The 55,433-nt window shown below is 66.1% G+C and carries 52 protein-coding genes (1 of these 52 running past the window's edge); 16 read left to right on the plus strand and 36 right to left on the minus strand.

What is annotated here, in order from left to right; genetic code table 11:
- Positions 1–199: 199 nt before the first annotated feature.
- The 7 genes from gshB to AC1Q5S_RS17050 all read right to left on the minus strand — a co-directional run bounded on the left by gshB (position 200) and on the right by AC1Q5S_RS17050 (position 10,251).
- On the minus strand, positions 200–1,153 hold the full coding sequence (gene gshB / locus AC1Q5S_RS17020; RefSeq protein ID WP_303833947.1) for a glutathione synthase: 954 nt from the start codon (positions 1,151–1,153) through the stop codon (positions 200–202).
- Positions 1,154–1,247: 94 nt separating this feature from the next.
- Positions 1,248–2,435: a benzoate/H(+) symporter BenE family transporter gene (locus AC1Q5S_RS17025; protein WP_303833949.1), complete on the minus strand. Its 1,188-nt coding sequence runs from the start codon at positions 2,433–2,435 to the stop codon at positions 1,248–1,250.
- Positions 2,436–2,535: 100 nt separating this feature from the next.
- Positions 2,536–4,404, minus strand: coding sequence for a potassium transporter Kup (locus AC1Q5S_RS17030; RefSeq protein WP_303833951.1), 1,869 nt, complete (start codon positions 4,402–4,404; stop codon positions 2,536–2,538).
- A gap of 156 nt (positions 4,405–4,560) precedes the next feature.
- On the minus strand, positions 4,561–5,856 hold the full coding sequence (gene gshA / locus AC1Q5S_RS17035; protein WP_303833952.1) for a glutamate--cysteine ligase: 1,296 nt from the start codon (positions 5,854–5,856) through the stop codon (positions 4,561–4,563).
- A gap of 89 nt (positions 5,857–5,945) precedes the next feature.
- Positions 5,946–7,412 (minus strand): TrkH family potassium uptake protein, encoded by a 1,467-nt coding sequence (locus AC1Q5S_RS17040; RefSeq protein WP_303833953.1) that lies wholly within the window; start codon positions 7,410–7,412, stop codon positions 5,946–5,948.
- A 25-nt stretch (positions 7,413–7,437) separates the two neighbouring features.
- The gene (gene trkA / locus AC1Q5S_RS17045) at positions 7,438–8,910 is read right to left on the minus strand and encodes a Trk system potassium transporter TrkA (protein WP_492239114.1); all 1,473 of its coding nucleotides are present in this window, start codon (positions 8,908–8,910) and stop codon (positions 7,438–7,440) included.
- 60 nt (positions 8,911–8,970) lie between these two features.
- Complete coding sequence (locus AC1Q5S_RS17050; RefSeq protein ID WP_422205083.1) at positions 8,971–10,251, minus strand: glutamate-5-semialdehyde dehydrogenase; 1,281 nt, start codon at positions 10,249–10,251, stop codon at positions 8,971–8,973.
- Positions 10,252–10,334: 83 nt separating this feature from the next.
- On the opposite strand from AC1Q5S_RS17050, the gene AC1Q5S_RS17055 reads away from it, so the two are divergent.
- Positions 10,335–10,613 (plus strand): hypothetical protein, encoded by a 279-nt coding sequence (locus tag AC1Q5S_RS17055; RefSeq protein WP_422205085.1) that lies wholly within the window; start codon positions 10,335–10,337, stop codon positions 10,611–10,613.
- Positions 10,614–10,697: 84 nt separating this feature from the next.
- Here the strand turns inward: AC1Q5S_RS17055 and holA are convergent, their stop codons facing one another.
- Positions 10,698–11,753: a DNA polymerase III subunit delta gene (gene holA / locus AC1Q5S_RS17060; RefSeq protein ID WP_492239115.1), complete on the minus strand. Its 1,056-nt coding sequence runs from the start codon at positions 11,751–11,753 to the stop codon at positions 10,698–10,700.
- Positions 11,754–11,943: 190 nt separating this feature from the next.
- Here holA and rocF point away from each other — a divergent pair, with 190 nt between their 5' ends.
- Complete coding sequence (gene rocF, locus AC1Q5S_RS17065) at positions 11,944–12,912, plus strand: arginase (RefSeq protein WP_303833963.1); 969 nt, start codon at positions 11,944–11,946, stop codon at positions 12,910–12,912.
- Positions 12,913–12,919: 7 nt separating this feature from the next.
- Here the strand turns inward: rocF and AC1Q5S_RS17070 are convergent, their stop codons facing one another.
- The 6 genes from AC1Q5S_RS17070 to AC1Q5S_RS17095 all read right to left on the minus strand — a co-directional run bounded on the left by AC1Q5S_RS17070 (position 12,920) and on the right by AC1Q5S_RS17095 (position 18,914).
- Positions 12,920–13,417, minus strand: a complete 498-nt coding sequence (locus AC1Q5S_RS17070) for an LPS-assembly lipoprotein LptE (protein WP_303833965.1) — start codon at positions 13,415–13,417, stop codon at positions 12,920–12,922.
- A 5-nt stretch (positions 13,418–13,422) separates the two neighbouring features.
- A complete protein-coding gene (leuS, locus tag AC1Q5S_RS17075) occupies positions 13,423–16,146 on the minus strand; it encodes a leucine--tRNA ligase (protein WP_422205089.1) in 2,724 nt (907 codons plus the stop codon).
- A gap of 97 nt (positions 16,147–16,243) precedes the next feature.
- On the minus strand, positions 16,244–16,669 hold the full coding sequence (locus AC1Q5S_RS17080; RefSeq protein WP_287951396.1) for an ExbD/TolR family protein: 426 nt from the start codon (positions 16,667–16,669) through the stop codon (positions 16,244–16,246).
- Positions 16,666–17,433, minus strand: coding sequence for a MotA/TolQ/ExbB proton channel family protein (locus AC1Q5S_RS17085; protein WP_287951398.1), 768 nt, complete (start codon positions 17,431–17,433; stop codon positions 16,666–16,668). The genes AC1Q5S_RS17080 and AC1Q5S_RS17085 overlap by 4 nt, the downstream gene beginning before the upstream one ends.
- A 17-nt stretch (positions 17,434–17,450) precedes the next feature.
- Complete coding sequence (dapB, locus tag AC1Q5S_RS17090) at positions 17,451–18,290, minus strand: 4-hydroxy-tetrahydrodipicolinate reductase (protein ID WP_287951400.1); 840 nt, start codon at positions 18,288–18,290, stop codon at positions 17,451–17,453.
- Positions 18,291–18,353: 63 nt separating this feature from the next.
- Positions 18,354–18,914: an outer membrane protein assembly factor BamE gene (locus AC1Q5S_RS17095; RefSeq protein ID WP_287951402.1), complete on the minus strand. Its 561-nt coding sequence runs from the start codon at positions 18,912–18,914 to the stop codon at positions 18,354–18,356.
- Positions 18,915–19,003: 89 nt separating this feature from the next.
- On the opposite strand from AC1Q5S_RS17095, the gene fur reads away from it, so the two are divergent.
- A complete protein-coding gene (gene fur, locus AC1Q5S_RS17100) occupies positions 19,004–19,420 on the plus strand; it encodes a ferric iron uptake transcriptional regulator (RefSeq protein WP_287951403.1) in 417 nt (138 codons plus the stop codon).
- Between the two features lie 53 nt (positions 19,421–19,473).
- Here fur and hprK read toward each other — a convergent pair whose 3' ends face one another.
- From hprK to hpf, 3 genes are all read right to left on the minus strand, one after another.
- On the minus strand, positions 19,474–20,430 hold the full coding sequence (gene hprK / locus AC1Q5S_RS17105) for an HPr(Ser) kinase/phosphatase (RefSeq protein ID WP_026435455.1): 957 nt from the start codon (positions 20,428–20,430) through the stop codon (positions 19,474–19,476).
- A 28-nt stretch (positions 20,431–20,458) separates the two neighbouring features.
- A complete protein-coding gene (locus AC1Q5S_RS17110; RefSeq protein WP_303833973.1) occupies positions 20,459–20,926 on the minus strand; it encodes a PTS sugar transporter subunit IIA in 468 nt (155 codons plus the stop codon).
- Between the two features lie 110 nt (positions 20,927–21,036).
- On the minus strand, positions 21,037–21,369 hold the full coding sequence (gene hpf / locus AC1Q5S_RS17115; RefSeq protein WP_026435457.1) for a ribosome hibernation-promoting factor, HPF/YfiA family: 333 nt from the start codon (positions 21,367–21,369) through the stop codon (positions 21,037–21,039).
- Positions 21,370–21,789: 420 nt separating this feature from the next.
- Between hpf and AC1Q5S_RS17120 the strand changes: the two genes are divergently transcribed.
- Entirely contained in the window at positions 21,790–22,710 is a 921-nt protein-coding gene (locus AC1Q5S_RS17120; protein WP_303833976.1) for a phosphoribosylaminoimidazolesuccinocarboxamide synthase, read from the plus strand.
- A gap of 62 nt (positions 22,711–22,772) precedes the next feature.
- Here AC1Q5S_RS17120 and trxA read toward each other — a convergent pair whose 3' ends face one another.
- Entirely contained in the window at positions 22,773–23,681 is a 909-nt protein-coding gene (gene trxA / locus AC1Q5S_RS17125; protein WP_303833978.1) for a thioredoxin, read from the minus strand.
- A gap of 156 nt (positions 23,682–23,837) precedes the next feature.
- Between trxA and purE the strand changes: the two genes are divergently transcribed.
- From purE to AC1Q5S_RS17145, 4 genes are all read left to right on the plus strand, one after another.
- Entirely contained in the window at positions 23,838–24,332 is a 495-nt protein-coding gene (gene purE / locus AC1Q5S_RS17130) for a 5-(carboxyamino)imidazole ribonucleotide mutase (RefSeq protein WP_303833980.1), read from the plus strand.
- Positions 24,329–25,504 carry a 5-(carboxyamino)imidazole ribonucleotide synthase gene (locus tag AC1Q5S_RS17135; protein WP_303833982.1) on the plus strand — a complete coding sequence of 392 codons (1,176 nt, stop codon included), beginning with the start codon at positions 24,329–24,331 and terminating at the stop codon, positions 25,502–25,504. Before purE ends, AC1Q5S_RS17135 begins: the two co-directional genes overlap by 4 nt.
- Before the next feature lie 16 nt (positions 25,505–25,520).
- Positions 25,521–26,537: an L-threonylcarbamoyladenylate synthase gene (locus AC1Q5S_RS17140; RefSeq protein WP_303833984.1), complete on the plus strand. Its 1,017-nt coding sequence runs from the start codon at positions 25,521–25,523 to the stop codon at positions 26,535–26,537.
- 65 nt (positions 26,538–26,602) lie between these two features.
- Entirely contained in the window at positions 26,603–27,556 is a 954-nt protein-coding gene (locus AC1Q5S_RS17145; RefSeq protein WP_303833986.1) for an SGNH/GDSL hydrolase family protein, read from the plus strand.
- 68 nt (positions 27,557–27,624) lie between these two features.
- Here the strand turns inward: AC1Q5S_RS17145 and AC1Q5S_RS17150 are convergent, their stop codons facing one another.
- The 3 genes from AC1Q5S_RS17150 to dacB all read right to left on the minus strand — a co-directional run bounded on the left by AC1Q5S_RS17150 (position 27,625) and on the right by dacB (position 30,786).
- Positions 27,625–28,935, minus strand: coding sequence for a lipase family protein (locus AC1Q5S_RS17150; RefSeq protein WP_303833988.1), 1,311 nt, complete (start codon positions 28,933–28,935; stop codon positions 27,625–27,627).
- A gap of 118 nt (positions 28,936–29,053) precedes the next feature.
- Complete coding sequence (locus AC1Q5S_RS17155) at positions 29,054–29,323, minus strand: SemiSWEET transporter (protein ID WP_303833990.1); 270 nt, start codon at positions 29,321–29,323, stop codon at positions 29,054–29,056.
- Between the two features lie 20 nt (positions 29,324–29,343).
- Positions 29,344–30,786 (minus strand): D-alanyl-D-alanine carboxypeptidase/D-alanyl-D-alanine endopeptidase, encoded by a 1,443-nt coding sequence (gene dacB, locus AC1Q5S_RS17160; protein WP_303833992.1) that lies wholly within the window; start codon positions 30,784–30,786, stop codon positions 29,344–29,346.
- A gap of 103 nt (positions 30,787–30,889) precedes the next feature.
- Between dacB and tsaB the strand changes: the two genes are divergently transcribed.
- From tsaB to corA, 4 genes are all read left to right on the plus strand, one after another.
- A complete protein-coding gene (gene tsaB / locus AC1Q5S_RS17165) occupies positions 30,890–31,618 on the plus strand; it encodes a tRNA (adenosine(37)-N6)-threonylcarbamoyltransferase complex dimerization subunit type 1 TsaB (protein ID WP_303833994.1) in 729 nt (242 codons plus the stop codon).
- Positions 31,615–32,094: a ribosomal protein S18-alanine N-acetyltransferase gene (rimI, locus tag AC1Q5S_RS17170; protein ID WP_422205794.1), complete on the plus strand. Its 480-nt coding sequence runs from the start codon at positions 31,615–31,617 to the stop codon at positions 32,092–32,094. Before tsaB ends, rimI begins: the two co-directional genes overlap by 4 nt.
- The gene (locus tag AC1Q5S_RS17175) at positions 32,091–32,873 is read left to right on the plus strand and encodes a uracil-DNA glycosylase family protein (RefSeq protein WP_422205796.1); all 783 of its coding nucleotides are present in this window, start codon (positions 32,091–32,093) and stop codon (positions 32,871–32,873) included. The genes rimI and AC1Q5S_RS17175 overlap by 4 nt, the downstream gene beginning before the upstream one ends.
- A 183-nt stretch (positions 32,874–33,056) precedes the next feature.
- The gene (gene corA / locus AC1Q5S_RS17180) at positions 33,057–34,043 is read left to right on the plus strand and encodes a magnesium/cobalt transporter CorA (RefSeq protein ID WP_303834000.1); all 987 of its coding nucleotides are present in this window, start codon (positions 33,057–33,059) and stop codon (positions 34,041–34,043) included.
- A 227-nt stretch (positions 34,044–34,270) separates the two neighbouring features.
- On the opposite strand, the gene AC1Q5S_RS17185 is transcribed toward corA, so the two are convergent.
- The 7 genes from AC1Q5S_RS17185 to AC1Q5S_RS17215 form a co-directional block, all read right to left on the minus strand.
- Positions 34,271–35,020: a 5'-methylthioadenosine/adenosylhomocysteine nucleosidase gene (locus tag AC1Q5S_RS17185; protein WP_303834002.1), complete on the minus strand. Its 750-nt coding sequence runs from the start codon at positions 35,018–35,020 to the stop codon at positions 34,271–34,273.
- A gap of 65 nt (positions 35,021–35,085) precedes the next feature.
- The gene (locus AC1Q5S_RS17190) at positions 35,086–36,765 is read right to left on the minus strand and encodes a long-chain-fatty-acid--CoA ligase (RefSeq protein ID WP_303834004.1); all 1,680 of its coding nucleotides are present in this window, start codon (positions 36,763–36,765) and stop codon (positions 35,086–35,088) included.
- 94 nt (positions 36,766–36,859) lie between these two features.
- Positions 36,860–38,272: a Re/Si-specific NAD(P)(+) transhydrogenase subunit beta gene (pntB, locus tag AC1Q5S_RS17195; protein WP_422205799.1), complete on the minus strand. Its 1,413-nt coding sequence runs from the start codon at positions 38,270–38,272 to the stop codon at positions 36,860–36,862.
- Between the two features lie 27 nt (positions 38,273–38,299).
- Complete coding sequence (locus tag AC1Q5S_RS17200; protein WP_303834008.1) at positions 38,300–39,901, minus strand: Re/Si-specific NAD(P)(+) transhydrogenase subunit alpha; 1,602 nt, start codon at positions 39,899–39,901, stop codon at positions 38,300–38,302.
- A gap of 237 nt (positions 39,902–40,138) precedes the next feature.
- Complete coding sequence (gene fba / locus AC1Q5S_RS17205) at positions 40,139–41,203, minus strand: class II fructose-bisphosphate aldolase (protein WP_303834010.1); 1,065 nt, start codon at positions 41,201–41,203, stop codon at positions 40,139–40,141.
- A gap of 78 nt (positions 41,204–41,281) precedes the next feature.
- Positions 41,282–42,679, minus strand: coding sequence for a histidine kinase dimerization/phospho-acceptor domain-containing protein (locus AC1Q5S_RS17210; RefSeq protein WP_303834012.1), 1,398 nt, complete (start codon positions 42,677–42,679; stop codon positions 41,282–41,284).
- Positions 42,676–43,371, minus strand: coding sequence for a response regulator transcription factor (locus tag AC1Q5S_RS17215; RefSeq protein ID WP_303834014.1), 696 nt, complete (start codon positions 43,369–43,371; stop codon positions 42,676–42,678). The genes AC1Q5S_RS17210 and AC1Q5S_RS17215 overlap by 4 nt, the downstream gene beginning before the upstream one ends.
- A gap of 75 nt (positions 43,372–43,446) precedes the next feature.
- On the opposite strand from AC1Q5S_RS17215, the gene AC1Q5S_RS17220 reads away from it, so the two are divergent.
- Positions 43,447–44,295 carry a phosphatase PAP2 family protein gene (locus AC1Q5S_RS17220; protein ID WP_492239116.1) on the plus strand — a complete coding sequence of 283 codons (849 nt, stop codon included), beginning with the start codon at positions 43,447–43,449 and terminating at the stop codon, positions 44,293–44,295.
- On the opposite strand, the gene pyk is transcribed toward AC1Q5S_RS17220, so the two are convergent.
- From pyk to speD, 4 genes are all read right to left on the minus strand, one after another.
- A complete protein-coding gene (pyk, locus tag AC1Q5S_RS17225) occupies positions 44,228–45,664 on the minus strand; it encodes a pyruvate kinase (RefSeq protein WP_303834018.1) in 1,437 nt (478 codons plus the stop codon). The genes AC1Q5S_RS17220 and pyk overlap by 68 nt on opposite strands.
- A 116-nt stretch (positions 45,665–45,780) precedes the next feature.
- A complete protein-coding gene (locus AC1Q5S_RS17230; RefSeq protein WP_303834020.1) occupies positions 45,781–47,172 on the minus strand; it encodes an aminopeptidase P N-terminal domain-containing protein in 1,392 nt (463 codons plus the stop codon).
- 207 nt (positions 47,173–47,379) lie between these two features.
- On the minus strand, positions 47,380–48,141 hold the full coding sequence (locus AC1Q5S_RS17235; RefSeq protein ID WP_303834022.1) for a nucleotidyltransferase family protein: 762 nt from the start codon (positions 48,139–48,141) through the stop codon (positions 47,380–47,382).
- Positions 48,138–48,536: an adenosylmethionine decarboxylase gene (gene speD / locus AC1Q5S_RS17240; protein WP_303834024.1), complete on the minus strand. Its 399-nt coding sequence runs from the start codon at positions 48,534–48,536 to the stop codon at positions 48,138–48,140. The genes AC1Q5S_RS17235 and speD overlap by 4 nt, the downstream gene beginning before the upstream one ends.
- A 124-nt stretch (positions 48,537–48,660) precedes the next feature.
- Here speD and tkt point away from each other — a divergent pair, with 124 nt between their 5' ends.
- Both tkt and gap read left to right on the plus strand, forming a co-directional pair.
- The gene (gene tkt, locus AC1Q5S_RS17245; RefSeq protein WP_303834026.1) at positions 48,661–50,730 is read left to right on the plus strand and encodes a transketolase; all 2,070 of its coding nucleotides are present in this window, start codon (positions 48,661–48,663) and stop codon (positions 50,728–50,730) included.
- Between the two features lie 91 nt (positions 50,731–50,821).
- Entirely contained in the window at positions 50,822–51,823 is a 1,002-nt protein-coding gene (gene gap / locus AC1Q5S_RS17250; protein ID WP_422205807.1) for a type I glyceraldehyde-3-phosphate dehydrogenase, read from the plus strand.
- Between the two features lie 90 nt (positions 51,824–51,913).
- Here the strand turns inward: gap and AC1Q5S_RS17255 are convergent, their stop codons facing one another.
- Positions 51,914–52,261, minus strand: a complete 348-nt coding sequence (locus AC1Q5S_RS17255; protein WP_303834030.1) for an HPF/RaiA family ribosome-associated protein — start codon at positions 52,259–52,261, stop codon at positions 51,914–51,916.
- 282 nt (positions 52,262–52,543) lie between these two features.
- On the opposite strand from AC1Q5S_RS17255, the gene AC1Q5S_RS17260 reads away from it, so the two are divergent.
- Entirely contained in the window at positions 52,544–53,410 is an 867-nt protein-coding gene (locus AC1Q5S_RS17260; protein ID WP_303834032.1) for a gamma-glutamyl-gamma-aminobutyrate hydrolase family protein, read from the plus strand.
- 198 nt (positions 53,411–53,608) lie between these two features.
- Here the strand turns inward: AC1Q5S_RS17260 and AC1Q5S_RS17265 are convergent, their stop codons facing one another.
- From AC1Q5S_RS17265 to AC1Q5S_RS17275, 3 genes are all read right to left on the minus strand, one after another.
- Positions 53,609–54,079: an FKBP-type peptidyl-prolyl cis-trans isomerase gene (locus tag AC1Q5S_RS17265; RefSeq protein ID WP_422205810.1), complete on the minus strand. Its 471-nt coding sequence runs from the start codon at positions 54,077–54,079 to the stop codon at positions 53,609–53,611.
- Between the two features lie 98 nt (positions 54,080–54,177).
- Positions 54,178–55,101, minus strand: a complete 924-nt coding sequence (locus tag AC1Q5S_RS17270) for a Bug family tripartite tricarboxylate transporter substrate binding protein (RefSeq protein ID WP_422205823.1) — start codon at positions 55,099–55,101, stop codon at positions 54,178–54,180.
- A gap of 104 nt (positions 55,102–55,205) precedes the next feature.
- On the minus strand, positions 55,206–55,433 hold the end of the coding sequence (locus AC1Q5S_RS17275; RefSeq protein ID WP_422205812.1) for an ABC transporter substrate-binding protein. It continues 1,005 nt past the right edge of the window; 228 of the gene's 1,233 nt are visible here — the last part of the coding sequence; its start codon lies beyond the right edge, outside the window — the gene reads right to left on this strand; its stop codon occupies positions 55,206–55,208.

Consider the following 55,433-nt stretch of genomic DNA (forward strand, 5'->3'; position numbering starts at 1 on the left):
ACCTTCCAAACCCAGCCGCTTGCAGCAACCAGATCCACCGAGCGAAGCCTTGAATTATATACCGGGTTTTTACCCAGAAAAACCCAAAACCATCTTCTTTTTTCCTCCGCCTCCAGAACCCTCACAAAGAAGGCCAACAGCAGCGAAGCCATCGACTATAGCATGGAAAAGTGGGAACGTTCAACTTTGCCCGCCGTCTTCAGCCGTGCGCGGCAACAACCGCCTCCAGCGCGTCCACGAACAGATACGCCACGTCGCAGCCCGTCTGTTCCTGGATCTCCTGGAAGCACGTCGGGCTCGTCACGTTGATTTCGGTGACGCACTCTCCGATGACATCCACGCCTGCCAGCAGCAAACCCCGGCTCTGCAAGACAGGACCCAGCGCTTCGGCAATCTCCCAGTCACGCGCAGACAGTGGCCGAGCCACGCCCTTGCCGCCCGCCGCCAGATTTCCCCGGACTTCACTGCCCTGCGGGATGCGTGCAAGGCAGAAAGGCACCGGCCTGCCCCCGATGATGAGGACACGCTTGTCACCGTCCACGATCTGCGGAAGGAATTTCTGCACCATCACGCTTTGCGCTCCGTGGCGGTTGAGTGTTTCCGTGATGCTGCCCAGATTCAGCCCGTCCGGACCCACCCGAAAAATACCCATGCCTCCCATGCCGTCGAGTGGTTTGAGAATGATGTCCTGGTGTTCTGCATGGAAGTGCTGGATGTCTTGCGGATCACGGGTCACCAGCGTGGGGCCGATGAACTGGGGAAACTCCATGATCGCCAGCTTTTCCGGGTGATCGCGCAAGGCGCGCGGCTTGTTGAATACGCGTGCACCCTCCCGCTCGGCCTGTTCAAGCAAGTGGGTGGCATAAAAATATTCACTATCGAAGGGCGGATCCTTGCGCATGAGCACGGCATCGAACGCCGTGAGGGCAGAACTGCGCAGTGGCTGCGCCTGAAACCAATCGGTCGCATCGCCCGTGAGAGAAATGTCGCGCACCCGAGCAGTCACCTGGCTGCCACGCTGCCACACCAGATCCTGTGGCAGACATGCCGCCAGCTGGTGTCCACGCCGCTGTGCCTCGCGCATCATGGCAAAGGTGGTGTCTTTGTAGATCTTGAAGCCTTCGAGCGGATCAGCGATGAACAGGAGTTTCATGGTTTTTCAGGAAAAAGGATCGTGCGTTAAGTATCAACAGGGTGAACAGGCTGCCGCCCCAATGGCATTGCCGCATTCACTGCATCCGACCTGGTCAGACGCTCTCGGCTTGGGAACGCCTGTACTGTTGCACAAATAGCGCAAGGCTGCCGGCAACCACGCCCCAGAACGCAGACCCCACCCCCGCCACCACCACGCCGCTGAGGGTGACCAGGAAGGTGATCAGCGCCGCCTCGCGATGGGGCTCGCCCTGCAGCGCGGCGGCCAGACCGCTACCGATCGTGCCCAGCAAAGCCAGGCCGGCGATGGCCACCACCAGTTCCTTGGGAAACGCGGTCAACAGGCCCGTGACGACCGCGCCGAAGATGCCGATCACTACATACAGCAAACCACAGGACACCGCGGCCGTGTAGCGTTTGGTGCGGTCCGGGTGGGCCTCGGGGCCCATGCAGATGGCGGCGGTGATAGCGCTGAAATTCAGTGCATAGCCACCAAAGGGCGCCAGCACCAGGGTCGCGAGCCCCGTCATGGTGATGAGGCGCGACACCGGCAGGTCATACCCCGTGGCGCGGATTACCGCCACGCCCGGCAGGTTTTGCGAGGCCATGGTCACGACAAACAGGGGCAGGGCCAGGCTGATGGCCGCAGACCAGGTGAACTGCGGCGCCGTGAAAACGGGCATGGCCAGCTCCAGGCGGATGGCCGACCAGGACATCTCGCCGCGCAGCGCAACAAAACCGATGGCCAGCGCCAGCGTGATGACCACGGCATAGCGCGGCAGCAGCCGGCGCGCCACCAGATACGTCCCCAGCATCAGCAATACCAGGGGCAGGGCCGTCTGCGCCGCAGCGAAGGCCTGCATGCCAAAGCGCGCGAGCACCCCCGCCAGCAGCGCTGCGGCAATCTCCACGGGAATGCGGTTCATGGCGCGCTCGAACCAGCGTGTCACACCCGCCACCGTGATCAGGACGGCACACACCATGAAGGCACCCACCGCCTCGGCCATGCTGAAGCCTCCGGCCAGTCCGGCGGTGGCCAGCACGGCGGCGCCTGGCGTGGACCAGGCCACCATCACCGGCTTGCGCAGCAGCAACGAGGGCACCAGCGAGCACAGGCCCATGCCCAGCCCCAGCGCCCACATCCACGAGGTGATTTGCGCGGGCGTGGCCTGAAACGCCTGGGCCGCCTGGAAAACGATGGCCACGGAACTCGTGAACCCCACCAGCACCGCCACAAAGCCGGCGGTGAAGGCGGACAGGCTCAGGTCTTTGAAAAATTGCATGGGTGCATTCTGGCATCGCCATGCACCAATATTGCTCTATATTTAATAGCGCATTGTGCCTACCACATAAGCGCCACAGGCCGAAATTCTGTAAATCTGGCTAGATTTCAATCTTGGAGCCCAGTTCCACCACGGCGTTGTTGGGCAAATGCAGGAAGTCGGCGGCGCCACTGGCGTTGTGGTGCATCTGGGCAAACAGCTTCTCGCGCCAGGGCGCCATGCCGCTGCCAATGGTGGGAATGATGGTGTCGCGCGAGAGGAAGTAGCTGGTGGTCATGGGCTCCAGATCACAGCCCCGCCCCCGCAACTGGTGCAGGGCGCTGGGGATGTCGGGATCGTTCTTGAAGCCGTAATGCACCACCACCTGCCAGCAATCGTGCCCCAGGGGCTCGACCTGCAGGCGCTTGTCCAACCCGATCCAGGGCACTTCGTGGTTGCGCACGGTAACGAACAGATTCTGGCCATGCAGCACCTTGTTGTGCTTGAGGTTGTGCAGCATGGCATTGGGCACGGCCCCTGGCTCTGCCGTGAGGAACACCGCCGTGCCGTCCACGCGGGTGGGTGGGTTCAGGAACACCGATTCCAGGAAAGCCTTGAGGTCGATGGCATCGGCGCGCAGTTTGTCATTGAGCAGGCGGCGCCCCTCCTTCCAGGTCATCATCAGCATGAACACGCCACCGCCGATCATCAGCGGGAACCACCCGCCCTGGAACAGCTTGAGCAGATTGGACGTGAAGAAGGCCAGGTCCACCACGAAAAAGCAGCCAGTGGCCGCAATGCACAGCGCCAGCGGATAGCCCCAGCCATAGCGGATGACAAAGAACGTCAAGGTGGTGGTGATCAGCATGTCCAGCGTAACGGCAATGCCATAGGCCGCAGCCAGGTTGCTGGACGAGCGGAACATCACCACCGCCAGCACAATGGCCACGAAAAGCCCCCAGTTGACCAGCGGGATGTAGATCTGTCCCGTATCCCGCACGCTGGTGTGCAGGATGTTCAGGCGCGGCAGATAGCCCAGCTGGATCACCTGCTTGGTGACACTGAAGGCGCCCGTGATGAGCGCCTGCGAAGCAATGACCGTGGACAGCGTTGCCAGGATCACCAGCGGCACCAGGGCCCAGTCGGGCGCCATCATGAAAAACGGATTCTTCACCGCCTCGGGTTCGGCCAGCAGCAGCGCGCCCTGGCCAAAATAATTGAGCGTGAGCGCCGGCATGGCCACGCCAAACCAGGCCAGGCGGATGGGCCGTTTGCCAAAATGCCCCAGATCGGCATACAGCGCTTCGGCCCCGGTCACGCACAGCACCACGGCCCCCAGAATGATGAAACTGATGCCCGGATGGGCCCACATGAATCCCAGCGCGTGGTGCGGACTCATCGCCCAGAGGATTTCAGGGTGGGTGACGATGTGCGACACCCCCAGCACGGCCAGGGTCAGGAACCACAGGAGCGTGATGGGACCAAAAAATTTTCCGATGCCGCCCGTGCCCCGCTTTTGCACGGCAAACAGGCAAAACAGCACCACCAGCGTGAGCGGAATCACATACTGCTTGAAATGGGGCGACACCACCTCCAGCCCCTCCACCGCGGAAAGCACCGAAATGGCCGGGGTGATGACGCCGTCGCCATAAAACAGCGAGGTGCCGAAGATGCCCACCGCCAGCAGCCCCTTGCGCAGGCGGGGCTTGTCTTTCACTGCCTGCGAGGCCAGCGCCAGCATGGCGATCAGCCCGCCCTCGCCGTTGTTGTCGGCCCGCAGCACCAGCACCACGTACTTGAGGGAAACGATGACGGTCAGGGTCCAGAAGAAGATGGACAGGATGCCGTAGATGTTGTCCGGCGTGAATGGGACATGGCCCGAGCCGAAAACTTCCTTGACCGCGTACAGCACGCTGGTGCCGATATCGCCGTAGACAACACCGATGGCGCCCAGCGTGAGCGCTGCGAGCGATGATTTGGAACTTTGCACTGACACCCCCCGCGGCACTGGGCAAGACGGGGTTCCGTAACTTTTGGGAACGCTATTGTGCGCCCGCCGCCGCGCTGGCGGATCGACCCCGCAGATCTTGTTGCAGTGCAACAACTACCCGCCGGCCCCGGCGCCCCGGCAGGGCATGGCCCCGGGTCAGTCGTAAATCTCGGCGTCCGGGTTGGTGGCTTCCAGTTCGTAGCTGGCGGCCAGCATGGCCAGGCGCGCCACCACGCCATACATGTAAAAGCGGTTGGGCGCACTCACACCCGGGCGCACGCCCGGCTGGGGCATGTGCGTGCTGTGCTCGAACGCCAGCGGCACGAAGCTGGCGCCGGGGGCGTTGAGGTTTTCATCCACGCCGCGCTCGGCATGCATGCGATAAAAGCCGCCCACCACATAGCGGTCCATCATGTAGACCACCGGCTCGGCCACGGCCTCGTGCACCCGCTCCTGCGTGAGCACCCCTTCCTGGATGATCACGTCGCTGACCGGCTGGCCGTCCTTGATGACGGCCATCTTGTTGCGGGTCTTGCGGTTCAGGTCGTCGAGCTCCTTGGCATCGCGCACGGTCATGATGCCCATGCCGTAGGTGCCGTTGTTGGCCTTGACGATCACGAAGGGTTTTTCGTGGATGCCGTATTCCTTGTACTTGCGCCGGACCTTGGCGAGCAGGGCATCCACCCCGCTTTGCAACCCGTCCATGCCCGCGCCTTCGGCAAAGTCCACAGCGCCGCACTGGCTGAACAGCGGATTGATCAGCCAGGGGTCGATGCCGAGCATCTTGCCGAAGCGCTTGGCCACTTCCTCGTAGTTCTTGAAATGCGTGCTCTTCCTGCGCACGCTCCAGCCTGCATGCAGGGGTGGCAGCAGGTACTGCTCATGAATGTCTTCCAGGATGCCCGGCGCGCCGGTCGAAAGATCGTTGTTGAGCAAAATCGTGCAGGGGTCGAAATCCTTGAGGCCCAGCCGTCCCTTGGTGCGGATCACGGGCTCCAGCATCACCGAGTCGCCGTTGGGCAGCTCGATCAGGGTGGATTTCTTGATCTCGGGGCTGATGGAGCCCACGCGCACATTCAGGCCCGCCATGTTGAAGATGCGCTGCAGTTGCACCACATTGGCCAGGTAAAACGTGTTGCGCGTGTGGTTCTCGGGAATGATCAGCAGGTTGCGCGCCTCGGGGCAGATCTTCTCGATGGCGGCCATGGCGGCCTGCACGGCCAGGGGCAGCATCTCCTTGGTGAGGTTGTTCCAGCCGCCCGGGAACAGGTTGGTGTCCACGGGCGCCAGCTTGAAGCCGGCATTGCGGATATCGACCGAGGTGTAGAACGGCGGCGTGTGCTCCATCCACTCCAGGCGAAACCAGCGTTCGATGGCGGGCATCGAGTCAAGGATGCGCTGTTCGAGTTCATTGATCGGTCCCGTGAGGGCCGTGATGAGATGCGGAACCATAGATGCCCTTGGAAAGCGATTGCGGTGAATTGTAGGAGTTGGGGTCGGGCCAACGATTCGCAAGGCAGCGCGGGCTGGCCACCTGCCGCTCAGCGCCGCCAGAACGCCGGTGTGAGCAGGGCCATGAAGCTGAGTATCTCCAGCCGCCCCAGCAGCATGGCCAGGGTGCACACCCATATCTGGAAATCGGTCAGCCCGGCGTAGTTGGCGGCGGGGCCCACACTGCCCAGGCCCGGCCCCGTACAGTTGACGCTGGCCAGAACGGCCGAAAACGCGGTCACCAGGTCCAGATCGGTCAGCAGCAGCACCATGCTCAGGCCAAAAATGGTGGCGCCATACACCAGCATGAAGGCCAGCACCGAGAAGATCACCCGGTTGTCCACCACCGCGTCGCCCAGCCGCACGGGCTGCACCGCGCGCGGATGCACCAGCCGGTTCATTTCGCGGCGCGCCTGCTTGAGCAAGATCAGTACGCGCACCATCTTGATGCCGCAGCCCGTGGAGCCCGCACTGGTCGCCAGGCCCGACAGCAGCAGCATGAACACGGGCGCAAACACCGGCCAGCCCAGATAGTCCACCGTGGAATAGCCGGTGGTGGAGGCCAGGGACACCAGGTTGAACATGCCGTGGCGCAGCGCATCGAGCGGCGCATACACCCCCTTGACCCACAGCAACCCGGCCACCAGCAGCCCGCCGCCGACCAGCGTGAACAGGGTGGCGCGCAGCTCCGGGTCGCGCCAGAAGCCACCCCACTGCCCCTTGCGGATGGCCACGAAATACAGTGCGAAATTGCAGCTGGCCACCAGCATGAAGAAGATGCAGATGGCCTCCAGCAGCGGCGACCGAAAATACCCGAAGCTCTGGTCATGGGAGGACAGCCCGCCCAGGCTCACGGTGGAGAACATGTGCATCAGCGCATCCAGCGGCGCCATGCCCGCCCCCCAGTAGGCCAGGCCACACAGGGTGGAGAAAAGGGCGTACACGCCCCACAGCCCCTTGGCGGTGCCGGTCATGCGCGGCGTGAGCTTGGTGTCCTTGAGCGGTCCGGCCGCCTCGGCCTTGAACAGCTGGCTGCCACCCACCCCCAGCAGTGGCAGCACCGCCACCGCCAGGATCAGAATGCCCATGCCGCCCATCCACTGCAAAAAGGTGCGCCACACGTTCACCGACACGGGCAGGGTGTCCAGGCCCGTCAGCACCGTGGCGCCCGTGGTGGTCAGGCCGGAAACGGCTTCAAAGTACGCGTGCGTGAACGACATCGGCCGCCCTGTGTGGTGCCCCGCCAGCATCAGCGGCACGGCAGCCGCCAGTGGCAGCAGCATCCACACCAGCGAGACCAGCATCACGCCATGGCGTGGCTGCAGCTCCTGCCGGAACAGACGCAGACGCCACCACAGCCAGGCGCCCACCAGCAGCGAGGCCGCCATGGCCAGGGGGTACACATGCCACACCCCGTCCTGGGTCCACAGAGAAACCGCCAGCGGCAGCCCCATGGACAGCGCAAAGATCATGACCAGGATGCCCAGCACGCGCAGGACGGGAAACATGTCCACCATGGTGTTCTCGCGGGCCTGTTCCGGTTCAGAAGAAAGTGGCGCTCACGCGAAAGAGCTTTTCCACGTCGCGCACCAGCCGCTTGTGCGGCAGGAAGAACACCACATGGTCATTGCTCTCGATCACCGTGGCGCTGCGCGGAATGATCACCTGCGGCTCGCGCGGCGCATCGGGCGCCCCCCCGGGTGCATCGTGCGCATCCGGCGCATCCGGCAGGCCACGCACGATCAGGCCGATGTGCACGTCGCGCGGCAGGGCCAGCTCGCTGACCTTGCGGCCTACCACCCGCGAGGTCTTGCGGTCGCCACGGGCCACGATCTCCAGCGCCTCGGCCACGCCCCGGCGCAGGCTGTGAACGGCCTGCACATCGCCCTGGCGCACATAGGCCAGCAGCTCGCCCAGCATGGCCTGCGCGGGCGACAGGGCAATGTCGATCTGCGTGCCGTGCATCAGGTCGGCATAGCTGCGGCGGTTGATCAGCGCCAGCACGCGGCGCGCGCCCATGCGCTTGGCCAGCAGGCAGGACATGATGTTGTCCTCGTCGTCGTCGGTCAGGGCCAGAAAGAGATCGATCTCGTCGATGCTCTCGTCACCGAGCAGGTTTTCATCGGTGGTATCGCCCTGCAGCACCAGGGTGTCGGACGGCAGGCGCGAGGCCAGCTCGATGCAGCGCGCACTGTCGTCCTCGATGATCTTCACCAGATAGCGCCCCGGCTCCCTGCCCAGCTCCAGCGCCAGGTGCAGGCCCACACGGCCGCCGCCGGCGATCATGATGCGCCGCACCGGCCGCACTGGCGTGGCGCCCTGGCGATGCAAGGTGGCCAGCACATGGGCGATGTGCTCGCGCGCGGCCAGCACAAAAACCTCGTCGCTGGGCTCGATGCGGGTTTCTCCGGCGCAGGCCACGAAGCGGTCGGGCTCTTCCGGAAAGCGGCGATAGATGGCCACCAGGCGCACCGCCACCTCGGGGGTGCTACTGCGCATCTCGGCCACGGTGTGGCCCACCATGGGTGCGCCGGCCCGCGTCCGCACCGACACCAGGCAGGCCCGCCCGCCAGCGAACTCGCGCACCTGCATGGCTTCGGGGTATTCGATGAGCTTGCCGATGTAGCGGGTGAGGGATTCCTCGGGGCAGATGATGCGGTCCACCGCAAAGCCTTCGGTGGACACCAGGCGCTCATCCCGCTGGAACCCGGTGGAGCGCACGCGCGCAATGCGCTTGGGGATGTTGAACACCAGCTGCGCCACCTTGCAGCACACCAGGTTGGTCTCGTCCTGGGCGGCACAGGCGATCAGCAGATCGGTGTCCTGCGCGCCCGCCTCGGCCAGCACGGCAGGCTCGATGCCGTTGCCCACCACGCCGCGCAGGTCATAGCGCGATTCCAGGTCGCGCAGACGCTCGGCGTCGGTGTCGATGACGGTGATGTCGTTGCGCTCGGACACCAGGCTGTCGGCCACGATCTGGCCCACGCGGCCGGCTCCGAGGATGATGATCTTCATGTGGTATTGGCTTTCAGCGCAATACTGGCAAGCGCAACCAGCGATGAAATAAGCAGCAAATCAGACCCGCACCTCGCCCTCGCCCAGCACCACGTACTTGAGCGAGGTGAGGCCTTCCAGCCCCACCGGCCCGCGCGCGTGGAACTTGTCGGTGCTGATGCCGATTTCGGCCCCCAGGCCAAACTCGAAACCATCGGCAAACCGCGTGCTGGCATTCACCATCACGCTGGCCGAATCCACCTCACGCAGAAAGCGCTGGGCGTGCATGTGGTTGGTGGTCAGGATGGCGTCGGTGTGGTGGCTGGAATAGCGGTTGATGTGGGCGATGGCCTCGTCCACGCCCGCCACCACCTTCACGCTGATGATGGGCGCCAGGTACTCCTCGCTCCAATCCTGCTCGGTGGCGGCCGCCAGCTTCGCGCCCGGCACCTGGCCCAGGATGGCCAGCGCCTCGGGGCAGCCGCGCATCTCCACGCCCTTGGCGGCATACACGGCGCCGATCTGCGGCAAAAACTCCGCCGCCACGCCGCGCGCCACCAGCAGGCCTTCGCTGGCGTTGCAGGGGCTGTACTTGTTGGTCTTGGCATTGTCGGCGACCTTCACGGCCATGGCGATGTCGCAGGGATCGTCCACATAGGTGTGGCAGTTGCCGTCCAGGTGCTTGATGACCGGCACCTTGGCATCGCGGCTGATGCGCTCGATCAGGCCCTTGCCGCCGCGCGGGATGATCACGTCCACAAACTGCGGCATGGTGATGAGCTGGCCCACGGCCTCGCGGTCGGTGGTCTGCACCAGCTGCACCGCGTCCTGCGGCAGGCCCGCTTCGGCCAGGGCCTGTTGCACCAGTCTCGCCAGTGCCTTGTTCGACTCGATCGCCTCGGAGCCGCCGCGCAGGATGCAGGCGTTGCCGCTCTTGATCGACAGGCTGGCCGCCTCGATGGTCACGTTGGGGCGGCTCTCGTAGATCATGCCGAACACGCCGATCGGCACGCGCATCTGGCCCACGCGGATGCCGCTGGGCTGCTGCTTCATGCCGATGATTTCGCCAATGATGTCGGGCATGGCCGCCAGCTGCTCGCAGCCCTGGGCGCAGGTCTCCAGCACCTTGGGGCTGAGCTTGAGGCGGTCCACCATCGGCTCGGCCAGGCCGGCGGCGCGGGCGCGCTCCAGGTCAATGGCGTTGTCGGTCTGCAATGCGTCCACGTTCTCGCGCAGCAGGCGGGCCAGGGCCTTGAGCGCTTTGTTCTTGATAGCTGCTGGCGCTTTGGCCATCAGCGCAGAGGCCGCTTTTGCCTGCAAACCGAGGGCGTGGGTGTATTCGGTGACATTGAGGGCGTTCATGCCAGGATTTTGCCGCAGATACCCCGCTGCGTGCCCGCCGCACAGCGGTTACCCTTGCCCCTTCACACTTTGCGGCGGCTCCGATGACACGCTCCCACCTGCTCCAACCCGTGCAAGAAGCACTCCAGGCCTTCACCGCGGGCGCCCTGCCCGCGTCCGCCCTCAGCCGCACCGCCCGCGAACAGGCCGAACTGCTCGCCGCCCTGCCGCCGCGCTACGCCGAGGTGCTGCACGGCCTGCTGGACCGGCTGGAATCGAGCGCGCTGTTCTCCGAAGAAAGCTGCTCGTTCAGCCAGCAGGATCTGGTCGACAGTCTGCAGATGTGGGTCGACAAGGCGCGTGGCCTGCTGGAATCCATCTGAACCAATACTATTTTTCTGATAGCTATCAGCGCTTGATGGATAAGATCCAGAGCCAAAAAACAATGAAAACCTGGCGGTGAAACCTCACCGCGCCGCTTGCGTCAGCCGGCACAGCTGGAACGCCAGCCGCTGCAGCGCCTGCCAACCGTCCTGCGGCCAGTCGGGCTGCTTGAGCCCTTTCACGATCCCGTCCACCGTATGCGCCGACTGCAGCAGGCGCGCCAGCGCGGCATCGCTGGCCTTGGGCAGGATGCGCTCGAACAGGCGCTCCTTGGGGCCCCAGATGCGGTTTTCGCGCAGGGCCATGGGCAGCGGGCGGCCGGCGTTCATGGCGTCTTTCACGCGCTTCAGGGCGCGGATGTCCTCGGCCAACGCCCAGTGCACCAGCACCTCGGCCTCGCCTTCGGCCTGCAGGCCGTCGAGCATGCGCTGCACGCGGGCCGTCTGCCCGGCGAGGACTGATTCGGACAGCTTGAACACGTCGTAACGCGCCACGTTGAGCACGGCGGCCTCGACCTGGGCCTGCGTCAGCTCGCCCGGGGGGTGCAGCAGGGCCAGCTTCTGGATCTCCTGGTGTGCGGCCAGCAGATTGCCTTCCACGCGGTCGGCAAAGAACTGCAGCGTGCGCTGGCCCTCTTCGCCCGCCACCACGCGCTGGTTTTGCGCGGCCAGGCGCTGGGCAATCCACTGCGGCAGCATGCCGCGCTCGATGGGGTCGATCTGGAGGGAGACTCCGTTGCCCTCCAGCGCGGCAAACCAGGCACCGGTGCGCGTGGCCTTGTCCAGGCGGGGCAGCATCACCAGCGTGAGCGTGCTGTCGTTGCCCTTGGCCGCCTCTGCAATCTGCTGCAGCGCCACGCTGCCGTCCTTGCCAGGCTTGCCCGAGGGGATGCGGATCTCGATGAACTGTTTGTCGGCAAACAGGCTCAGACTGCCGCCTGCGGCCAGCACCGCGCTCCAGTCAAAGTGTGCGCCAGCCACGGTGTAGCTGCTGCGCTCGGAATAGCCCTGGGCCCGGGCGGTGGCCCGGATGGCGTCGGCCGCCTCCTGCTGCAGCAAGGGCTCGTCGCCATGCAGCACATAAAGCGGCGACAGGCCCCGTTGAAGATGCGGTGAGAGTTGGGCCAGGGCGACTTGCATGCGGCAAAGTTTATCGCCTTGCCATGCGCCGAACAGCCCCCGCCGCCAGGACGCCAGCGCACGGGGCACCACAGCGGGCACGGACTGGTCTGCTGTTTTGCTGTTCATGGGCGCCCAAAGCCCCGAGAATGCTTCCCGGGCGCCAGTGCCCGCACCAACCTCTGCCGCCTTGCCCGAAAGCCCCAGCACCATGCCCCCCAACGCCCTGCGCAGCGCCCAATCCATCAGCCTGATCGGCGCCCCCACCGACATTGGCGCGGGCGCGCGCGGCGCATCCATGGGCCCCGAGGCCCTGCGCGTGGCCGGGCTGCAGGCGGCGCTGCAGCTGCACGGGCTGCAGGTGCTGGACCGGGGCAACTTGAGCGGCCCCTCCAATCCCTGGCAGCCGCCCGTGGACGGCTACCGCCACCTGCCCGAGGTGGTGGACTGGAACCAGCGCGTGTTCGATGCCGTGTATGCCGAGCTGCAGCGGGGCCACCTGCCCATTCTGCTGGGCGGCGACCACTGCCTGGGCCTGGGCAGTATCAGCGCCGTGGCGCGCCATTGCGCCGAGGCGGGCAAGCAGCTGCGCGTACTGTGGCTCGATGCCCACGCCGACTTCAACACCAGCCAATTGACCCCCAGCGGCAATGTGCACGGCATGCCCGTGGCCTGCCTGTGCGGCTTTGGCCCGGCCGCGCTGACACAACTGGCGGGCATGCCCGGCGGCGGCCCGGCGCTGCGCCCCGACCAGATCCGCCAGATCGGCATCCGCAGCGTGGACGCAGGCGAAAAGCGCTTTGTGCACGAACAGGGCCTGGAGGTATTTGACATGCGCCACATCGACGAGGTCGGGATGCGCCAGACCATGCAGCAGGCGCTGGCCGGACTGGATGCCCGCACCCACCTGCATGTGAGTTTTGACGTGGACTTTCTCGACCCCGACATCGCACCCGGCGTGGGCACCACGGTGCCCGGCGGTCCCACCTACCGCGAAGCGCAGCTGTGCATGGAGATGATCGCCGACAGCGGGTGCCTGGCCTCGCTGGACATCGTGGAGCTCAACCCCGCCCTCGATGTGCGCAACCGTACGGCCGCGCTGGCCGTGGACCTGGTGGAATCGCTGTTTGGCAAGAGCACGCTGATGCGCGCGCCGTCGGCCTCAGTGTCTGCGCCTTGAGCCGGCGTCAGCGCCTGGCCACCGCCAGCCGGCGCAGCAGTTGCTGCACGATATCGGTCTGCATGTTGCGGTACAGCAGGGCCTCTTCGGCCTCCTTGGCCAGGGCGATGGCTTCGTTGTAGCTGATCTCGCGCTGCTGCAGCAGCTCGGTGTTGGGAATCAGCTCTTCGCCGGCCGGTGTGCGCAGCTTGAAGCGTACACGCAGGCGCAACTCCAGCTCGCGCACCTGGCCCGAGGCATTGAGGCCCACCACCACGCGCTCGCGCTGCTCCGACAGCAGGTCGAGCACGGCCTCGGCGGTCGGCAGGTCGGCGGGATCGCGCAGCACCTTCAGTGTGCTGCCCGACCCCTGCAGCGTGCGCATCAGCTCCCGCGCCAGGGACGAGCCCTGCGGTGCCGCCACGTAGAGCGTTGCGAAGGAAAACTCGGGCACCCCCCGCAGGCGAAACCCACAGGCGGCCAGCAGTGCCACGGGCGCGAGACAGAGCAGTGTGCGCTTGTGCATCACGGTCACACTACCACGTTCACGAGACGGCCTGGCACGACGATGACGCGCTTGGGTGCGGCGCCAGCCGCGTGCGCCACAAACGCCTCGCTGGCCAGCGCGATGCGCTCGATCGCGGCCTTGTCGGCCTGTGCCGGCACATGGACGGAGCCGCGCAGCTTGCCGTTGACCTGCAGCATCAGCTCGATCTCGTCCTGCACCAGCGCATCGGGATCGACCTGCGGCCAGGGCGCATCGAGCAGATCGCCCAGAGACCCGGCGTAACCGAGTTGCGACCACAGGCTGTGCGCCACATGCGGCGTGGCCGGGTACAGGCAGCGCAGCAGGATGCCGAAGCCTTCGATGAGCGCCGCCTGGGCGCCGGCGCTGTCCAGTGCCTTGAAGTCTTCCAGCGCGTTGATCATCTTCATCGCGCCCGAGACCACGGTGTTGTACTGCATGCGCTGGTAGTCATAGTCCACCTGCTTGAGCACGGTGTGGATCTCCAGGCGCAGGGCCTTCGCCTCCTTGCCGAATTCCACGTTCTTGAGGGCTTTGGCGCTTGCCACGCTTGCGCTGGCAGCTTCCATGTTCTTGGCAGACAACTTCACCCCAAAATTCCACACGCGGCGCAGGAATCGGTAGCTGCCCTCCACCGCCGCGTCATTCCACTCCAGCGTGGCTTCGGGCGGGGCCGTGAACATGGTGTACAGGCGCGCGGTGTCGGCGCCGTACTTCTCGATCAGGTCCTGCGGGTCCACGCCATTGTTCTTGGACTTGGACATGGTGCCCACGCCCTCGTAGTCGATCGGCGTGCCCACGGGCAGCAAGCCGTCGCCGCTGGTGGCTTCGTTCTTGAGCTTGGCGCCGACGATTTTGCCGTCCTCGCCCAGCACATGCTCCACGTCGTGCGGCCAGAAGTAGTCCTTGCCGCCCTTGGCGGTGCGGCGGCTGTAGATGTGGTTGAGCACCATGCCTTGCGTGAGCAGCTTGGTGAAGGGCTCATCGACCTTCACGAGCCCCAGGTCGCGCATGACCTTGGTCCAGAAACGCGCATACAGAAGGTGCAGGATGGCGTGCTCGATGCCACCGATGTACTGGTCCATGCCGCTGCCGCCAGCGGCATTATTTTGATCCCGCATCCAGTAGGCCGTGCCGTCTGCGACCATGGCCTCGCTGTTCTTCGGATCGCAATAGCGCATGAAGTACCACGAGCTGTCGACAAAGGTATCCATGGTGTCGGTTTCGCGGCGCGCCGCCTTGCCGCAGACCGGGCACACGACACCGGCGTGAAAACCCTCGTGCTTGTGCAGCGGGTTGCCCGAGCCGTCAGGAACGCAGTCGGTGGGCAGCACCACCGGCAGGTCTTTCTCAGGCACGGGCACGGCGCCATGCTCGTCGCAGTGGATGATCGGGATCGGCGTGCCCCAGTAGCGCTGGCGGCTCACGCCCCAGTCGCGCAGGCGCCAAGTGGTCTTGGTCTCGCCCAGGCCCTTGGTCTGCAGGGCATGGGCCACGGCGGCCACGGCGTCCTTGTAGGAAAGGCCGCTGAAGCTGTCGGAGTTGATGGTGACGCCGCGCTGCTTGTCGCCGTACCAGTCGCTCCACTGGTGGTAATCAAAGTGCTCGCCATCGACCAGCACCACCTGCTTGATCTCGATGCCGTACTTGAGGGCAAACGCAAAGTCGCGCTCGTCGTGCGCCGGCACGCCCATCACGGCGCCGTCGCCATAGCCCATGAGCACGTAGTTGCCGACCCAGACTTCGACCTTTTCCTCGGTCAGCGGATGCGTGACAAACAGACCCGTGGGCATGCCCTTCTTTTCCTGCGTGGCCAGCTCGGCCTCGGTGGTGCCGCCGCTCTTGCATTCTTCAATGAAGGCTGCCAGCTGGGGGTTGGTCTGGGCGGCATGGGCGGCCAGCGGGTGCTCGGGCGCCACGGCGCAAAACGTCACACCCATGATGGTGTCGGCACGCGTGGTGAACACGTACATCCTGCCGTCGCCAATCAGCGCGCCATCGTCGCCTGCAATGTCGTGCGGGAAGGCAAAGCGCACGCCTTCGCTCTTGCCGATCCAGTTTTCCTGCATCAACTTGACGCGCTCGGGCCAGCCAGGCAGCTTGTCACCGGTCACGAAATCGAGCAGTTCCTCGGCGTAGTCGGTGATCTTGAGGTAGTAACCGGGGATCTCGCGTTTTTCCACCGTGGCGCCGGTGCGCCAGCCCTTGCCGTCGATCACCTGCTCGTTGGCCAGCACGGTCTGGTCCACCGGGTCCCAGTTCACGACCTGGGTCTTGCGGTAGGCAATGCCCTTTTCGAGCATCTTGAGGAACAGCCACTGGTTCCACTTGTAATACGTGGGGTCGCAGGTGGCGACTTCGCGGCTCCAGTCGATGGCCAGGCCCATGGCCTGCATCTGCTTTTTCATGTACGCGATGTTTTCGTACGTCCACTTGGCGGGCGGCACGCCGTTCTTCAGCGCGGCGTTCTCGGCCGGCAGGCCGAACGCGTCCCAGCCCATGGGCATCAGCACGTTGTGGCCGTTCATGCGCAGGTAGCGCGTGAGCATGTCGTTGATGGTGTAGTTGCGCACATGGCCCATGTGCAGCTTGCCGCTGGGGTAGGGCAGCATCGAGCAAGCGTAGAACTTCTTCTTGTTCGCGTCTTCCGTCACGCGGTAGGCGTCGGTGGCGGTCCAGTGGTCGTGCGCGGCGCGCTCGACGTCTTGGGGAGAGTATTTTTCTTGCATGGAGGCTCTGCTGGGTGAGAGGAGTGCAGCCGCTGGGCTGCTGCTTTGGCAGATTTTAGGCGGTGACGAACGCGGCGCCGGGCCTTGCGCTGGTGGCTCAGGGGACTGTTGCGGGCTGCTCGGCGACAAAACCGATGCGCTGCAGCCCCGCGCTGTGGGCTGCGCCCATGACTTCGACCACGCGGCCATAGGGTACGGCCGCGTCGGCACGCAACTGCACCTCGGTGTCGGGCCGGGCGGCACCAATGCGCTGCAGCCGCTCGGCCAGGGCGGCCTGCGACAAGGGCTGATCGTCCAGATAGGCCTGACCGCTGCGGTCCACCACCAGGGTCACGAACGGGGTCGCGGCGCCGGGCGTGGCCCCTTGCGCGCGGGGCAGGTCGAGGCGGATGGCACTGGCCAGCAAGGGCGCCGTGAGGATGAAGATCACCACCAGCACCAGCATCACGTCCACCAGGGGCGTCATGTTGATGTCGCTCATGGGCTGGGGCCCGGGGGTGCGTTCCAGTCGGCCGAAACTCATGCCCCCACGCTCCCCGCTGCGCCTGGCTCGCTGCCCCCCGAGGGGACTGACCGGCCTTGGGGCGGCCCGGCGGCGGGTCGTGCCATGGCGCTCCCCTGAACGGGGGCCGTGTCGGCCAGCAACTCGCGCAGGTCGCGCGCAAAACCTTCCAGGTCGGCCTCGATGCGGCCAATGAAACGGCCGAACACGTTGTAGGCCAGTACGGCTGGAATGGCCACCGCCAGGCCGGCGGCCGTCATCACCAGGGCCTCGCCCACGGGGCCGGCCACGCGATCGATGGTGATCTGCCCGGCACCCGCCATGGCGGAAAGCGCATGGTAGATGCCCCAGACCGTGCCCAGCAAGCCGACAAAGGGGGCCGTGGAACCCACGGTGGCCAACAGCACCTGCCCCCACTGCAATCGCCCCAAGGCGCCATGCAGGGCATCGCGCAACACCCGGGTCAGCTGCTGCGACAGGCTCCCGGAGGTGGCCAGGGTGGCCTGTGTACCGGGGTTCGACTGATTCGCTATTGAATTTGCAGCAACAACCAAAGGGAGAAAAAGCGCTTCGCGGTCAAAAGACGGCAGGCGCTGCACCGCGATGGCCAGCGATGGAGCCTGCCAGAAAGCCGCCGTGCAGCGCGCCATGTCGGCCGTGGCCCGGTGCATGAGGCGCATCTTCCAGAAGATCACCACCCAGCTGGCCACCGACATGGCCAGCAGCAGCAGGGCCGTGCCCTGCGTCACGGCATCCCCCTGGCGCCACCAGTGCAATGCGTCCATACCGGCTCGCTGCGGGTCTAGTTCAGGCCCAGCACGTCGAACATGTCGAACATGCCGGCCTTGCGGTCTGCAAGAAAGCGCACGGCACGCAGGCTGCCCTGGGCATAGGTGGCGCGGCTGGACGATTTGTGGGTGATTTCCATGCGCTCGCCAATGCCGGCGAACAGCACGGTATGGTCGCCCACGATATCGCCCCCGCGGATGGTGGCAAAGCCGATGCTCGACGGATCGCGCTCGCCGGTGACGCCCTCGCGCGCATAGACGGCGCATTCCTTGAGGTCGCGCCCGAGCGCATCCGCAATCACCTCCCCCATCTTGAGGGCCGTGCCCGAGGGGGCATCGACCTTGTGGCGGTGGTGGGCCTCGATGATCTCGATGTCGTAGCCGGTCGCCATGGCCTTGGCCGCCATCTGCAGCAGCTTGAGCGTGACGTTGACGCCCACGCTCATGTTGGGCGCCATCACGATGGCGGTGCGCTGGGCACATGCCGCGATCTCGGCCTTCTGCGCCTCCGTGAAGCCCGTGGTGCCGATGACAGCCTTCACGCCCAGATCGGCGCACATGGCCAGATGGGCCAGCGTGCCTTCGGGGCGGGTGAAGTCGATCAGCACATCGGCGTTCTTCAGGCCCGCACGCAAATCCGCGGTGATGGCCACTCCGCTGGCGTGGCCCAGGAAAGCCGTGGCGTCGGAGCCGATGGCGGGGCTGGCCGCGACATCCAGGGCACCGGCCAGCACCATGTCGTCACTGGCGCGCAAGGCCTCGATCAGCATGCGGCCCATGCGGCCGGACGCGCCCGCCACCGCGACGCGCAAGGAGGGGAAAGCGGCTGGGTTGGGCAAAGAGTTGCCTGTCATGTCATTCCTGTATCGGTGTATGTGGCGGGTAACGCCGGATGCCGGTGCCCCGGGCCGCAGCCCTTAGCGCACAGGCGCTTCGAGCGGAGGGTAAGAGTTGGAAGCGGGCTCGGCGGGCGCCGGCACGGGAGCCTGGGGCGCACGCTCGGGTGCGGGGAAACGCGCCAGCTGGGCGTCGGTGGCCTCCAGCACGGGCACCTTGCCCTTGGTGGTACGCGATCCCAGGGACGCCACAAATTCGGTTTCGGAGGGCATGGTGTCACCGTCGAACCGCTGCAGCAGATCCCCCTGGAAGAACGCGGTGAGCTTGCGCGTCTGCAGTTCCTGTCCGGGACGCTGGATGGTGAACACGTATTCCCAGCGCCCGTCATGGAACAGGCTGGTCACCAGGGGCGTGCCGAGAATATCCCGCACCTGCTGCCGGCTCATGCCCGGCTGAAGCGCCTCGACCTGCTCGCGGGAAACGAAGTTGCCCTGCACCACAGCCATCTTGTAAGGCGTCACGATGCTGGCCAGGCGGTTGCTGGCACTGTCCAGGCTGCCGCAGCCAGCCAAGGCCGCCAGGCAGGCACCGATGAACAAGGTCACGCCCAGGCGGGCGCTGCAATGGGCTTTGACGGGCATGGGAAAGGGTCGTAAGGCTATGATGAATCCATTGTAGCGGCTGGTCCTGCGTGGCTGGTCGAGCCCGCTGGCGCACGAAAGACAGGGTCATGACGAATATCGACGAACTCAAAAGCACAGGCCTGAAGGCAACCCTGCCGCGCCTGAAGATCATGGAGATTTTCCAGAAGGGCGCGCAACGCCACATGACGGCCGAGGATGTCTTTCGCGTCTTGCTGGAAGAACGCTCGGACATCGGGCTGGCCACGGTCTATCGGGTGCTCACGCAGTTCGAGCAGGCGGGCATCCTGATCCGCAGCAATTTCGAAAGCGGCAAGGCGGTCTACGAACTCAATGAAGGCCAGCACCATGACCACTTCGTGTGCACATCCTGCGGCAAGGTGGAAGAGTTCTACGATCCGGAAATCGAAAAACGCCAACAGATCATTGCCAAGGCCAAGGGCTGGGCGGTACAGGACCACACCATGGCCCTGTATGGCCAGTGCGCGCACTGCGCCGTGAAATGAAGCCCCCTGAGGCAATTCGCTCCTCGGTGCGCACCCCTTCAGGGACCTGCGGATCAGTCCCCTGAGTCGCGCTCCATGGCGCGGCGGTGCCGCTCCACGAATTCCTGGTAGGTATCGATGCCGCGCAACTGCAAGATGGTGTTGCGCACGGCCGCCTCCACCAGCACGGCAATATTGCGCCCCGCCACCACCTGGATCACGACCTTGAGCACTGGCACGCCCAGCACGTCCTGCGTCAGGGGCTCGTAGGGCAGCCGCTCGTAGTCGCGCTCCAGCGTTTCCTTGCGCACCAGGTGCACGATGAGCTTGAGGCGCATCTTGCGGCGCACGGCGGTCTCGCCAAAGATGGCGCGGATGTCCAAAAGACCGATGCCGCGCACCTCCAGCAGGTTTTGCAGCAGCTCCGGGCACTTGCCCTCGATGGTGGTCTGGTTGATGCGAAACAGGTCCACGGCATCGTCGGCCACCAGGCCGTTGCCACGCGAGATCAGCTCCAGCCCCAGCTCGCTCTTGCCCAGACCGGATTCGCCCGTGATCATCACACCCAGGCCCAGAATGTCCATGAACACGCCATGCATCGTGGTGCGGTCGGCAAAGTGCTTGGAAAGGTAAGCCCGCAGCACGTCGATGACGAACGCCGAAGACTCGTGCGTGGCGAACATCGGGATCTGTGCGCGCTCGCACATGGACAGCAGCGCATCCGGCGCGGCCTGGCCGTCGGCCAGCACCAGCACCGGCGGCTCCAGCGTGACGATGCGCCCGATGCGGCGCTGGCAGTCTTCCGGCGTGGCGTTGGTGAGATAGGCGATTTCGCGCTCGCCCAGGATCTGCACCCGGTAGGGATGGATGTAGTTGAGGTAGCCGACGAGATCGGCGCCCGAGCGTGCCGCGCGCACCGCCACCTCGTCGAAGCGGCGCTCGGAGGCGCCCAGGCCCGCCAGCCACTCCCATTTCAGGGTGCCCCGGAATTCCTCGAACAGGACATCGGCGCTGACGACGTTGGGCTTCAAGGCAGTCCCGCCAGGGTCAAGGGAAAAATCAGGCCACCTGGGTGGACTGCCACTCGGCGATCATGCCGTGCAGCACCGTGGCATTGTCGCAGGCCTTGAGCTTTTCGCGCAGCACCGAATCGCTCAGCAGTTCGGCGATTTCCGAGAGGATTTCCAGGTGCTTCTGGGTTGCGGCCTCGGGCACCAGCAGGAAAATCAGCAATCCGACCGGCATTTCATCGGGCGCATCGAAGCCAATCGGCTGCGCCAGCTGGAAAACCGCGGCCATCGGCGCCTTGAGCCCCTTGATGCGGCCATGCGGGATGGCCACGCCGTGCCCCAGGCCGGTAGAGCCCAGGCGCTCGCGCGCAAACAGGCTGTCGGTGATCAGCGCCCGCGAAAGACCGTGCAGGCTTTCAAACAGCAGACCCGCTTCTTCAAAAGCACGCTTCTTGCTGGTGGCGTCAACGCTCACAAGGACTTGAGCAGAGGGCAGGATAGAGGCGAGTCGGTTCATGGTCAGGGTAACAATTATGCATACATTGGCAAAAACCCTGATAGCCACGAGCAGGGCAGCAAAAAGCCGCCCGATGGGCGGCTGCGGCTGGCAGGCTGCACCTGCATGGTTTATGCGAGCATTTCGCGCTTGGATGCGTCGTGGTGGTCCTGGATGCGGTCCTTGTGGCGCACAACCTGGCGATCCATCTTGTCCACCAGCTCATCCACGGCGGCATACAGGTCGAAGTGGGAGCTTTCTGCAAACAGGTCGCTGCCCTTGACGTGGATATTGCATTCCGCTCGCTGCCGTTTCTCCTTTTCCTTTTGCTTCTCTACTGTCAGCAGTACCTTGACGTCGACAACCTGGTCGAAATGGCGCGTGATCCGGTCCAGCTTGGTGGTGACGTAATTGCGCAAGGCGGGGGTAACTTCGATGTGGTGACCGCTGATCGTCAGGTTCATATGAAAGTCTCCTGTGGCTCTCTGTGACAAAAATGCCGCCCTGGATCAAAGAGCGGCCCGGGGAACTCGGATGCATCCTTCGGCGTGAATTCACTATGCCCCCGCGCCAGGCCAAAAGCAATCCCATACCGCCCCCGGCGGCCGGGTTATGCCAGCGCAGGTGCCGTGGCAGCCAAAAGCGCGCACAATGAGCGGGCTATGGGCACACCCCCTTGCGCGCAACGGCACCACGGTGCCGCCCACCCTGCAGGCAACCACCCCGCCCCCGCCGGGCCAGCGCACAAGCCGCCCGCGGCCACAGCGCCTAACCAGCCTGCCGCCACGTAAAATCCACCGGTCCCAAGCCGCCTGATTTTTCGCAATCTTTAACAATTTCCGGCCCAGACCCGCCCCCACGTTCCGCCAGCCCGCACCATCACCATGACCCAGCCCAGCACCTCTGCCCTGCACACTTCTGCCCTGATCTCACTGCCCCTGCTGGCACGCGGCAAGGTGCGTGACAACTACGCCGTGGGCGACGACCGCATCCTGATGGTGGCCAGCGACCGCCTGTCGGCCTTCGACGTGATCATGGGCGAGCCCATTCCCGGCAAGGGCGAGCTGCTCACGCAGATGGCGCTGTTCTGGTTCGACAAGCTCGGCCACATCTGCCCCAACCACCTGACGGGCGACGACCCCGAAAGCGTGGTCAGCCCGGCCGAGGCGGCGCAGGTGCGCGGCCGCTCGATGCTGGTGCAGCGCCTGCGACCGATTCCCGTGGAAGCCGTGGTGCGCGGGTATCTCGCCGGCAGCGGCTGGAAGGAGTACCAGGAGTCGCAGTCGGTCTGCGGCGTGCCCCTGCCCGCTGGCCTGACCAACGCCGCCAAGCTGCCCGAGCCCATCTATACGCCTGCCGCCAAGGCCGCAGCGGGCGAGCACGACGAAAACATCACGTTCGAGCGCACGGTGGAAATGATCGGCCTGGACCTGGCCACGAAGATACGCGACCTGAGCATCGCCATCTACCAGGCCGCGGCCGAGATCGCGCTGGCGAAAGGCATGATCATTGCCGACACCAAGTTCGAGTTCGGCCTGGCGCCCGATGGCACCCTGGTGCTGATGGACGAAGTGCTCACGCCCGACAGCTCGCGCTACTGGCCCGTGGAAGGCTATGCCGAGGCATTGGCCCAGGGCGAAAACCCGCCGAGCTACGACAAGCAGTTTGTGCGCGACTGGCTGGAGCGGGCCCAGGTCAACGGCAAGCCCTGGGACAAGACCGCGCCCTCGCCCCGCCTGCCACAGGCCGTGATCGAAAAGACCGCAGCCAAGTACCGCGAGGCGCTCGAACGCCTGACGGGCTGAGCGCCGCCCCTGCAAAGGCAAAAGGCCCCGAGGGGCCTTTTTTCATGCAGTGAACAGCGCCGTCAGCTCAGCACGACGGAGCTCAGGCGGCGGCGGTAGGTTGCCACCACCGGGTCCTCGGGGGGAATCTGGCCTTCCGCCACCTTCACCTTGGGCGGCTCGATGATTTCAAGGATGGCCACATAGGTCTTGCGCGCCGCCTCTTCGCTCCAGGCCTTGTCGCGCATCAGGATTTCGAGCAGTTCGTCCATCGCGTCGGTCCAGCGCTGCCGCGCCATGAGCCAGCGGGCGCGGGCGAAGCGGCTGTCGAAATCACGCTTGTTCGCGGCAATTTTCGCATCAAGATCGGCTCCAGCGCTTTCACCATCTGCGCTAGCAGCCACAAAATCCAGAGCATCCATCCACGCTTTCAAGGCGCCGAGCTTGCGCGACGCAGCGGCCTTGGCGATCACGGGGGCAAATGCCACCTTGGCGTCGTCTTCGCGGCCCAGTTGCAGCAGCAGCTTGACGTAGTCAAAGCGCGCATCGTCATTGGCCGGATCGGTGACCACGGCATGCTGCAGCTTTTCGAGCGCGGTGTCGGTATCGCCTTCGGCCAGCGCATCGAGCGCCTCTTCTTCCTCGGCTTCTGCCTCCAACGCTTCGGCCGAGGGCAGATGCTTGTCGAGAAACGCGCGCACCTGGCCCTCGGGCAAGGCGCCCATGAAGCCGTCCACGGGCTGTCCATTCATCAGCAGCACGCAGGTGGGAATGCTGCGAATGCCGAACATGCCGGCGATCTGCTGCTCCTGGTCCGAATCGATCTTGACCAGCTTGAAGCGGCCGGCGTATTCGGTTTCAAGCTTTTCGAGGATGGGGCCGAGCGACTTGCACGGGCCGCACCAGGGCGCCCAGAAGTCCACCAGCACGGGCACGTTCATCGAGGCGGCAACCACCTCGGCTTCAAAATTTTCTACGGTGACGTCAATCATGGTGGTGTGGGGCCAGGGGCCTGTGAAGCGGTTTGCGCGCTATTTTGGCCCATCGAAATGCCCCCGCGCCAGCCGGGGAGGCGCAAAAAGTAAAATCGCGGGTTCCACCTACAGCGGTGCAGCGGGCGCAGCCCGCGGTTCAGCACCTCCAACACCATGAAACCCATCCAGATCGGCGTGGTCATGGGTTCCAGCAGCGACTGGGACACCATGCAGCACGCAGTGCAAATCCTTGAGCAATTCGGTATTTCGCACGAGGCCCGCGTGGTCTCCGCCCACCGCATGCCCGACGACATGTTTGCCTACGCCGAGGCGGCCGCTGGCCGGGGCCTGAAGGCCATCATCGCCGGCGCCGGCGGTGCCGCCCACCTGCCCGGCATGATTGCCGCCAAGACCACCGTGCCCGTGCTGGGCGTGCCCGTGGCCAGCCGCCACCTGCAGGGCGTGGACTCGCTGCACTCCATCGTGCAGATGCCCAAGGGCATCCCCGTGGCCACGTTTGCCATTGGCACCGCTGGCGCCGCCAATGCCGCACTGTTTGCCGTGGCCCTGCTGGCCACTGAAAACCCCGAACTGCGCCAGCGGCTCGAAGCCTTTCGCGCCGAGCAGACCGAGGTGGCGCGCAACATGACCCTACCGCCTGCCGCATGAGCCAAGACACTTCTCTCCCACCGCTGCTGCCGGGATCCACGCTGGGCGTGCTCGGCGGCGGCCAGCTGGGCCGCATGTTCGTGCACCAGGCCCAGGCCATGGGTTACTTCACCGCCGTACTCGACGCCGACCCCACCAGCCCTGCCGGGCTGGTGAGCCACCACCACATCCAGACGGACTACGAAGACCCGCAGGGCCTGGCCGAACTGGCCCGCCTGGCGGATGCGGTGACCACCGAATTCGAGAACGTGCCCGCTGCGGCCCTGGCCGCGCTGGCTGCGCAACGCCCTGTGTCGCCCGCCGCGGGCGCCGTGTCGGTGGCGCAGGACCGCGCGCGGGAAAAAGCCCACTTCGTGGCCTGCGGCGTGCCCTGCGCGCCTTACGCGGTGATCGAAACTTCCGAGCAACTGGCCACCGTGTCCTCCGATCTCTTGCCCGGCATCCTCAAGACCGCACGCATGGGCTACGACGGCAAGGGCCAGGTGCGCGTGAAAACCGCCGCCGAGCTGGCCGCCGCCTGGGATGCCGTCGGCCAGGTGCCCTGCGTGCTGGAGAAGATGCTGCCCCTGCAGCTCGAATGCTCCGTGCTCGTGGCGCGCGGCGCCGATGGCGCCATGGTCCACCTGCCCGTGCAGCGCAACCTGCACCGCGATGGCATCCTGGCCGTGACCGAGGTTTACGAAGGGAATCTGCCCCTGGCGCTTTCTGCACAAGCGGTAGCAGCTGCGAAATCGGTAGCACAAGGCCTGCAGTACATAGGCGTGCTGTGCGTGGAGTTCTTTGTGCTGCAGAACGGCAGCCTGGTGGTCAACGAGATCGCCCCCCGCCCGCACAACAGCGGCCATTACAGCCAGAACGCCTGCGATGTGTCGCAGTTCGAACTGCAGGTGCGCACCATGGCCCGCCTGCCGCTGACGCAGCCGCACCAGCACAGCCCCGCCGTCATGCTGAACCTGCTGGGCGACCTGTGGTTTGCCCAGGGCGATGCGGAGCAGACGCCGCCCTGGGCCGCCGTGCTCGCGCTGCCCGGCGCCCATCTGCACCTGTACGGCAAGCGCGAAGCCAAACGCGGCCGCAAGATGGGGCACCTCAACATCACCGCGGCCACCCCTGAAGCTGCGCGTGCCACCGCCCTGAAGGCCGCGGCCTTGCTGGGTATCGCACCGTTCTGATGGCGCCGCTCCGACCATGATTCTGGATGGCACCCTGCCCGCATCCATCGCCGCCGCCGCGCGCGCCGTGCGCAGCGGCGCCCTGCTGGGCCTGCCCACCGAAACGGTGTATGGACTGGCGGCCGACGCCAGCAGCGATGCCGCCGTGGCGCAGATCTTCGCCGCCAAGGGCCGCCCCAGCGACCATCCGCTGATCGTGCATGTGGCCGATGCCGCGGGCATCGGCCACTTCGCCAGCACGGTGCCGGACTTTGCACAGAAGCTGGTCGACGCCTTCTGGCCCGGCCCGCTCACCCTGATCCTCCAACGCCTGCCGGGTGTGGCCACGGCCGCCACCGGCGGGCAGGACAGCGTGGGCCTGCGCTGCCCCGCGCATCCCGTGGCCCATGCGCTGCTGGCGGCCTGCGCCGCGCCCGGCGATGCCGCCACCCACGGCGGCCCACCCGTGTGGGGCGTGGCGGCACCGAGCGCCAACCGCTTCGGCCGCGTGAGCCCCACCACCGCCCGGCATGTGCAGGACGAGCTGGGTGCCGACCTGCTGGTGCTCGACGGCGGCCCCTGCGCCGTGGGCATTGAAAGCACCATCGTGGACTGCACGCGCGGCGTGCCCGTGCTGCTGCGCCCGGGCGCCATCACGCGGGCGCAGATTGCGGCGGCCTGCGGCATCCAGCCGCTCTCCAAAGAAGAGCTGCCAGCGCATACACCACGGGCATCCGGAACGCTGGAGGCCCACTACGCCCCTGCCGCCAAGGTGCGCCTGATGGACGCCCGGGCGCTGCAGACCGCGCTGGACCTGCTGGGCGCCGACGCGGCCCATATCGCCGTCTATGCCCGCAGCGCGCTGCACACACGCTCGTCCAGGCTGGTAATGCGCCGCATGCCCGATGACGCCGCCGCCGCCGCCCAGCAGCTGTTTGCCGTGCTGCGCGGCTTTGACGACCAGGCCGTGAAGCTGATCTGGATCGAGACCCCGCCCGCCACTCCCGAGTGGGAAGGCGTGCGCGACCGGCTGCAGCGCGCCGCGGCGGCTTGAGCCCCGCGCTTTACATCCGTTGACCTTGCGTCGTTAAACTAGCCCCCACTTTTCTGGAGAAATACATGGCAGCAAATTGGATGCGCCGCACCTTCGTGGTCGCCGCATGTGCATCGGCAGCGTTGCTCGCGGCCTGTGGTTCGAGCACGATCGAATCGAAGCTCACGCCCGACCGTTTCATTGCCTTTGGCGATGCCTTCAGCGACGTGGGGCAAAAAGGCGCGCGCTATACCGTCAACGACGGCTCCGTCAGCAACTGGACGCAGCAGGTTGCCTTGCGCTACGGCAAGACCATCACCCCTGTGGCATCGGGCGGCCTGAGCTATGCCGTGGGCAATGCACGCGTTTCGGCCAAGCCCGATGCGGCTGGCGACACCACCACCCTCACCGTCACCGAGCAGATCGACCGCTTTCTGGCCGGCGGCAGCTTTGGTGCCAGCGACGTGGTGTTCGTCAACGCCGGGGCCAGTGACGTGATCGCGGGCATGGCGGCACTCAAGGCCGGCACCCAGACCGAAGCCAACATGTTGGCCGCAGCCCGTACAGCCGGCCAGGAACTGGCGGGCCAGGTGCGCCGCCTCGTCAATGCAGGCGCCAAGCAGGTGGTGGTAACCGGCACCTACGACATGAGCAAGTCGCCCTGGGCCACGGCCACCAGCCAGGCAACCCTGCTCCACAACGCCAGCAGCCGCTTCAACGACGGCCTGCTGGTGAACATCGTCGATCTGGGCGCGACCGTGCTGTATGTGGATGCGGCCTACTACGTCAACCTGTTCACCAATGCCCCGAGCTCCTACAGCTTTGACAACGCCACCACGCCGGTGTGCACCTCGGTGGATGCGGGCAACGGCATCGGCATTGGCACCGGCCAGGTCAATTCGGCCCTGTGCAATACCTCTACCTTGCTCGCTGGCGCCAACCAGGACAAGTATGTGTTTGCCGACGCGGTCTACCTGACGCCCTCGGCCCACCGCCAGCTGGGCGACTACGCCTACGACCGCCTGCGGGCCCGCTGGTAAGCCGCACCGCGCACAGGCAGCAAAAAGCCGGCCCGAGGGTCGGCTTTTTTCCTATGCGCAGTGCCTGGCTATTGGACGGCATCAAACACCGCCCGCGCCTGGGCGTGGCAAAACGGCGGCTCGTAGGTGCCGTGGTAGTTGCCGTAATACGTGGCAAACGCGGCCGAGGCCGGGTCGGTGGGCGCCTTGCCACCAGGCCCGTACGTGGCCTGCACCAGCGCATCGACATCCACCGAAGCCACGTTGGTCAACCCCCGGCTGTCAAAGTCGGCCTTCATGGCCTGCTGGTGGATGGCCGGCGGCACCGTGGGGTCGCCCGCCCCACCGCACAGCAGCAAGCGCGCCTTGGGGCTCCAGCCCAGGAGATCGTTCTTTTTTGCCGCCAGAAACAACGGGTTGGCGCCGCCGGCCTGGGCTGCGGCCAGGAACTCGGGCTGGAACACGAGGTCCCGGGCCTGGTTGGGCGTGACACCGGGGCCACCGGGCAATGCGCCCGAGGACACCAGCGTGGTGGTGTTGAGCGTGGGGCTGGGCAACAGGGTTTCGATGTAGCCCGAATAAGGCAGCCTGAAGGCCGTCTTGACGTCGGCATAGACATTGCCATACACCTTTTGCCACGAGGTCACCAGGTAAGGCACGAAGAACTGCACCCCGGCAATCGCATCGGGCACCCGCAGCTGACCCGACAGGTTGTAAGGCCCCGCCAGATGGGCGCCAGCCACCACGTTGAACTCGCCGGCATGGTCGCGCTCCGCCGCCCGGTGGGCGGCCATGGACGCATGACCACCCTGTGAATAGCCGGTGAACATCACCTTGCCCGAGAGGTTGGCGCCCACGCTGGCCGCCGCCGCCCGCGCGGCGCGAACGGAGTCGAGCACCACCGTGGCTTCTGAATCGGCATGCAGATACGGGTGGTAGGCATAAGCCGATTGGGCAAAGCCCAGGTAATCGGTGGCCACCACGGCGTACCCTTGGGCGGCGTATATCGCTGCCAGCAAGAAGGTTTCACCGTCTTGCGGGTTGGCCAGCGTGCGGGGCTTCTGCACATCCGTGCCCTTGGCGTAGGCCACCAGGGGCGCGGGCGCGGTGCAGGCAGGGCCGCCCGGCACCAGCATCACGCCCGATGCGTTGGTGCTCTCACCGTCCCGCACGCCCACCGTGGTGTAGTTGAGCGCCACCACCCGGACATCGCACCGGGCCTTGCCGCTGATCGCCTGCAGGCCGCTGGCCGCCGTCGTGGCATCGATCTGCGCGGCGGTCAGGGTGGTCAGCGTCGCGGCCGGCTCCACCAGCGCCCCCCGCTGCGGCCCCTCCGAGCCCCCGCAGGCGACCAGCAACGCTGCGGCTGCGGCAACACAGGAAAGGCGGAAATACGTCATGAAGCGACCCCTTGGAGCGATGAAGAGCGTCGCATCGTGCGCGCACCCGCACTGCAGCATCCATAGGGAATTACGCGGACCGCACCCACGCCCAGACGCCTGGGCGACCCCCCGGATTTCAGTCCTTGCGGCGCGCACCGTAGCGCAGCTTCATGCCCAGGATGGCACCCGACAGTGCCAGCGTGACGGCATTGGCCGCAACGATGGGCCAGGCGGCCAGTGCCACGCCATAGGCCAGCCACAGCGCCACCCCCAGCGTAAAGGTGCCGTACATGCTCAGCGAGATGCCGCTGACGTCGCGGGTGCGGAACGTATGCAGCGCCTGGGGCAGAAAGCTGCAGGTGGTCAGGGTCGCGGCCAGGTAGCCGATGAGGTCGTGCAGGGGCATGGTGTGAATTGCTTTGAGGGCTATTGATCGCGCGCGGTCCAGTCCACCAGGGCGTCGAGCACCGGCCGCGCGGCGCCCGCCTGCGGGTGGTTGACGATGGCCACCAGCACATAGCGGCGGCCGCTGGCGGCATGCACATAGCCGGCAACGGCCATCACGTCGCGCAGGCTGCCGGTCTTGAGGTGGGCAGCGCCCGCACGGCTCTGGCTGCGGCGCAGCGTGCCGTCCACACCGGCAATCGGCAGGGACGACACCAGCTCGGGCATCACCGGCGACTGCCAGGCGACCTGCAGCATGCGCGCCAGGGCCTGGGCGCTGATGCGGGCCTCGCGGCTGAGGCCGGCACCGTTGTCGGGCATGGGCGGTTCGACATCACCGATGCGCCCCTGCCACCACTGGCGCAGCGTGTCGCGCGCGCCATCGAACGTGGCCACACCGTTGCGGCGCAAGGCGAGCGTGAGAAACAGCTGCTGCGCCATCACGTTGTTGCTGTATTTGTTGATGTCGCGCGCCACCTCGGCCAGAGAGGGCGACGTGGCCACGAACACCGGTGTGAGCCCCGCAGGCACCTTGCCATCCCGCACGCTGCCCGTGAGCTTGCCGCCCAGTTCGCGCCACATGCCCTCCACCGCGCGTGCGGCAAAGCCCTTGGCATCGGGATAGGCCGCCGCCCACACGCGCTCGCCGCAACCGGCCGGATAGACGCCCTGGAACGCGGTACGCGCCGGGTCGGTCAGCTCGGCCCGCAAGGCGGCACGCCAGTCGCCGCACTCCGCGCCGGTTGCGGCCAGTGGCACCGTGGCCTGGCGCTGCACGCCGGCCAGTGGCGGGTCGTACCGGATGCGCGCCAGTCCGGCGGCCACATCGGGCACGAACGCCATGGCCACCGCGTTGTAGTTCAGCAGCAAGGCATCGGGCGCCGCGTTGTAGGGGCGCAGCGGCTCGCCGTCGAAACGGGCGGCATCGTGGTCGGGCACGTCAAAAGCGGTGCGGTCCAGCACGATGTCGCCCACAATGACCTGGATGCCCTGGCCCTGCAGGCGGCGCAGCAGCAGCCACAGACGCTCCATCACCAGCTTGGGATCGCCCTGCCCCTGGATGTACACATTGCCCTTGAGGCTGCCGCCCTGCACCGTGCCGTCCACATACACCGGCGTGTTCCAGGTGTAGGCGGGGCCCAGCAGGTCGAGCGCCGCGTAGGTGGTCACCAGCTTCATGACCGAAGCGGGGTTCGTGGCCACCTGCGCGCGGTGTGCCAGCCGCGGTGCCTGGCGGCCGGCCTGTGCATCCGCCACCAGCACGGACAGGGCCTCGCGGGGCAGATGGGCACGCACCAGTGCCGCCTCCACCTCGGCAGGGAGCGGTGCCGGCGCCTGGGCCTGGACCGCACCACCCACGGACAGAAGGCACAAAAACCCCCAGCGCACAACGGTCGCACGGCAACCCACAGGAACAGACATCATCGGCCAAGTCTATCGCCGGGGTGCATCGCACAGGCCGATGAATCCCCCAGCGCGCTGGTACGCCCCTGATAATTGCACTCCGAATCCAGACCCACCCGGCCCCATGAACCTGCTTGCCTTCGACACCAGCACCGACACCCTCTCCATCGCCGTGCAGGCCGGAGATGCCTCGTGGCAGCACACCGGGCCGGGGGGGGCGCAGACCTCGTCCACGCTGATTCCCGCCATTCGCACGCTGCTGGAGCAGGCGGGGCTGTCCTTTGCCACGCTGGACGCCATCGTGTTTGGCCGCGGCCCGGGCTCGTTCACCGGCCTGCGCACGGCCTGCGCGGTGGCCCAGGGGCTGGCCTTTGGCGCGCGCGGCGGCACGGGCGTGCCGGTGCTGCCGGTGGACACCCTGCTCGCGGTGGCCGAGGAGGCCCGCCACCAGCATGGCTGCACCCAGGTGGTGGCCGCGCTGGATGCGCGCATGGACGAGGTGTACGTGGCGCATTGCGAATGGCAGCCCGCCCAGGGCGGCGTTGCCAGCCACTGGCGCACCGATGGCGACTTCGGCCTGTGCGCCCCCGAGGCCGTGCAGGTGCCCGCAGGCTGGACCCTGGCAGGCAACGCCGGGGCCGCCTATGCCGGGCGCCTGGCCCCTGACGCCCTGCACGCCAGCGCGCTGCCCACGGCCACGGCCCTGCTGCGGTTGGTCCCCGCCCTGCTCGCAGCGGGCGGCGCCGTGCCGGCCCGCGAAGCCCTGCCCCGCTACATCCGCGATAAAGTGGCATACACCGCTGCCGAACGGGCTGCCCTGCGTGCCGCCCAGCCCGCACAGACCACACCATGAGCGCCATCCTCTCGCCCCCTGCCAATGCCCCCGAGGCACGCTTTGAGCCGCTCACGCTGTTCCGGCTGGACGACGTGCTGGACGTGGAATGCAGCGCCTATTCCCATCCCTGGACACGGGGCAATTTCACCGATGCGATGGCCTCGGGCTACCAGGTCCAGCTGCTGATGGCGGGCGACCAGTTGCTGGGTTACTTCGTGGCCATGATGGGGGTGGACGAGGTGCATCTGCTCAACATCACCGTGGCCCCGGCCTTCCAAAAGCAAGGCTGGGCGCGCGTGCTGCTCGACGCGCTGGCGCTGTGGGCGCGCGGGCGGGGTGCCCAGTGGCTGTGGCTGGAAGTGCGCGTGAGCAACGAGCGCGCCCTGCATGTCTACCAGACCCACGGTTTCCGCCGCGTGGGCGAGCGCAAGCGCTACTACCCGGCCCCTGCGGGCCAGCGCGAGGACGCCGTGGTCATGAGCCGGCCGTTATGAGCCTTCACCTCGATGCGCGCCAGCGCGCCATGCTGCAAGAGATGGGTGTCACCGTCTGGGCACCCGCAGAAACGCCGGTGCCAGCGCCCCCCCCCGTGGCCGATGCCGTGCGCGCCCAGCAGACTGCGACCGCACCCGCCACGCCCCCGCCGGCTGTGGTCGTACCCGATGCCGGCTCCCAACCGGCACCGCGTACCGCACGGGAACGTGCAATCCCCCCGGGCGCCGCCCCGGCCGTCCAGCCGCCCGTGCCGCAGGGCGGCAACGCACCTGCGCTGATCCTGCATGCGCCGCAGGCGCTCTACCCCACGGCCGACCCCGCGCAGACGCCGGTCGGGCTGGGTGCCGGCTGGCTGGTGGTGGCCGAGAGCCTCTCGCCCACGGCCCCCCTGGCGGGCGAAGCCGGCCGCCTGCTGGACAACATGCTGCGGGCCATGCGGCTGCACCTGCACCCCCGCGTTTTTCTGGCACCCCTGGAGCGCCCCCCCACCGGCGCCGCTGCAGGTGCCGCCGATGTAACCGCGGCACTGGAGGAGGTGGTGGCCACGCTGCGCCCCGCCATGGTGCTGGTACTGGGCCATGTGGCGGCCCGGGCGGCCCTGGCACGCACCGAACCCCTGGGCCGTTTGCGCGCCGGGCTGCACCAGCTGGCGGGATGCCCCGCCATCGTCACCTACGACCCCGCCTTTTTGCTGCGCGCCCAGGGCAACAAGGCGGCGGCCTGGGCGGACCTGTGCCGTGCGCTGGCGCTGGTGCAGGCCGCCCCCGCCAGCCGTTGAGCCCCCCGCCGGCCCGCGTCACACATCCGCCACGGGCCGGTGCCATAATCCGCGGCTTGCACTTTGACGGAGAAAACCCCGTGGAAACCTACCCGAGTTGGTAGCTTTCAGCTCCCCGGCCTGCCCGTGGGGATGAAAGCACCCCCAAACCCACTGCAGATGCCACCAACCAGGGAGTGAGCCATGCTCAATATCTTTTCGCTTGCCAATGGCCGGTTGTTCCAGGAAGAAATCGAATCCCTGGAAGAACTCACCCGCTTTCAGCCCATCTGGGTCGATCTGGAAAACCCCACGATCGAGGAAAAGCGCTGGATCAAGCAGCACTATGGCCTGTCCATCCCCGAAGACGCGATGGACGAGGACATCGAGGAATCCGCACGTTTCTACGAAGAAGACAACGGTGACCTGCACATCCGCAGCGACTTTCTCATCGACGACAACGAGCAGCCGCGTTCAGTGCGCGTGGCCTTCATCCTGAACCTGACCAATCCCGCGCTGAAAAGCAAGGGCGTGCTGTTCTCGATCCACGACGAGGACGTGCCCGTGTTCCGCCTGCTGCGCATGCGCGCACGCCGGGCACCGGGCCTGATCGAGGATGCCAAGGAAGTGCTGCTCGCGCTGTTCGACGCCGACGCCGAGTATTCGGCCGACACGCTGGAAAACATCTACGACGAGCTGGAGAAGGTGAGCAAGCAGGTGCTGGCCGGGGACGTGACCGATGCCCGCGCCGGCGAGGTGCTGGCCGCCATCGCCCGCCAGGAAGACTTGAACGGGCGCATCCGCCGCAACGTGATGGACACGCGCCGCGCCGTGAGCTTCATGATGCGCAGCAAGATGCTCAGCTCCGACCAGTTCGAGGAGGCCCGCCAGATCCTGCGCGACATCGAGTCGCTGGACAACCACACGGCCTTTCTGTTCGACAAGATCAACTTCCTGATGGACGCCACGGTCGGTTTCATCAACATCAACCAGAACAAGATCATCAAGATCTTCTCGGTGGCCAGCGTGGCGCTGCTACCGCCCACGCTGATCGCCAGCGTGTACGGCATGAATTTCAAGTTCATGCCCGAGCTGGACTGGTCGCTGGGCTACCCGTATGCGCTGGGCCTGATGCTGGCCAGCGCGCTGGGGCCGATGTGGTACTTCCGCAAGCGCGGCTGGTTGAAATAACCCCCCTGTGGCGCTGCGCGCCAGAAGCGCTAGCTCTTCGTTGCCGTCCAAGCCTGCGCAGGCAGGCTTGGAGCCGCGGCCTCTCAGCCCCCGAGGGGGGACGCTTCCGGCGGCTTGGCGAAGCCGGTTCCGCGGTGGCGTTGGCGTTGGCGTTGGGCGCGTCAGTAGCAAACAATGGTCGAATTGACCATTAGCGCTTACCGATAAAGCGCCAGCAGCTATCAAGTTCATAGTCTTTGCAGAAACGTTTGCACCATGTGGTCGGCATAGCGGCTGGCCACGGTCTGCACGAACAGCGCGAAGTCGCCATGCGCGGCATCGTCTGCGCGGTCGGAAATGGTGCGCACGGCGGCAAACGGCACGCCGTAGTCCAGGCACACCTGGGCCACGGCGGCACCTTCCATTTCCACGGCCAGCACATCGTGGCCCGCTTCGCGCAGCAGGGTGCGCAGCCGGTCGGACTCGTGCGCGGCCGATACAAAGCGGTCGCCGCTGGCCATCAGGCCGTGGTGCACCTGCAGGGTGGGGTTGGCGGTTTTGAGGTCAAGCCGCCCCTGGGCACTTGCCACACAAGCGCGGGCAGCTTCCAAAAGCAGATCCGACAAAGCCGCATCGCAGGCCAGGCGTGCCCGCGCATAGCCGGGCAGCTCCCAGCGCGGGAACAGGGGCGAGGCATCCATGTCGTGCTGCACATAGTCCTGGGCCACCACCACGTCGCCCACCCGCACACCATCGCCCACGCCCCCAGCCACGCCCGTGAACACGATGCGGGCCGCACCAAAGCGCTCGATCAGCGCCGTGGCCGTGGTGGCCGCCGCCACCTTGCCAATGCCCGAAAGCGCCAGCACCACGCTGTGGCCGTGCAGCGACCCGGTCCAGAAGGTACGCCCCGCGTGCACCCTGCGCTGGGGCTGCTGCAAGGTGGCGACCAAACCGGATTGTTCTTCGGGAATTGCGCTGAGGATGGCTGTTGTCATGAAATCGCCTCTGAAAAAAAAGGCGGCCGAAGCCGCCCGCAAGGGTGAAGCGGGGCCCTGCGGCCTCACTTCTTGTCGCGCAGTTCGCGGCGCAGGATTTTCCCGACGGGTGTCTTGGGCAGCTCGGTGCGGAATTCGATCACCTTGGGCTGCTTGTACCCCGTGAGCTCGCGGCGGCAGAACTCGCGCACATCGGCCTCGGTGAGGTCGGGCGACTTCTTCACGATCACCAGCTTGACGGCCTCGCCCGATTTTTCGTCGGGCACACCCACCACGGCGCATTCCAGGACGCCCGGGCAATTGGCGACGACCTCCTCGACCTCGTTCGGGTACACATTGAAGCCGCTGACCAGCACCATGTCCTTCTTGCGGTCCACGATCTTGAAAAAGCCGCGCTCGTCCACGACACCGATATCGCCGGACTTGAAGTAGCCATCCTCGGTCATGACCTTGGCGGTTTCATCGGGGCGCTGCCAGTACCCGGCCATCACCTGCGGCCCCTTGATCACGATTTCGCCGGGCTGGCCCACGGTGGTGACCTCATGGCCATCATCGTCGAGCAGCTTCATGTACGTACTGGGCAAGGGCACGCCAATGGTGCCGGTGAATTCCCTGGCAGTCACCGGGTTGCAGCTGACCGAGGGGCTGGTTTCCGACAGGCCATAGCCTTCGCAGATGGGGCAGCCGGTCTTTTCGAGCCACAGCTTGGCCACCGCGCCCTGCACCGCCGTGCCACCGCCCACCGATACCTTGAGGTTCTTCCAGTTGACGGTGTTGAAGTCGGGGTGATTGGCCAGGCCGTTGAACAAGGTGTTGACGGCCGGAAAACTGTGGAAGGTGTGCTTGGACAGCTCCTTGAGCACGGCCGGCAGGTCGCGCGGATTGGGGATCAGGATGGTCTTGCCGCCCGTGCGCATGGACAGCATCATGTTCACCGTGAACGCGAAGATGTGGTACAGCGGCAGCGCGCAGATGCTGGTGGGCTGCTCGCCGGCGGGCACCTTCTTCATGACCGGATCGTTCCAGGCCTCGGACTGCAGCACATTGGCGATCACGTTGCGGTGCAGCAGGATGGCACCCTTGCTCACGCCCGTGGTGCCGCCGGTGTATTGCAGCAGGGCGATGTCATCGGGCTTGATGTCGGGTTTCTTGAACGTGCCGCGCGTGCCCTGGGCCACCGCATCATTGAAACGCACGGCACCCGGCAGGTTGTACGCGGGCACCATCTTCTTGACGTTGCGCACCACGTAGTTGACCAGCAGCCCCTTGAGCAGGCCCAGCTGGTCGCCCATGGCGCACAGCACCACATGCTTGATGGACGTGTGCGCAATGCAATGCTCCAGCGTGGAGGCGAAGTTCTCGATGATCACGATGGCCTTGGCACCCGAGTCCTTCAACTGGTGCTCCAGCTCACGCGGGGTGTACAGCGGGTTCACATTGACCACGACAAAGCCTGCCCGCAGGATGGCCGCCACCGCGACGGGGTATTGCGGCACGTTGGGCATCATGATGGCCACACGGTCCCCCTTGGCCAGGCCCAGGCTCTGCAGGTAAGCCGCAAAAACGCTGCTCAGGGCATCGGTCTGTGCAAACGTGACCTCCTTGCCCATGAAGCTGTAGGCAACGCGGTCGGCGTATTGGGTGAATGCCTCGTCCATCAGGGCAACGAGGGAGGGGTAGTGTGACGGGTCGATGTCGGCGGGTACGCCTTGCGGGTAGGCGGCCAGCCATGGGCGGTCGGTCATTTGCGCGGTCTCCAGGTAGGTTTTATTGCGGCCATGAGAACACGCCGGCATTTTTCAGCACGGTCGTGCTTTTTTTACAAGGGCATTATGCCCGTCAGCCTTTGAGCGCGGCGAGTACCTCGTCGAGCATCTTTTTGGCGTCGCCGAACAGCATGCGGTTGTTGTCCTTGTAGAACAGCGGGTTGTCCACGCCCGCATAGCCTGAGGCCATCGAGCGTTTCATCACGATCGAGGTCTTGGCCTTCCACACTTCGAGCACCGGCATGCCCGCGATGGGGCTGGTGGGATCGTCCAGGGCACTGGGGTTCACGATGTCGTTGGCGCCGATGACCATGGCCACGTCGGTCTCGGGGAAGTCCTCGTTGATCTCGTCCATCTCCATCACGATGTCGTAGGGCACCTTGGCCTCGGCCAGCAGCACGTTCATGTGGCCGGGCATGCGCCCCGCCACGGGATGGATGCCAAAGCGCACGTTGACGCCCTTTGCACGCAGCGTCTGGGTGATCTCGTTCACCGTGTGCTGGGCCTGGGCCACGGCCATGCCGTAGCCGGGCACGATGATGACGCTCTTGGCCTCGCGCAGCAGCTCGGCGGTCTCGGCGGCGCTGACGGGCACCGCCTCCCCCTGGGGGGCTGACGCCTCGCCCTTCTTGGCGGGCGTGCCAGCACCCGAGCCAAAGCCGCCCGCGATCACGCTGATGAAGTTGCGGTTCATCGCGTTGCACATGATGTACGAAAGGATGGCGCCCGAAGAACCCACCAGCGCGCCGGTGACGATGAGCAGGTCGTTGGAGAGCATGAAGCCCGTGGCAGCCGCCGCCCAGCCCGAATAGCTGTTGAGCATGGACACCACCACCGGCATGTCGGCGCCACCAATGGCCATGACCATGTGGATGCCGAACAGCAGCGCGATCACCGTCATCACCATCAACGGCACCATGCCCTGCTCTATCGTCTCGGCGCGCAGGAACTCGCGGCCGAACCAGACCACCACCAGCAGGCCGGCCAGGTTGAGCCAGTGGCGCCCGGGCAGCAGCAGCGGCTTGCCGCCGATCCTGCCGTTGAGCTTGCCGAAGGCAATGAGCGAGCCGCTGAATGTGACCGCGCCAATCAGGATGCCGACGTAGATTTCCACCTCATGGATGGTTTTCTCGACGCCCTGCAGCGAGATCGAGGTGTCGACATAACTGGCAAAGCCCACCAGGCAGGCCGCCAGGCCCACCAGGCTGTGCATGAGCGCGACCAGCTCGGGCATCTGGGTCATCTTGACCACCTTGGCGGCATACAGGCCGATGCCGCCGCCGATCACCAGCGCGCCCACAATCCAGGCCATGCCCGAGGTGCTGACGCGCGGGCCAAACACCGTGGCCAGCACGGCCAGCGCCATGCCGACCATGCCCAGCAGGTTGCCGCGGCGCGAGGTTTCCGGGTTGGAGAGCCCACCCAGGCTCAGGATGAACAAAATGGCCGCCCCCAGGTAGGCAACGGTAGCGAGACTTTGGGACATGTTCGTCTTTCCTTGGCTTTGTCGTTGTTATTTGCGGAACATGGCGAGCATGCGGCGCGTCACGGCAAAGCCGCCGAACATGTTGACCGCCGTGAGCACCAGTGCGGCGAAGGCCAGCCAGAGAATCAACCCATCAGGGCGCCCGTTGATGCCGGCATCGGGCGGTGCAATCTGCACCAGCGCACCGATGGCGATGATGCTGGAGATGGCGTTGGTCACGCTCATCAGCGGCGTGTGCAGCGCGGGCGTGACGTTCCACACCACCATGTAGCCGATGAAGCAGGCCAGCACGAACACCGTGAAATGCCCCAGGAAAGCCACGGGCGCATAGGCGCCGATGGCCCAGAACAGCACGGCCAGCACGGCAAAGACGATGGTCAGCGTCTTGGCGGACATGGGTTCACCCGGGCCATGGCTGGATTTCTGCACGGCCACGGGGGCCGCCGCTGCCTTGGGTGCCGGCGCAGGCGCCTGCTTGAGCGGCGGGGCGGGCCAGGTGATCGCACCGTCCTTGACCACGGTGAGGCCCCGGATCGCGTCGTCCTCCATGTTGACCACGGCCACGCCGTCCTTGGCCTTGCACAGCTCTTCGGTCAGGCGCAGCAGGTTGGTGGCGTACAGCGTGGACGACTGCTTGGCCAGGCGCGAGGCCAGGTCGGTGTAGCCGACGATGGTCACTCCATGGCGCACCACGGCCTGGCCAGGCACGGTCAGCTCGCAGTTGCCGCCCTGCTCGGCGGCCATGTCCACGATCACGCTGCCGGGCTTCATGCTCTGCACCATCTCGGCCGTGATGAGCTTGGGCGCGGGCTTGCCCGGAATCAGCGCGGTGGTGATGATGATGTCCGCGTCCTTGGCCTGCTCTGCGTACATCTGCCGCTGCGCCGCCTGGAAGCCTTCGCTCATGACCTTGGCGTAGCCGCCGCCGCCCGAGCCCTCCTCTTCGTAATCCACCTTGACGAATTCACCGCCCAGCGACTTGACCTGGTCGGCCACCTCGGCGCGTGTGTCATTGGCGCGCACGATGGCGCCCAGATTGGCCGCCGTGCCGATGGCGGCGAGGCCCGCCACGCCAGCGCCCGCAATGAACACCTTGGCGGGCGGTACCTTGCCCGCCGCCGTGATCTGGCCATTGAAAAACCGGCCGAAGGCGTTGGCTGCCTCGATGACGGCGCGGTAGCCCGAGACACCGGCCGTGGAGGTCAGCGCGTCCATCTTCTGCGCGCGCGAGAGCGTGCGCGGCAGGCAGTCGATGGCCAGCACCGTGGCCTTGCGGGCCGCCAGCTGCTGCATCAGCTCGGGGTTCTGGGCAGGCCAGATGAAATCGATGAGTGTCGTGCCCTCGCGCATCCGCGCCACCTCGTCGCTGCTCGGCGGACGCACCTTGAAGACGATGTCCGAAGCGGCCCACAGGGCGGCAGCGTCGCCGAGGATCTCTGCCCCGGCGGCGCGGTAGGCGTCATCGCTGAAATTGGCGGCATCCCCGGCACCCGACTCCACGGCGACCCGGAAGCCCAGCTTGATCAGCTTTTCCACCACATCGGGCACGGTGGCCACGCGCTTTTCGCCGGGGAAGGTTTCCCTGGGTATGCCGATGCATTGCACCGGTGGAATGGGGTTTGCCTGCATGAATGGTCTCCTCCAAGTTGAGTGATCGCTACGCGAGCCCCGTTGTGGCTTGCCGCGCTATCGAACCGGGCCGCGATGCTCCGTACCCGCACCCGCGCGCGCTAACTGACCACGAGCTTACATGAAGAAAATGCCAGGTCCACCGCCTCCGGGACACTCTCGCCTGATCAAGCCCCCAAAACGCCAACCGGCAGCACAAGGGCTGCCGGTTGGCGCTGGAGGGGTGCGCAAAAAACGTCAGTTGACCACTTGGGCCAATTCGCCCGCAGCGTATTTTTGGGCCATCACGGTCAGCGATGCACCCTTGATCTTGCCTCCCTGGCCTTCGCAGCCGAACTCGATGTAACGCTGCTTGCAAATCGCCTTGGCAGCTTCGCGCGCGGGCTTGAGCCATTCGCGGGCATCGAACTTTTCGGGGTTCTCGGCCAGGAATTTGCGCACCGCGCCAGTCATGGCCAGGCGGATGTCGGTGTCGATGTTGATCTTGCGCACGCCGTGCTTGATGGCTTCCTGGATTTCGGCCACGGGCACGCCGTAGGTTTCCTTCATCTTGCCGCCGTACTGGTTGATGATGGCCAGCAGCTCCTGGGGAACCGAAGACGAGCCGTGCATCACCAGGTGGGTGTTGGGAATGCGGGCATGGATTTCCTTGACGCGGCTGATGGCCAGGATGTCACCTGTGGGCGGACGGCTGAACTTGTAGGCGCCATGGCTGGTGCCAATGGCAATGGCCAGGGCATCCAGCTGGGTGGCCTTGACAAACTGGGCAGCTTCTTCAGGGTCGGTCAGCATCTGGCTGTGGTCCAGCTTGCCTTCGGCGCCAATGCCGTCTTCTTCCCCGGCATCACCCGTCTCCAGGTTGCCCAGGCAGCCCAGCTCGCCCTCCACCGTGACGCCGTACTTGTGCGCCAGCTCCACCACTTTGCGCGTGACTTCGACGTTGTAGTCGAACGACGAAGGGGTCTTGCCGTCCTCCATCAGCGAGCCGTCCATCATCACCGAGCCAAAGCCCAGATCGATCGCGCCCTGGCACACCTTGGGCGAGGTGCCATGGTCCTGGTGCATGACCAGCGGAATGTGGGGGTACATCTCGGCCGCCGCCTGGATCAGGTGCTTGATGAAGGGCTCGCCCGCGTATTTGCGCGCGCCGGCGCTGGCCTGCAGGATGACGGGCGCACCCACCTCGTCGGCTGCGGCCATCACGGCCTGCACCTGCTCCAGGTTGTTGACGTTGAAGGCAGGAATGCCATAGCCGTTGGTGGCAGCATGGTCGAGCAGTTCGCGCATCGAGACGAGGGGCATGGTGGTGAAGTCCGTTCAGGGTTGAGGGAGGCGCTGACAGGCAGCCGGTGCGGTGGTAACCGCTTGGTAACCCGGATTTTACCCGGCCGCCACAGCGCTGGGTGGCGGGAAATCCAGACGGTAGCAGGTGGTGAATGGCGCCGACGCAGCCGCCACGCCAAAGGTACCGTCATGCATCTGTGCCACGCGCAGCACAATTTTATGCCCCAGGTGCAGGCTGTCCGCCGGGCGCGCCACGCTGGCGTTGCCCGCAACCGCCTGGACACGCCCGCCGTCGTCACACACCTGCAGCCACGCCGCACCGGTATCGGACTGCCCTATCTGTACGGAAATCCGGGTACCCGGCGGCGTGTGCCTGAGGGCGTTCTCGACCAGATTGCGCACCGCCAGGTCCAGCAGCACCCCATGGCCCTCCAGCGCCAGCGCATCGGGCGCCACCACGGCGATCTCGCCCCCCCGCTGCCATGTGGCCTGGGCATAGTCGGCACACACAGCGCGGGCTGTTGCAGCCAGGTCCACCGGCGCCTTGGCTTCGTGCAGCTCGGCACGGCTGGCCCGGGCCAGCGCCAGCAACTGGTTGAGCACATGGCCCGCGCGCAAGGCATCCTGCTGTATCCGCGCCACGGCCTGTGCCTGCGCGTTCGGGTCCAGCCCACCGCCCAGCGCACTGGCCTGCAGCGCGATCGAAGACAAGGGTGTGCGCAGCTCGTGCGCCACCTCGTTGGCCAGACGGCGCTCGCGCACCAGAGCGGCCTGCTGCCGCTCCAGCAAGGTATTGATGGAGGCCACCACCGATTCGAATTCGCTCCATGCATGGCGCGACGCCAGCCGCTGTGCGATGGCGGGGTCGAGTGCGGCCACGTCCGCAGACAGTGCATACAAGGGCCGCAATCCCCGGTGCAAGGCCAGTCCCAGGGCCAGGGCCACCACCGGCAGCAGCCACAACCCTGGCTCGACCATCTGATCGGCGATGTCCTGCGCCAGCTCGTTGCGCTCGCGCAACTCCAGCAGCACCATGACCTTGCGGGTTCTGGCCCCATCCCATTGCGAAAAGCTGCGCCAGGCCACGGCCTGCGGCCCCAGGCTCAGATCGGCGAACCCCTCGGAGCCACTGAAGGCAGGCAATGGCGCGCTGCCGCTGTGCGCCAGCACATGCCCTGCGGCATTCCATTGCACCACGCTGATGGACTGCTGGTAATCATGCGCTTTGAGCCAGGGCGTGGCGGCGCGCTGCGTAGTGGCGGCCTGGTCCACGGCCTCAAACGCGCGCAGATTGATGAGCAGTGCTGCCACACTGGCCAGATGGCCGTCGGTCAGCTCATCCGCCTCATGCACACCGGCGCGGTATCCCATGAACACGAAGCTGCCCCACACGAGCATCAGCGCGCCCAGAGACCACAGCAGCAGATGCCGGGTCAGCGAGTGGCGGACCGGGCCCCCGGCGGGATGGGCAGCGGAACCCGGCGTTGTCGTCACAAGGTCTCCTGCGGCATGAAATAACCCACGCCCCGCATGGTGTGGATGCATCCGCCGCCCAGCTTGCGGCGCAAATGGTGGATGTGCACTTCGACCGCGTTGCTTTCAATGGCCGATTGCCAGCTGTACAGGTGCTCCTCGATCTGCTGGCGTGACAGCACCCGGCCCCGGGCCTGCAGCAGCACGAGCAGCACGGAAAACTCGCGCGGCGACATCTCGACCGGTTGGCCGGCCTGCACCACCGTGCGCGCAGCCGGATCCACTTCGATATCGCGGTAGCGTATGGTCGGAGACGCCCGGCCCGCCGCCCGGCGCAGCAGCGCACGCAGGCGTGCATCGAGTTCATCGACATCAAAGGGTTTGACCAGATAGTCGTCGGCCCCCTGGTCCAGGCCGGCGATGCGCTGGCTGACCAGATCGCGGGCCGTCACGATGAGCACCGGGGTCGCAGGATCGGGCAGCGCTGGCGCGCCAGCGGCCAGCGGACTGGCGCGCAGCCGGTGCAACAGTTCACTGCCTTCACCGTCGGCCAGCCCCAGGTCCAGCAAGACGGCGTCAAAGCGCTCGGCACGCAGGGCGCCCCAGGCCGACGCAATACCATCGCACACATCCACGGCATAGCCGCGCTGCTGCAGGTTGGTGCGCAGTCCGTTGGCAATGCCCGCATCGTCTTCGACCACGAGGATTCGCATGGCCCGATTGTCACCGCGACTGCACCCGGAAAAAGGTTAAGACCCCGTTAAGCGCCCACGCCTATCGTGCCGAACATGCCGCAGTCAAGCCTTCCTTCCACCTCGCCACCCCACTCCCTGCGCAGCACCCTGGCCTGGACCCTGGGCGCATTGGCATGCCTGCTGGCCTGGGACGCCCTGGGGCAGGACCGGGCACTGGCCCATGTTTTTGGCTCGGGCACCGGTTTCCCGATGCGCGAGCAGTGGTTCTTCACGCAGGTATTGCACGAAGATGCCCGCCGCCTGGGCTGGCTTGTGGTGCTGCTGCTGACCCTGGGCGTATGGTGGCCGGCAGGCTTGCTGCGGCGCATCGACCTGGGAGAGCGGCTGCAACTGGCCGCCAGCGCGCTGGTGGCGCTGTTTGTAGTGAGCAGCCTCAAGAGCCTGAGCGCCACCAGCTGCCCCTGGGATCTGGCCGAGTTCGGTGGCGTGGCCCGCTACGCATCGCACTGGGCCCTGGGCATCGTGGATGGTGGAGGGGGGCGCTGTTTTCCCGCGGGCCATGCCTCGGCGGGGTTTGCCTTTGTGGGCGGCTACTTTGCGCTGCGGCGGCGCCAGCCGCGCGCCGCGCGCCGGTGGCTGGCGGCATCGCTGGCGGCTGGCCTGATTCTGGGCGGCGCCCAGCAGGTGCGTGGCGCCCACTTCATGAGCCACACCCTGTGGACGGGTTGGCTGTGCTGGACCACCGGCTGGCTGTGCGACCTCGCGGCTGCCGCGCTGCGTCGGCGCCTTGCGCTTGCCGACAGCCCGCAAAACCCGACGAGCCGCCGCAGCCTGCGGCCAGGTGAGCTGGCCGCCGTTCACGCCGTGAACGGCGTCAGCTGGCGCGGCAGATTTTCAGCATGTTGGTGCCGCCGGGGGCGCCCATGGGTTCGCCGCAGGTGATGGCATACACGTCACCGCTTTGCACAATGCCACGGCTCTTGAGGTGGCCTTCGGCCTGCGCGAGCGCCGTGTCGCGGTCGGCGCTGGTGTCCATGAGCAAGGGGCGCACATTGCGGTACATGGCCATCTTGCGCTGCGTGGCCACCTTGGGCGTCAGGGCGTAGATCGGGATATGGCTGCGGTGGCGGCTCATCCACAGGGCGGTGGAGCCGCTGTCGGTCATGGCCACGATGGCCTTGGCCTCCAGGTGGTGGGCCGTGAAAAGCGCCCCCATGGCGATGGACTGGTCGATGCGGCCAAAGGTGCGGCCGGTGAAGTCGGCATCCAGCCGATGGTCCTCGGCCGCCTCGGCGGCGGCGCAGATCTTGGCCATCTCTTCCACGGTTTCCAGAGGGTATTTGCCGGCCGCCGTCTCGGCGCTGAGCATCACCGCATCGGTGCCATCGAGCACGGCGTTGGCCACATCGCTCACTTCGGCCCGGGTGGGCACGGGGTTGGTGATCATGCTCTCCATCATTTGCGTGGCGGTGATGACCACCTTGTCGAGATCCCGCGCCATGCGGATCATCTTTTTCTGCAATGCCGGCACGGCCGCGTTGCCCACCTCCACCGCCAGGTCGCCGCGCGCCACCATGATGCCGTCGCTCACGCGCAGGATGGCCTCCAGGTGCGGAATGGCCTCGGCGCGCTCGATCTTGGCGATCAGCCCCGGCTTGTGGCGGTATTCCGCCGCCGCCACGTTGCACAGCTGGCGCGCCATCTCCATGTCGGTGGCATTCTTGGGAAAGCTCACGGCCACATAGTCGGCCTGGAAACCCATGGCCGTGCGGATGTCTTCCATGTCCTTGGCGGTGAGCGCCGGCGCCGTGAGGCCGCCGCCCTGCTTGTTGATGCCCTTGTTGTTGGACAGCTCGCCGCCAATCTTCACCGTGGTGTGCACGGCTTCTCCGCGCACCGCGTTCACCGTGAGAACGATGAGTCCGTCGTTGAGCAGCAGCACATCGCCCGGCTTCACGTCGCGGGGCAGCTCCTTGTAGTCGAGCCCCACGCCGGCCAGATCGCCCGGCTCGGTGCGCGAGGCATCCAGCACAAACGGTGCGCCCTGCTCCAGCTGCACCCGGCCTTCGGCAAATTTGCCGACCCGAATCTTGGGGCCCTGCAGGTCCGCCATGATCGCGACCTCGCGCCCGGCCCGCTGCGCGGCGGCGCGCACTGCCGTGGCGCGGTCGATGTGGTCCTGCGCCTTGCCGTGGCTGAAATTCAGGCGCACCACGTTGACGCCGGTGCGGATCATGCGCTCGAGCAATTGCGGGTCGCTGGAGGCGGGGCCCAGGGTGGCAACAATCTTGGTGGCGCGGCGGGTGGACATGGATGCGTCTCTTTCACTGAACGTGTAATTAAGTTTCCATTTTTACACGGAAGCGGTTACAGCCGCGGAACCATCGGTCGCCATGCCGCCTGGCCAAAGCACTGCAGGCGCCCGCTTCAGGCGCGCATCAGGGCCTCGATCTCGTCGGCCCGCACCGGCACGCCGCGCGTGATCAGCTCGCAGCCCGCCTCGGTGACGATGGCATCGTCCTCGATGCGGATGCCGATGTGGTGAAACGCCTCGGGCACCCCCGCGGCAGGCCGCACATAGATGCCCGGCTCGATGGTGAGCACCATGCCCGGGCGCAGCACGCGGCTGGGGCGATTGGTGATCAGCTCACCCGAGAGCGGGTCCTTGCGCTGGCCCACCTGGCCCACCTCACCCGGCTCCACGTAGCTGCCGCAGTCGTGCACGTCCATGCCCAGCCAGTGGCCGGTGCGGTGCATGTAGAACTGAAAATAGGCCCGCTGCTCGATCACGTCCTGCGCCGTGCCCACCTTGTTCTTGTCGAGCAGGCCCAGGTCCAGCATGCCCTGCGCCAGCACGGCCACGGTGGCGTCGTGCGGGTCGTTGAAGCGCGCGCCCGCCCGGGTGGCGGCCACGGCGGCTTCCTGGCTGGCAAGCACCAGGTCGTAGAGCGCGCGCTGTGGTCCGGTGAAACGGCCGTTGGCCGGAAAGGTGCGTGTGATGTCGCTGGCATAGCCGTCGAGTTCGCAGCCGGCGTCGATCAGCACCAGCTCGCCGTCACGCACGGGCGCGGTGTCGGCGCGGTAATGCAGCACGCAGGCATTGGCCCCCGCCGCGACGATGGAGCTGTAGGCGGGGTATTGCGAGCCCTGCTGGCGGAATTCGTGCAGCAACTCGGCATCGAGGTGGTATTCGCGCACCTCTTCGCCCGCACGCAGCATGCGGGCCGAGCGCTGCATGGCGCGGATGTGGGCACCGGCGCTGATCTGGCTGGCGCGGCGCATGATGGCCTGCTCGTGTTCATCCTTGACCAGGCGCATCTCGTCGAGCAGGGTGCACAGGTCGTTTTGCGCGGCGGGACACAGCGCGCCGTAGCGCACGCGGGCGCGCACGGCATTCAGCCAGCCCTCCACCCGGGCAGCCAGCCCGCCGTGGGTGGCAAATGGATACCAGACGCAGGCCCGGTTCTCCAGCAGGCGCGGCAGCTGCGTGTCCAGATCGCTGCTGGCATGGGCGGCCTCCACGCCCAGCGCGGCAGGCGCCGCTGCGGGGCCCAGCCGGTAACCGTCCCAGATCTCGCGCTCCAGATCCTTGGGCTGGCAAAACAGCGTGCTGCGGCCTTCCTGCGTGAGCACCAGGCAGGCGCCCGGCTCGGTGAAGCCCGTGAGGTAATAGAAATAGCTGTCGTGGCGAAACAGAAAGTCGCTGTCCCGGTTGCGCTGGCGCTCAGGCGCCGTGGGGATGATGGCGATGCCGCCTTCGCCGAGCATCGAGGCAAGGCGGGCCCGACGCTGGGCGTAGATGGATGTCGGTAGACTCATCCGCACATTTTGAGCCCTTCTGGCGAAGTGCTGTCTGCCAGACGGCGAATTTTCTTTCACTTTCCGGCTTATCGGCGCCGCACCCGATGGGCCGCAGGCCCGGTTTCTACCCAGCCAATGGCTGTTTCGCAACTGCGAGGCGGGCCCGGCCATTGCCCTCGAACCCGCGCACGGCCACCGCTCCCCGGCGGCCTCGCCCTAACCGTCTCAACGGTTCAGCTCTGCCAGCCGCTCGGGCGTGCCGACATCGGTCCAGCGGCCGGTGTGGAGCGAGGCCGACACCCGGCCGGCGTCCATCGCACGGCGCAGCAGCGGGGCCAGCGGGGCTGGGGTGCCACCGGGGTTGCCCGCCGGGATGTCGCACCAGGGTGCCGCAAAAAGTTCAGCGCGCAACAGGGCCATGGTGCTGTAGGTGTAGCGCGGCGAAAGGTCGTTGGCGGGCAGGTTCAGCGCCATGCCGCCGGCCGACAGGCCAAAGTCGCCACGCGGGTTGTGTGCCGGGTTGGGCACCAGCCACAGGTGGGCCAGGTGGTCGCTGGCGGCAAAGGCCTGCACGGCGGCGCGGTCGAATGCGAAGTCGGGCGCAAACACATCGCCCGCCGCCAGCCAGAAAACGGGGCCCAGCTGCGGCAGGGCGCGGGCGATGCCGCCGGCCGTTTCCAGCGCACCGCCAAAATCCACGCCCTCGTGGGAGTATGAAATGGACAGCTGCTCACGCTTATTTGACAAGCGCCACAAGCCATTCTGACTTGAAAAATAGGCCGGAATCTGCTCGCCCAGCCAGGCGGTGTTGATCACCACGCGCGACACGCCGGCGCTGGCCAGCGCCTGCAGATGCCATTGCAGCAGGGGCTGGCCCTGCACCTGCAGCAGCGGCTTCGGGGTGGCGTCGGTCAGGGGCCGCATGCGTTCGCCGCGGCCTGCCGCCAGCACCAGGGCTGGCACCTGCACAGCAGTGGACTGCGTCATCGCACCGCCCCGGTGGCGGGTCCCACGGCGCCGCGCTGCAGGGCATGGCGCTGCACCTCGGCAGGGTCGAAAAGGGCCAGCAGCGCATCCATCAGGGCCTGGGCCCTGGCCGAATGGTCGGCGCCAAAGTTGCAGACATACACATCCAGCGTGGCGGCGCTCTGCTCGGGCCAGGTGTGCACGCACAGGTGCGACTCGGCCAGCAACACCGTGGCGGTCACCCCGCCAGGGCCTTGCGCCGTGGCCGGGAAGGTATGGAACAGCTGGCCTACCGCCTGCAGCCCCGCCGCGCGCACGGCATCCGTGCAGGCCAAGGCCAGGGCGGCGGCATCCAGCAGGCGCTGGGGGGCGCAGCGGCAGCCACGCAGATCGGCGGTGAGATGCAGTCCTTGCATGGCGTGCACTGTAGTGCATTGCCACCGCTGCCCCAGGCCTGCCGCAGGCCAATTCAGGCGCACGAAAGCCGCCCCGGTAAAATACGGGGTTTCCCCTGAACCTCCCACCCCTGAACCCTCCCCCATGGCCAACACCCAGCAATCCCACCAGATGGCCAACGCAATCCGCGCGTTGGCCATGGACGCAGTTCAACAAGCCAACTCCGGCCACCCCGGCGCCCCCATGGGCATGGCCGACATGGCCGTGGCGCTGTGGGGCCGCCACCTCAAGCACAACCCGACCAATCCCCAGTGGTTTGACCGCGACCGCTTTGTGCTGAGCAATGGCCACGGCTCGATGCTGCTGTATGCGCTGCTGCACCTCACGGGCTACGACCTGCCGATGGGCGAATTGAAGAACTTCCGCCAGCTGCACAGCAAGACCGCAGGGCACCCCGAAGTGGGCCACACCCCCGGTGTCGAAACCACCACCGGCCCGCTGGGCCAGGGCATCACCAACGCCGTGGGTTTTGCGCTGGCAGAAAAACTGCTGGCCGCCGAGTTCAACCGCGAAGGCCATGCCGTGGTGGACCACCACACCTACGCTTTCCTGGGCGATGGCTGCCTGATGGAAGGCATCAGCCACGAGGCGGTGGGCCTGGCGGGGGCCTGGAAACTGAACAAGCTGATCGCGCTGTATGACGACAACGGCATCAGCATCGATGGCCAGGTCGCACCCTGGTTCATCGACAAGACCCCTCAGCGCTTTGCCGCCTGCGGCTGGAACGTGATCAACGCGGTCGATGGGCACGATACTGACGCCCTGGCCGCCGCCATCGCCACGGCAAAGACCAGCACCGACAAGCCCACGCTGATCGTCTGCAAGACCGCCATCGGCAAGGGCAGCCCGAACCGCGCCAACACCGCCAAGGCCCACGGCGAGCCCCTTGGTTCTGAAGAAATCAACCTCACCCGCGCCGTGCTGGGCTGGTCGCACGAGCCCTTCGTGATTCCCGAATCGGTCTATGCCGACTGGGATGCCAAGGCCGCCGGGGAAGCCGCTGAGGGCGAATGGACCCTGCGCTTTGCCGCCTACGAGGCCGCCTACCCGGAACTGGCGTTTGAGTTGACCCGTCGCATGCGCGGCGACCTGCCCAAGGAATTCGCCCAGGTGGCGGTGGACACCGTGGTCGGCGCCCACACCAAGGCCGAAACCGTGGCCAGCCGCAAGGCCAGCCAGCTGGCGCTGGAGGCCTTCACCGCCGCGCTGCCCGAGCTGCTGGGCGGCAGCGCCGACCTGACCGGCTCCAACCTGACCAACACCAAGAGCACGCCCGCGCTGCGCTTTGATGACGAAGGCAAGGTGGTCAAGACCGAGGCCGGTCAGATTGGCCGCCACATCAACTACGGCGTGCGCGAATTCGGCATGGCCGCCATCATGAACGGCGTGGCGCTGCATGGCGGTTTCATTCCCTACGGCGGTACCTTCCTGACCTTCAGCGACTACAGCCGCAACGCCATCCGCATGGCCGCGCTGATGAAGCAGCGCGTGATCCATGTCTTCACGCACGACTCCATCGGCCTGGGGGAAGACGGCCCCACGCACCAGTCGGTGGAGCACGCCGCCAGCCTGCGCCTGATCCCCAACCTCGACGTGTGGCGCCCCGCCGACACGGCCGAGACCGCCGTGGCCTGGAGCGTGGCCCTGTCCAACCGCAACAAGCCCACCGCCCTGCTGCTGAGCCGCCAAAACCTGCCCTATGCCCCCAAGCGCGACCTGGGCGACATCAGCCGCGGCGCCTATGTGCTCAGCGAGCCATCGGACGTGGGCCTCAAGAAAAAGCCCGTGGCGGTGATCATCGCCACCGGCTCTGAAGTGCAGCTGGCTCTGAAGGCCCAGCGCCTGCTGGCCGACAAGAAGGTGGCCGTGCGCGTGGTCTCCATGCCCAGCACCACCACCTTCGATCGCGAAGATACCAAGTACAAGAGCAGCGTGCTGCCCGCTGGCGTGCCCCGTGTGGCCGTGGAAATGGGCGTGACCGACGGCTGGTGGAAGTACGGCTGCGCCGCCGTGGTGGGCATCGACACCTACGGTGAGTCGGCCCCCGCACCCGTGCTGTTCAAGCACTTCGGTTTCACCGAAGAAAACGTGGCCGACACAGTGTTGGTCGCCATCGGCGCCGCCCGCCTGAAGCCCGCCAAAAAGGCCCGCTGACATTCCTCCTGCCCGCTGCGCACCGCTGCCAGCGGGCGCGGGGCGGCAGGTTCCTGATTTCGACTTTGCAACCTTGGAGAGACTACTAGCTATGACGATCAAGATTGGTATCAACGGCTTCGGCCGCATCGGCCGCAACGTGCTGCGCTCGGCCATCCAGAACTTCAGCGACATCGAAGTCGTGGGCATCAACGACCTGCTGGAGCCCGACTACCTGGCCTACATGCTGCAGTACGACTCCGTGCACGGCCGCTTCCAGGGCACCGTTTCGGTCGAGGGCAACACCCTGATCGTCAACGGCAAGAAGATCCGCCTGACGCAAGAGCGCGATCCGGCCAACCTGAAGTGGAACGAAGTCGGCGCCGACGTGGTGATCGAATCCACCGGCCTGTTCCTGGACAAGGCCTCGGCCCAGAAGCACATTGATGCGGGCGCCAAGAAGGTGCTGATGTCCGCCCCCTCCAAGGACGACACGCCCATGTTCGTGTTCGGCGTGAACCACACCACCTACGCCGGCCAGGCCATCATCTCCAACGCCTCGTGCACCACCAACTGCCTGGCCCCCGTGGCCATGGTGCTGAACAACAAGTGGGGCATCAAGCGCGGCCTGATGACCACCGTGCACGCTGCCACCGCCACGCAAAAGACCGTGGACAGTCCGAGCAACAAGGACTGGCGCGGCGGCCGCGGCATCCTGGAAAACATCATTCCTTCGAGCACCGGCGCTGCCAAGGCCGTGGGCGTGGTGATCCCGGCCCTCAACAAGAAGCTGACCGGCATGTCCTTCCGCGTGCCCACGTCCGACGTGTCGGTGGTCGACCTGACGGTGGAGCTGGAAAAGGCTGCCACCTACGACGAAATCAAGGCCGAGATGAAGGCCCAGTCCGAAGGCGCCCTGAAGGGCGTGCTGGGCTACACCGAAGACAAGGTGGTGGCCACCGACTTCCGTGGCGACACCCGCACCTCCATCTTTGATGCCGACGCCGGCATTGCGCTCGATGGCACCTTCGTGAAGATCGTCAGCTGGTACGACAACGAGTGGGGTTACTCGAACAAGTGCCTGGAAATGGTGCGCGTGGTGTCCGCCAAGTAAACGCTGCTGCCCCATGAGAAACGCGCCTTTCGGCGCGTTTTTTTATGCCCTGCCCAGACAGACCGGGCTCAGCGAGCCGTGCAACGGCGCTTATTCCTGCGCGTCGCGGATGGTGTCGCGCCCGTGGCGGTCCTTCGCCCGGCCCAGGTCGGCGTCCAGCGCGCGCGTGAGCTTGTCCACGGCGCTGATGAAGGCAGCGGCCATCTTGTCGGCTTCGGCGGTCACGGTCACCGGCTGGCGGCTGGCCACGCGGGCCTCGATGCGGCAGCGCTTGTCCTCCGCGCCCGACTTGCCGGCGTCCACGTCGGTCAGAAACACCTCCACGCGCGTGATGTGGTCCCGAAGCCGCGCGAGCCGGGTGCCAGCCTCGTCCTGGATCCATTGCGCCAGCGACTCTCCACCCTGGATGTGGTCGTCGGTGTGTACTTGTACTTGCATAGGGCACTCCTTGTGAAAATGAAGCGGCATGGCGACAGGCCATGACCAACCGCGTGCCTTCATCATGCACGCAAGCGCAGGCCGCGACTTGACATCCGTCAATGGCAGTTCGCCATCCGGGGAAACAGCGCCACGGCGCGCGCACCCGGCTCCAGTGCCGGAACAGGCATGCACGACACTTTCCTACAGACGCAGCCTGGGTGTGGTGCTACAAACATATTGGCAAAATTCTCTCGCACAGTCTTGCCGCGCACTGCGCCTGTTCCCCATCGGAGCCTCTTCATGCCCGCTTCCCGCCGCCTCAAGATTGGCCTGTCGGCCTGTTTTCAGCATGCCGACCCCACCCGCCCGTTGTTCACTGGCAAGACCCTGCAGTACGTCGAGCAATCGATTGCCCACTGGCTCATGTCGGCCGGTGCCATGGTGGTCATGGTGCCCTGCCCCACGGGCGAGACGGCACGCGGCGACGTCACACTGGACCACTATGCCGAATGGCTCGACGGCATCGTCATGCACGGTGGCGCCGATGTGTGGCCCGGCAGCTACGGCGAGGAACCCCTGCGCGAAGAATGGGTGGGCGACCGCGTGCGCGACCTGTACGACCTGGCCCTGGTGAAAGCGTTTGCTCAGGCCGGCAAACCCATTTTTGGTGTCTGCCGGGGCCTGCAATTGATCAACGTGGCGTTTGGCGGAGCGCTTTACCAGGATCTGCAGACCCAGCATCCGGGTGCGCTGCAACACCGCAATGCCACCACATACGACCAGCATTTCCACGGCATCCACATCGTGCCCGGCACACATCTGGCGCAGCTGTACCCGGGAAAGCCGCGCGCGCGCGTCAACAGCATCCACCACCAGGGCATCAAGCGGATGGCTCCGGATTTTGTGGTTGAGGCCCTCAGCGAACCCGACGGCGTGCCCGAAGCGATCCGCCTGCAAGCGGCACCCGGGCGCGGCTACATCGCCGCCACGCAGTGGCACCCCGAGTTTCACCAGATCGGCTCGGAAACCCTGGACGACACCGCGATCCTCAACGACTTTCTGGCCGCCTGCAGCGCCAGCAAGATGCGCCCGGCAGCGCCCGGCCCCGGTCCGCTGCACCTGCGCGCCGCACGCTTGCTGCGCCAGGCGCTGCGGCGGCGCCATTGACGATCTCCGGCGCGAGCCTCTAGTGTCCCGAGCTGGAAGTTCGTTGAAGAAATAAAGATGCCGAAATCGCTGCCAGGCAAGGCACAAACCACAGCGATAGCTATAGCTATCGCGAGGATTTGCAACGCAGCATGGCTGCGATTTTCGGCATCTTTATGAAACGAATCTCCAACTCGGGACACTAGCGGCCCGCCGGCATCAATGCTGGTGGCCGTGCGCCCCGTGCACGTGGCGGTGGGCGATCTCTTCGGCGCTTGCAGCGCGCACCTCGGTCACCTTGCAACTGAACTTCAGTGCCTGGCCCGCCAGCGGATGGTTGCCATCCAGGTGCACTTCGGGGCCCTTGATCTTGACCACGTTGAACACCTGCGGCTGGCCATCGGCGCCCGCGCCCTGCAACTGACCGCCCACCTTCACGCCCGGGGGAAACTCGGCCTTGGGGATGGTGCGCACCAGGCTTTCATCGCGGGCGCCAAAGGCGTCTTCCTGAGACAGTTGCAGCGTGGTGGCAAAGCCCACGGCCTGCCCTTCCAGTGCGGCCTCGACCTTGGGGAAGATGTTCTCGTAGCCGCCGTGCAGGTAGGCCAGGCTGCCGCCGTCCAGCGGCTTGCCTTCGGGCGTGGTTACCTTGTAGCTGATGGTGACGGCAGTGTCCTTGGTGATATGCATGAAAGAGGTTCCAAAGAGGGCGGCAAACGGCGAGAGGCCTTCGCGGACCCCTGCAACGCGCTGCGGCAGCGCGGCCAAAGCGCCATTGTCGCCGAGCCTCAGTCCAGCTTCACCCCCGTGGTCTTGACCACATTGCGCCACTTGTCGACGTCGGCGCTGATCTGCCTGGCGAACACGTCGGGCATGTTTGCCACAGGCTCGGCGCCCAGGTCTTGCAACTGCTTGGTGACTTCAGGCGTCTTGACAGCCTGGGCCACGGCCTGCTGCAGCAACGACAGGATGTCCTTGGGCGTTCCGGCCGGAGCCAGCAAGCCAAACCAGCCGGACACCTCATAGCCCGGCACTCCGCTTTCCGCCACCGTCGGAATGTCCTTGGTCCCTGGCCAGCGCTGCGCGGTGGTCACGGCAAGGGCACGGAGCTTGCCGCTGCGCACAAAGCCGATGGTGGACGGCAGGTTGTCGAAACCCACCCCGATCTGGCCGCCCATCAGGTCGGTGAGCATGGGCGTCGCACCCTTGTAGGGCACGTGGGTCATGTCCACCCCGGCCATCATCTTGAGGAGTTCGGCGCTCATGTGCGGCGATCCGCCAGGGCTGGTGGAGCCGAAATTGATCTTGCCCGGCTGCGCCTTGGCGAGGGACAGCAGCTCGCCCAGCGTCTTGGCCGGCACGCTCGGGTGCACCACGATGATGTTGGGCGTGCTGGCCACCACGGTGATGGGCGCGAAGTCCTTCACAGCGTCGTACGACAAATTCTTCTGCAGCGCCGAGTTGATGCCGTGTGAGCTGGCCGTTGCCATCACCAGCGTGTACCCATCCGGTGCGGCCTGCGCCACGGCTACCGAGCCGATGGCGCCGCTCGCGCCCGCCCGGTTCTCCACCACGAAGGGCTGCTTGAGGCGTTCGGACAGCTGCATGGCGGTGATGCGGGCAATGATGTCCGTGGTGCCTCCGGCAGGGTACGGAACGATGATGCGCACCGGCTTGGTGGGGTATGCCTGTGCGTGGGCGGCAGCGCCCATCGCCACGAGCAGTGCGGCCCCGAGCCAGCACCGAAGGATCTTGTGTGTATTGCTGTACATGCTTGTCTCCATATTCTGTGTCGATTTTTACGGCCGCGCGGCGGCTACTTCTTCACCAGGGTGCATTTGCTGGCCGACAGCGGCTGGAAGGCCTGGTCCGCTGGCACCTTCGCCTTGATGTGCAGGTAGTCCCAGGGGTACTTGGATTCCCCGGGCTTCTTGACCTGCGCCAGGTACATCGGGTGGACCATGGCGCCATCGGGGCGGATCCAGCCCTCGCCGGTAAAGACGCCGTCGTTCACCGGCAGCTCACGCATCTTGGCCATCACAGC

The organism is Acidovorax sp. GW835-FHT14B10, from assembly GCF_058793725.1.

What these genes read in the sequence shown, in the direction of transcription:
- gshB (WP_303833947.1), bottom strand. Translation starts at nt 1,153, where the DNA reads ATGAAACTCCTGTTCATCGCTGATCCGCTCGAAGGCTTCAAGATCTAC.
- AC1Q5S_RS17025 (WP_303833949.1), bottom strand. Translation starts at nt 2,435, where the DNA reads ATGCAATTTTTCAAAGACCTGAGCCTGTCCGCCTTCACCGCCGGCTTT.
- gshA (WP_303833952.1), bottom strand. Translation starts at nt 5,856, where the DNA reads ATGGTTCCGCATCTCATCACGGCCCTCACGGGACCGATCAATGAACTC.
- AC1Q5S_RS17040 (WP_303833953.1), bottom strand. Translation starts at nt 7,412, where the DNA reads ATGGTGGACATGTTTCCCGTCCTGCGCGTGCTGGGCATCCTGGTCATG.
- trkA (WP_492239114.1), bottom strand. Translation starts at nt 8,910, where the DNA reads ATGAAGATCATCATCCTCGGAGCCGGCCGCGTGGGCCAGATCGTGGCC.
- AC1Q5S_RS17050 (WP_422205083.1), bottom strand. Translation starts at nt 10,251, where the DNA reads ATGAACGCCCTCAATGTCACCGAATACACCCACGCCCTCGGTTTGCAG.
- AC1Q5S_RS17055 (WP_422205085.1), top strand. Translation starts at nt 10,335, where the DNA reads ATGACACGCTCCCACCTGCTCCAACCCGTGCAAGAAGCACTCCAGGCC.
- holA (WP_492239115.1), bottom strand. Translation starts at nt 11,753, where the DNA reads ATGCAAGTCGCCCTGGCCCAACTCTCACCGCATCTTCAACGGGGCCTG.
- rocF (WP_303833963.1), top strand. Translation starts at nt 11,944, where the DNA reads ATGCCCCCCAACGCCCTGCGCAGCGCCCAATCCATCAGCCTGATCGGC.
- AC1Q5S_RS17070 (WP_303833965.1), bottom strand. Translation starts at nt 13,417, where the DNA reads ATGCACAAGCGCACACTGCTCTGTCTCGCGCCCGTGGCACTGCTGGCC.
- leuS (WP_422205089.1), bottom strand. Translation starts at nt 16,146, where the DNA reads ATGCAAGAAAAATACTCTCCCCAAGACGTCGAGCGCGCCGCGCACGAC.
- AC1Q5S_RS17080 (WP_287951396.1), bottom strand. Translation starts at nt 16,669, where the DNA reads ATGAGTTTCGGCCGACTGGAACGCACCCCCGGGCCCCAGCCCATGAGC.
- AC1Q5S_RS17085 (WP_287951398.1), bottom strand. Translation starts at nt 17,433, where the DNA reads ATGGACGCATTGCACTGGTGGCGCCAGGGGGATGCCGTGACGCAGGGC.
- dapB (WP_287951400.1), bottom strand. Translation starts at nt 18,290, where the DNA reads ATGACAGGCAACTCTTTGCCCAACCCAGCCGCTTTCCCCTCCTTGCGC.
- AC1Q5S_RS17095 (WP_287951402.1), bottom strand. Translation starts at nt 18,914, where the DNA reads ATGCCCGTCAAAGCCCATTGCAGCGCCCGCCTGGGCGTGACCTTGTTC.
- fur (WP_287951403.1), top strand. Translation starts at nt 19,004, where the DNA reads ATGACGAATATCGACGAACTCAAAAGCACAGGCCTGAAGGCAACCCTG.
- AC1Q5S_RS17110 (WP_303833973.1), bottom strand. Translation starts at nt 20,926, where the DNA reads ATGAACCGACTCGCCTCTATCCTGCCCTCTGCTCAAGTCCTTGTGAGC.
- hpf (WP_026435457.1), bottom strand. Translation starts at nt 21,369, where the DNA reads ATGAACCTGACGATCAGCGGTCACCACATCGAAGTTACCCCCGCCTTG.
- AC1Q5S_RS17120 (WP_303833976.1), top strand. Translation starts at nt 21,790, where the DNA reads ATGACCCAGCCCAGCACCTCTGCCCTGCACACTTCTGCCCTGATCTCA.
- trxA (WP_303833978.1), bottom strand. Translation starts at nt 23,681, where the DNA reads ATGATTGACGTCACCGTAGAAAATTTTGAAGCCGAGGTGGTTGCCGCC.
- purE (WP_303833980.1), top strand. Translation starts at nt 23,838, where the DNA reads ATGAAACCCATCCAGATCGGCGTGGTCATGGGTTCCAGCAGCGACTGG.
- AC1Q5S_RS17135 (WP_303833982.1), top strand. Translation starts at nt 24,329, where the DNA reads ATGAGCCAAGACACTTCTCTCCCACCGCTGCTGCCGGGATCCACGCTG.
- AC1Q5S_RS17140 (WP_303833984.1), top strand. Translation starts at nt 25,521, where the DNA reads ATGATTCTGGATGGCACCCTGCCCGCATCCATCGCCGCCGCCGCGCGC.
- AC1Q5S_RS17145 (WP_303833986.1), top strand. Translation starts at nt 26,603, where the DNA reads ATGGCAGCAAATTGGATGCGCCGCACCTTCGTGGTCGCCGCATGTGCA.
- AC1Q5S_RS17150 (WP_303833988.1), bottom strand. Translation starts at nt 28,935, where the DNA reads ATGACGTATTTCCGCCTTTCCTGTGTTGCCGCAGCCGCAGCGTTGCTG.
- AC1Q5S_RS17155 (WP_303833990.1), bottom strand. Translation starts at nt 29,323, where the DNA reads ATGCCCCTGCACGACCTCATCGGCTACCTGGCCGCGACCCTGACCACC.
- dacB (WP_303833992.1), bottom strand. Translation starts at nt 30,786, where the DNA reads ATGATGTCTGTTCCTGTGGGTTGCCGTGCGACCGTTGTGCGCTGGGGG.
- tsaB (WP_303833994.1), top strand. Translation starts at nt 30,890, where the DNA reads ATGAACCTGCTTGCCTTCGACACCAGCACCGACACCCTCTCCATCGCC.
- rimI (WP_422205794.1), top strand. Translation starts at nt 31,615, where the DNA reads ATGAGCGCCATCCTCTCGCCCCCTGCCAATGCCCCCGAGGCACGCTTT.
- AC1Q5S_RS17175 (WP_422205796.1), top strand. Translation starts at nt 32,091, where the DNA reads ATGAGCCTTCACCTCGATGCGCGCCAGCGCGCCATGCTGCAAGAGATG.
- corA (WP_303834000.1), top strand. Translation starts at nt 33,057, where the DNA reads ATGCTCAATATCTTTTCGCTTGCCAATGGCCGGTTGTTCCAGGAAGAA.
- AC1Q5S_RS17185 (WP_303834002.1), bottom strand. Translation starts at nt 35,020, where the DNA reads ATGACAACAGCCATCCTCAGCGCAATTCCCGAAGAACAATCCGGTTTG.
- AC1Q5S_RS17190 (WP_303834004.1), bottom strand. Translation starts at nt 36,765, where the DNA reads ATGACCGACCGCCCATGGCTGGCCGCCTACCCGCAAGGCGTACCCGCC.
- pntB (WP_422205799.1), bottom strand. Translation starts at nt 38,272, where the DNA reads ATGTCCCAAAGTCTCGCTACCGTTGCCTACCTGGGGGCGGCCATTTTG.
- AC1Q5S_RS17200 (WP_303834008.1), bottom strand. Translation starts at nt 39,901, where the DNA reads ATGCAGGCAAACCCCATTCCACCGGTGCAATGCATCGGCATACCCAGG.
- fba (WP_303834010.1), bottom strand. Translation starts at nt 41,203, where the DNA reads ATGCCCCTCGTCTCGATGCGCGAACTGCTCGACCATGCTGCCACCAAC.
- AC1Q5S_RS17215 (WP_303834014.1), bottom strand. Translation starts at nt 43,371, where the DNA reads ATGCGAATCCTCGTGGTCGAAGACGATGCGGGCATTGCCAACGGACTG.
- AC1Q5S_RS17220 (WP_492239116.1), top strand. Translation starts at nt 43,447, where the DNA reads ATGCCGCAGTCAAGCCTTCCTTCCACCTCGCCACCCCACTCCCTGCGC.
- pyk (WP_303834018.1), bottom strand. Translation starts at nt 45,664, where the DNA reads ATGTCCACCCGCCGCGCCACCAAGATTGTTGCCACCCTGGGCCCCGCC.
- AC1Q5S_RS17230 (WP_303834020.1), bottom strand. Translation starts at nt 47,172, where the DNA reads ATGAGTCTACCGACATCCATCTACGCCCAGCGTCGGGCCCGCCTTGCC.
- AC1Q5S_RS17235 (WP_303834022.1), bottom strand. Translation starts at nt 48,141, where the DNA reads ATGACGCAGTCCACTGCTGTGCAGGTGCCAGCCCTGGTGCTGGCGGCA.
- speD (WP_303834024.1), bottom strand. Translation starts at nt 48,536, where the DNA reads ATGCAAGGACTGCATCTCACCGCCGATCTGCGTGGCTGCCGCTGCGCC.
- tkt (WP_303834026.1), top strand. Translation starts at nt 48,661, where the DNA reads ATGGCCAACACCCAGCAATCCCACCAGATGGCCAACGCAATCCGCGCG.
- gap (WP_422205807.1), top strand. Translation starts at nt 50,822, where the DNA reads ATGACGATCAAGATTGGTATCAACGGCTTCGGCCGCATCGGCCGCAAC.
- AC1Q5S_RS17255 (WP_303834030.1), bottom strand. Translation starts at nt 52,261, where the DNA reads ATGCAAGTACAAGTACACACCGACGACCACATCCAGGGTGGAGAGTCG.
- AC1Q5S_RS17260 (WP_303834032.1), top strand. Translation starts at nt 52,544, where the DNA reads ATGCCCGCTTCCCGCCGCCTCAAGATTGGCCTGTCGGCCTGTTTTCAG.
- AC1Q5S_RS17265 (WP_422205810.1), bottom strand. Translation starts at nt 54,079, where the DNA reads ATGCATATCACCAAGGACACTGCCGTCACCATCAGCTACAAGGTAACC.
- AC1Q5S_RS17270 (WP_422205823.1), bottom strand. Translation starts at nt 55,101, where the DNA reads ATGGGCGCTGCCGCCCACGCACAGGCATACCCCACCAAGCCGGTGCGC.